Source organism: Psychromonas sp. (assembly GCF_047632995.1).
Classification (GTDB): Bacteria; Pseudomonadota; Gammaproteobacteria; order Enterobacterales; family Psychromonadaceae; genus Psychromonas.
Map to the genome: position 1 here is coordinate 57,672 of NZ_JBLIEK010000001.1, position 57,671 is coordinate 115,342.

A 57,671-nucleotide genomic window follows, 5' to 3' on the forward strand; every position below is an offset into this window, starting at 1 on the left:
CGCGGATAATATCAAAACCGATATCCGTGCTTTTTTCACCATTAAATAAAATTTCACCGCTACTGTGCTGATAAACACCAATCAGCAGCTGGATCAGGGTCGATTTTCCGCCGCCGCTCGCCCCCACCAGCGCGATTTTTTTACCGGCAGGAATGGTTAACGATAAATTATTTAACACCCGCCTTTCATTATCATAAGCAAAGTTAACATTACGGATAGAGACGTCAGCCGCCGAGCAGTTAATAAACGGATTCACTTTACTGATACCGCGCACCTCCTCCCCAACCTGAAGCAGACTATTAATACGTTTAATCGCGGCAGACGCGCTGTACCAGGAGAACTGGATACTTAACAGCTCCTGCACGGGAGAGAGCATAAACCAGAGATAACCAAATACAGCAAAAATTTCCCCGATACTTAAATCGCTGAATAACACCATTAACATCGCCGTCGCCCGAAACAGCTCAAAACCTAGCAGGAATATTAAAAATGAACTGCGGCTAGCGGCCTCACTCTGCCAGGCGTATCTGTCAGCACTACTGCGAATATCATCGGCTTGTCCTTTAAGCCCGTTTAAAAAATCTTTTTCGCGGTTGGAAGCTCGCAGCTGGTAGATGCCGTCCAATACTTCTATCAAGCGGCTCTGAAATCTTTCAAATGCCTGATTCTCTTTCTTTTTGAGGTGCTTTACACGCGCGCCTAATTTGCGTGATAAATACACCACAAAAGGGTTTACTAAAACAATAAACAGTCCTAGATAGAGGTCTATCCACAATAAGATCGCAGCAGTGCCGATAACGGTCAATAAACTGATAATAAAACGGCTTAACGTCGAGCCGATAAATTTATCAATGGTTTCTATATCGGTAATGATATGCGCGTTAATAGCGCCGCTGCCGAGCGTTTCATACTGGCGAATACTAATACGTCCCAATTTATCAATCATGCGATTACGGATAGCGCAGGTGATGGTTTTAGAAACCAGCGTAAACTGGCGACTCTGCAAAATATTTAATAACTGGCTGAGGGTACGCATAACAATCACGCAGAGAAAAATAACGACAATATAACTGGCCGGCTGATACAGCGACTCGGGTAAAAAATGGTTAATAAAATCAACGCCTCTGCCCGGTTTGTTAAGCAATATCTCATCAACCATTAATGGCATCAGCAGAGGAATAGGGACACTGATAGCCGTCGCAATAAGCGCAATAACATTAGCCCAGATCAGCCGTTTTTTATGCTGCTTTGCCTGATTAACCAACCAGTTCCAGTTGATACTGTCGTTTGTATTCGCTTTCAAAATGAGAGTGGTTCCTAATAGGATATTTACCGATATTGTACTGATAAGCAGAAAAATTGTAACTATTATAGCCAAGCTATTGAGTGAGCGTCATGCAAGCCATATATGCCAGCGCTATAATCATACAGGGCGAACAGAAGGTACGGCTGTAGAGAGTAATAATGATTTTTATTGCTCAGCTAAACTTATATCGATCATCTTTATTATGGGCACGGGGGGACGGGGAGTTCTTCTCCCGGAAGCCACTTGCTATAGATTTTTTTTAAACTTCCGTCTTTGGCAATATCCCTGTAGGTTTCCTTCCACTTTTTAATCACGTTATCAGATACTTGTTTAGAAAATGCAATATATACTGGATTATCATCTAAAATAATCGTTTCTTCAAAATCATCAATTTTAAATCCCGCTTTAACAACAAGTATTTTCCAAGCAAGATTTGAGGTTACAAATAAGTCTACTCTGCCAATCATTAATTTTTTTACATTCTGATCTGGAGTTACCACATAATCTAAATTCATAAATCCCATCTGTTGCAATAGCATCTCTTTACTATCCATATGTACCGTACCGATTCTCTCCACCTTCTTTGCATCTTCTACTGTTTTTATCTTTTCTGAACTTCCTTTTCTTCCAACCAAAACAACTCTTGATATACCTAAAGGTCCGACCCATTTGAAAAGATCTTCCCGTTCTGCATTTCTGGTCATTCCAACCACTACGATATTATTTTTTTGTTGTATTTCTGAATAGGCTCTTGCCCACGGTCTCATCTCTATTTTTGCCGTTTCACCTATGCGGTTTTTAATTTCTTCCATTATTTCCACTGCAAAACCGGTTAATTGTCCAGTATCATCAGTATATTGAGAGGGTGGATTCTCTTCTGTATAAATGATTAACTCCGATGCGATTACAGTCGCATTGATTAGTGATGCTAAAATCAAAACACCCCATAAATATTTCCTTTCCATAAAAGCCCTCCCAATGCGCCATCGCATCAATCTAACGCGGCGGTATAATTTCTTTTTTCAACCGATTTATTTAAAATTAATAACCACACGGATTTTTATTTACTTGGTATTCAATGGATCATTCTGTTTTTAAAAACGGGCTGATTGAATTAAGCGACAAATCTTTTTTATTAATACGTATAGACAAATCATTTGCTCTTAGGGCTTCGCCCTTGCCTAAATGTAGACTATTTTCATTAACCTCTCTAGATTGTAGGCTAAAGACTTAAGGGCTGGACATATATGGACGCTCCACATCTGTCCGCATGAAATAAACGGCATCGGGATTAAACCAGTGAGACAGCCAAAGCCTCCTAAGTTATATGGAGATAAAAAGATCAAACTATCGGCACAGATAATTAATTAATGTTTCTGGAAACAATTTTGTTGCGGCCCTGCTCTTTGGCCTCATAAAGAGCCTCATCTGCAATCTTTAGCAAAACTTGGTCGCTTTTTGATTCGTCTGGAATCACAGATGAAACTCCGCAGCTAATTGTCACAAACTTGCAGACCGGAGATGTATCATGATCTATTTCTGCCTCATAGACATTACGGCGTAGCTCTTCTGCTAAAGTTGTTGCGCCCTCAAGGTTAGTATTTGTCAATATCGCAATAAATTCCTCACCGCCGTAACGTGCAAAAAGATCGCCGGGTCGTTTAAATAACTGTGCTGCTGTATTCGCGATAGTCTGGAGACAAACGTCTCCCGCCTGATGTCCATAGTTGTCATTATAGAGCTTGAAATGGTCAACATCGAAGAAGATGAGGGATAAAGGCTCTTTTCTTCTCATCATCCTGCGCCATTCCTCTTGCAATTTTTTGTCAAAATTACGACGGTTTGCTATTTTTGTTAGGCCGTCCTGCAGCGCCATCTCATTGAGTTGCTTGCTCGCCTCCAGAATAACCTTCTCTGCATTTGCAACAAGCCTGACAGCAGTGAAGGCAATAATTAAAGAGATAAAAACACCGCCAATCGATAAAAAAAGAGTGATTTTTTCAAGCTCTGATTGCATTATTATTGCATGTGCGATAAAACCATCCGCTTTTTTTCTTGCATATAAGGTTAATGCCAACATTCCCAACTCATGCTTATCGATATAGGCAGCGCCATTTTCTTTTATTACAGCAATCGCTTCTTTTTTATTGCCTGATTTTAGAAGTCTAACCACGTTTTCTCGTCTTGGCTTCCAATCATCAAAAAGTTGCCGGGTTTGTTTCTCTAATGTCCTTCCCTCTTCACCGAGAATATTCTCCCTGATAATATCAAGCTGCTGGTAAACATTTTGTTCGCTCTGTGTTACAGCGTTTAACGAAAATTCCATTTCAGCAGACGAATTCGCTAAGGCAGCATCGTTCAGGCTTCGGTGCATTTTTGTTACCTCAAGAGAGGCATTTGAGACAACAAGTGGATGTTCATAAATCTCTCTTGTGATATTACCTAGGCCATACAATCCCTTTGTTGTAAAGATTCCAAAAAAGATAAATATCAAGGTGATGAGCAAATAGCTTATGGGTAATTTTTGCTTGTTAATTCTATTCAAAAAAGAGTTCATTGGTAACTCCATAAATATTTTACCGCCGAACACAGCAAAAATGGCGCGTAGAACAGATTAATCCCGTTTAAAAAAAACTGATCATGAAACGGCCCCTTTTAAGCCACGATTCTATTAAACAGCTTTAAGCATAGTAAGATCTAAGAATAAAGCATGAAAAAAAATGGCTGCGAGAAAATAAGGGGTGAGAAAAAACGGCGTAGGGTAAGCTGCCGTAACGCCTTGAGCGTTATTGTAGCAATCATCAAAGCGAGTGAAATCAAGGTGATTATCGACAATATGGGAAAGCGCGTATGCAAATCTACCCGGAATTATTTGTTGTGAAAAATCAATCGCCATGCATTTATTTTGACAAGACAAATCGAGTTTGCCTCTTCGCTTTAAAATAAGTGCCATTACATTTCACTTTGAGCGAATAATAATCATTAGATCCGCACAAGAAAGTACACTTAGATGAAAAAAAATAAACGCTGTTTTTGGAGAAATTCTACAGCCTCAACGCCGAGTTAACTGGCGCGCAGGTATTATTTTTGCGTTTTTTGCAAAAATGATGACAGCCGTTATGAGTCGAGTTTAACAACTTGTAGAACAGTCGCGGTTAATGTTTTACGATTTATTAAAGGAGCAATTCAACCCACTTTCAAAACACACTCCATTTTCTAGCGTACATTTTTCTAAAGTCTTACCTTTAGCTTCAGCTTCCGTCCGACCAGTACCATAAATTCCCCCTGCTCTAATATCCTTGATATAGCAACCCCATACATCATTTCCATCTTCCGATAAGGCGCTATCAGTTACTGTATGTGATAATTTCAAAATCAATATTTCTAACCTTTGTACGTCTTTTCTAAGCATCCGCACCTCATCTTTTAGATCATGAACTGCCGTTTCATTACATATTTCGTTTGCGTTAACTTTACCAACTGACAGTAAAATAAATATTATTAAAACTGCTTTCTTCATAACTTAAAATATCCATTGTTAAAAATGACAGAGAATGTTCATCGTGGTATGTAGAGCGATCTGTTACCAGATTCCCTCCCAGACGTGCGAAACTACCACATCTGGATTTTCAGTATATATTCACTCGTGTAAAACACGCCTATTACCAGTCAACAAGCACATTTCGCTTGCTGACTTTCAATACTTCAATTTCAAATAAGTTAGCATCTTATTGAAATAACTCCAATTATAACTTTGGCTACTCAACCATTTATGCGGTGCTTGCTTATCAAGATAAAAAACGTTCCGAAACGGCACTGCGAGTTATGCGCCAGCATAGTGTCGCGAACAAAACTCTCTTTTCGTTATTTGACGGGCAAATATAGAAAGGAGTTTCAAGTGAAGGGAGATTTAATCATGAGCAAGACATCTGAAAAAACGCGCTCCAATACCGAATTAGCGCCTTATTAAACTGTAGCCTATTTAATATAATCAACTGATTTCAGACTTGATAAAGTGCCTTCCGCAAGAAAAATATTTGTTTATATTCTCCATTTCGTTGTTTTATTCAGATAAAAAAGACCACAAAACACTGGACCAAAACACAGGACACGCAAATCTTTTACTGAAAATATCGTAACAAAAGATGCTTTTTATTCATCTCTTTAATAATTTATATGAACGATCGCTCAAAACACTCTTGAACGACTGTTCAGATGTGTTTATAGTATCCTCAAGTTAAACGCTGATTGAACCTGATATATCTACGTAATCTGTCATTAATTACCTTCTTGATTGCAATAAATTGTCAGTATTAGAAGCTGGTGATGGCATCAACTATGATCCATGATCCTTAACAACACCCTGCAAAACGAGCAGATTTTTAGCAATAAATAACCGTTATATTTTACCTACTAGGGTCTGTTAACGGCATAAGAGGAGCAATATGATGAATGATGATATTAAGATAAGCGACCGGATTAAGATAGATATTGTATCCGATGTTGTGTGCCCATGGTGCATCGTAGGCTACAAACACCTAGAAGCTGCCATTAATGAATTGGGTCTGCAAGATAGAGTAGAAATTGAGTGGCAGCCCTTTGAACTGAACCCCGACATGCCCGAGCAAGGCGAGGACCTGCGCGCCCATGTGCTACGCAAATACGGTGCTAAGCGCGAAGACAGTGACAAAGCCCGCGATAATATCAGTGCCCTTGGGGCTGAGTATGGGTTTAAATTTGATTACTTTGAAGGGATGAAGATGGTTAATACCCGCGATGCACATCTGTTACTGGATTTTGCTCATCTACATGGCTTGCAGCATCAGTTAAAGCAGCGTTTATTTGCCGCTTTTTTTAGCGAGCATAGGGATGTATCAGATCGCGCAGTTTTACTGGCTGAGGCTCGCAGTGTCGGCCTGGATACTGCCGCTGCTGCATTAGCCTTGGATGATAGTAAACGCCGAAGCGACCTTTTAAAACAAGAGTCTTACTGGCAGCAACAGGGGATTTCCGGAGTGCCAACAGTTATCTTTAACCGCAACAGCGCGATGACAGGCGCACACCCGCAGAGCGCTTACAAAGAGGTGCTAGAAGAGTTAGCCGGGCTGTAATCATCTTTAGGATATTAGCGACCGTCAATATTAAGCAAACGCCAATCAATCAATAATTCAAGGTCCGAAAAATGAAAAAAAACGACAATATCGAAGTGCTGCTCTTCGACGTAAACGAGACGCTGCTCGATATCACCACCCTTGAACCTTTTTTCTTGCGGGTTTTCAAAAATCCATTGGCGCTTCGTAACTGGTTCGCCGAACTTGTACTTTATTCGCAAACCATGACTGTTTCTGGTCTCTATGAACCCTTTGCTAATCTTGCAGTCGGCACACTTAAAATGGTTGGCGCTAACCATCATATTTCGATCAGCGACGATGATCTCGATGAATTCAAAGAACGGCTTGGAAATCTTCCTGCGCATCCCGATGTTATACCGGCATTGAAACGCTTAAAAGCAGCCGGATTTCGCTTGGCAACGCTGACCAACTCGGCACCAACACAATCTCCAACATTATTGGAAAAAGCGGGAATCTCGGAATTTTTCGAACGCCAATTCAGCATCGAGACGGTACGCTCATTCAAACCACATCCGGCAACCTACCGTTATGCAGCACAGGAAATGGCGGTTCCACTTGATCGGGTATGTCTGGTTGCCTGCCATCTGTGGGACACTATCGGCGCACAAGCGGCAGGCTGTTCCGGTGCTTTTATTACCCGCCCGAATAATAACCTTCTAATAGCTAAAAATGTCCCGCAGCCGAATTTTATCGCACACGATTTGACCGAGCTGGTTGAGCTGCTTGTTGGGGATTTGTAATCACTCAACAATACTTGCGAACGCCATCATTGTGCAGTTTTCATCTTTCCAACAGAGACAGATTAGCCAATTGCCCGATTTAAACTTCAGCTTGGATGTCAAATTTGTATTGCACCTGGTCTTTTTTTCCGCAATGACAGCTCCTTTGTATCTCGACCATAAAAAAGCCAAATAATATTAATGACCATGACATTTGCAATTGTTTGAACGATCGCTCAAACAGAGCTTGAACGATCGCTCAATTGAGTTTATAGTAATCTCAACGTCAAGGAACAAAGGTTCCGATTACATAAATTTAAATCAATAGAGAGAGCCATTATGTCAAACTTCAAAATCCATACAATCGAGTCAGCTCCAGCAGAAAGTAAAGAAATCCTAGAGGGTGCAAAAAAACAGATGGGAGTTGTTCCAGGTCTTTTCGGCGTACTGTCTGAATCTCCAAACACACTTAAAGCTTACACTCAGTTACACCAACTATTTGCAAGCTCATCTTTTGATGAAGAAGAGCTAACCGTTGTATGGCAAACCATTAACGTTGAGCATGAATGTCATTACTGTGTACCTGCACACACGGGTATTGCCCATTCAATGAAGGTCGATCCTGCTCTAACTGAAGCGCTGCGTAACGGTGAACCAATGCCAACTGAAAAACTGCAGGCATTGCAAGACTTTACCTTAAGCATGGTGCGTGACCGCGGTAATGTTTCGAAGCAACAGACGCAAGCATTCTTTGACGCGGGTTACGGACAACAGCAGATTCTTGAAGTCATTCTTGGTCTGTCTCAAAAAGTGATCAGCAACTACGTCAACCATGCGGCAGAAACACCAGTAGATCCAATATTTGAAAAATTCGCCTGGACTAAAAAATAAGAAATTAAGATTGCTTCTTCTGCTTTTGAAGGGGCACCCCAACTTTTTACCCTCACTCTTTCCCAGATGACGCCTTAAATACGACAGGATAATATTATGCTTAAGTTTTTTTTCCACCCGACACCGAACCCAATGAAAGTGGCTCTTTACCTTGAAGAAACGGGCTTAGCCTGTGAATTGATCCCGGTAGACACAATGAAGGGTGAGCAACATACACCAGAGTACCGCGCAATTAACCCAAACGGTAAAACACCGGCAATTGAAGACCAGGGTAAACGGGTCTTTGATTCTACTGCTATTTTAATGTATCTCTCTGAAAAAACAGGGAAATTAGCCGGAAAAACAGAAGATCGCAGTGAAATGCTGTCATGGTTAATGTTTTTAGCAACAGGCTTAGGCCCCTTTTCAGGTCAATCGGTTCACTTTAGACATAAAGCACCAGAACAAGTGCCCTATGCAATCAATCGCTACCTGAGTGAAGCCGAACGTCATTATGAAGTGCTGGAAACACATATGAAAGGCCGTGAATATATAGTGGGTGATGAGTATTCAATTGCGGATATTTCAGCATGGGGTTGGATTGATAAAGCAGCGGCGGTATTAGGCGGGCAAGGTTTAGAAAACTATCCTAACCTAACACGCTGGTTTGCAGACATAAACGCACGTCCGGCAGTAGAAAGAGCAAGAAACATCCATAAAAACATTGAATTTAAATCTGATTTTGATGAGCAGGCAGCACGCGCACTGTACCCGCACAACTTTGATAAAAAAGCCTGATAACAAAGCCGATAACATAAAAAAATATAGGAGTGATAAGAATGGAAAAGCAATACACACCTCCAAAAATCTGGACTAATGATGCCGAAAGTGGCGGTAAATGGGCCAGTGTTAATAGTCCAGTTTCAGGCGCAACGCATGAAAAAGCATTACCTGTTGGTGAGCACGCTTTGCAATTGTACTCAATGGGCACGCCTAATGGCCAAAAAATCACCATCATGCTGGAAGAGTTATTAGCACTGGGTAAGGATGCAGAATACGATGCCCATATGATCAGAATTCTTGAAAGCGAGCAATTCTCATCGGGTTTTGTAGATATTAATCCTAATTCCAAAATTCCGGTATTAGTTGATCGCGCGCTCGAGGATCCTGAACCTATATTTGAATCTGCATCAATTTTAGTTTATCTTGCTGAAAAATTTTCTGCATTGCTGCCTGAAAAAGGCGTTAAGCGGACACGAGTTTTAAACTGGCTGTTCTGGTTACACGGCTCTGCACCTTATTTAGGTGGGGGTTTCGGTCATTTCTATGCTTACGCACCAGAGAAATTTGAATATCCAATTAATCGCTTTACCCTGGAAACTAAACGCCAGTTAGATGTTTTAGATAAGCAATTGGCAAAAAATGAATTCATTGCGGGTGATCAATACAGTATTGCGGACATTGCAATCTGGCCCTGGTATGGGAACTTAATTCTGGGCAAGCTTTACGATGCCAAAGAATTCCTTCAAGCAGAAGATTACATCCATCTGCAACGTTGGGCAAAAGCAATGTTAGCGCGTCCGGCAGTACAACGCGGCTGTATCATCAACCGCGATTGGGGTGAGAAGTGGGAACAGCTTGAAAATCGTCACAGTGCTGAAGATATCGATAAAGTCTTAGCGTTAAAACCAGAATAACTTATTTCAGGTAAGAAAAACGATAGAATCAAAGCCTAGTGACATATTGTTACTAGACTTTCAGCATGAAGGCAAACCTGTTTAAGGCAGACATTATGAGTAAACAAGCAAAATTCAATCGCGATCAAGTTATCGAAAAAGCAACGAACCTGTATTGGGAAAAAGGCTATCACGCAACGTCAATGAGAAATCTACAGGATGTGGTTGATATGCGCCCGGGCAGTATTTATGCGGCTTTTGGCAGTAAAGATAATTTGTTTAAAGAAGCGTTAAATCGTTATGCTCAAGTCGGTGCTGAGCAACTTGCCAATAGTCTGGCGCAGGAAAAAACAGTACTTGCTGGTCTGAAACGATTCATTCGCAGCGTGACTATTTGCAACAAAGACAGCGCGCCAAACGGCATGTGCATGATAGTTAAAAGTATCGCTGAACTAACGCAGAGCGATAACCCGGATTTGCTTGCCAGCGCAACGCATATTTTAGAAAACATAGAGGGCTCTTTTACTCGCATTTTCCAACAAGCCATAGATAATGGTGAAATCAGTGTGGAAAAAGATCCGGTTGAATTAGCGCGTTATCTGCAAATTCAAATAATAGGCATAAGAACTTATGCTCAAATAACCAATAACATGAATACCATAGAAAAATTGATCGACGATATATTTAAAGGGCTGCGGGTGTAAAAAGCTTCTAATGTAATTTGTGTGATATTTCATTTCACATCTAGCCCAACATACTGAGTGTATTAGGCTTTATATCGACATTTTGCATCGAATACGGTGATTGGAGATACCACTGAAACAGTGCGTCGACTTTGCAACGATACCAGCACAATCAACATGCAGTATTGTGGCAAAAGGCAATGCCTGCCCCTTTTAGCGCCTATTTAAACCAAACTTTCCCGCCGATCATTTTATAGGCAGGAGTGCCCCGTATTAGCATATCTCTCGCGAACACTGTTGCACATTCAGGGCAAGTACATTCTTCTGTTGTAAAATCTTTAGTAATTCGCTCTTTAAAGCATTTTACAAGCGCGCCTTTTCCGCCTTTTTTATATTTAAAAAGTTGATGCTGACATTTACTGCAATAAATATTCACACTTCTCGAGGGAGCTTTAGTGTTTGGTTTTGCCATAAATTACCTTTTGGTTTTAATGTTAATTGACCAAGTTTGTATATAAGTAGGAGAGCATGATGAGCCGGTCTTTACACTTGGAGTTTGCAGAGGCACTTTAGCACGTCAATTCTCTTGAAAATGAAAGAAAGACTATTTAACGCCAAGAAGATGGCTTTGAACTTTTTTTTGAAGATATTAAGTGATCTGGGTAAACAATTTCATTGGGTTATTCATGTCTATTGCTTAATGACCACTTATTAGTTGAATTCCCGAGTGAGCTGTATTGTCGCAAAAGCAAGACCGGCCCTTCGGCTCCTCTTTAAAAAAAGTTTGGCTTCCCTGAATGGAATTTAAAGTCAGTATCAGGTGATTGAATGAGATCAGCTTCAACAACCGCAAAAAAAGCAACTCTCTCGGTTATGTCTTGTCCTGAAATATGTTCTGCTAATGCCAAATAGTCTTGATAATGTCGCGCTTCTGAACGAAGTAGAGACAGATAAAACTCCCCTATTTCAGGATCTAAATGTGGTGCGATTTTAGCAAACCTTTCACAAGATCTTGCTTCTATAAATGCACCTATTATCAATTTATCAACAAGAGCTTCTGGTTCATAAGTGCGAACCTTTTTTAACAACCCTTTTGCGTAACGTGATGAAGGAATTGGTTCATAATGAATATTATTGTCTTCAATCATTTCTAATACTTGATAAAAGTGATGTAATTCTTCTCTTATCAATAAAACCATTTTATCGACCATATCCTGACCATACGGACAGTCTGAACGAGCCTTAATCGGCTTTAATAATACATTCTTACCTTTAAGGGTTTGTAGATTGCCGATACGCTTATGAGCAAATTGTTCATAAGGCTTAACAAGCTGCCCGAGTTGCTCTATCCCCTCTTCTCTTAAGGCATAACGTTTAAGTAAAAACACGGCACTTTGAGAAGCTTTTAATTCACAGATCAAGTGATCCCGAAGAAGAATTGGTAAGTTTTCTGCTTTTTTAGCTTCATCAACCCAAGAATCCGGAGTAGTACATTTTAAAAAGGAGTTAATAGGTTCTAATAATTTTTCATACATTATTTTTAATTCAGTTTATTGAGCATTTATAATATGTTAACACGGCAATCCAATATGAATTATTGATTGATGCAGCAGATATTCATACCATTCTGATCAGTTTTCCGAGAAGGGAGGAAATGCAACTATTTGGGATAATTTACAGCATCAAATGTTTTTAGGTGATGATGATTTTGCCGACAAGTATCACCCTTTACAAAATGAACGATTTGGTAATTTGCAAAAGACAGCACCAAAGCTTTTAATAAATCAAACCAAAGCGGCCACAGAAGTTTCCGTACGTTTTTATTGTGGTGAGCAACCGCTTTAGCAAGAAAAATCATGGAGCGAATTAAACGACAGTTTAGGTTTATGAGAAGGCTAGGCCTAAATTCCCCCTCAGTCAGTACAGGGATGTAATGTCTGAGGTGGTGCGTTAAAAAGTGGTTAAGCAATACAAGATCAAAAAATGGCTAGGGGTGTCGCTTTTTGCCTACTTTTTTTCGGCATTAAGAAAAAGTAGGGTCGCCGTCAGGGCGAAATTCCAACGATGAATTCGGCACCATTTGCTACAAGCGAAAGCCTGCAAAAAAACTAACTCAGCTAGGAATAAACTAAACCACCTGCCCTGCTGCCCAGCCGCTAGCCCATGCCCACTGGAAGTTAAAGCCTCCCAACCAACCTGTTACATCTAATGCTTCACCGATAAAATAGAGTCCAACGACACTTTTGCATTGCATGGTTTTAGAGGAGATAGTATCGGTATCAATACCGCCTAATGTCACCTCTGCGGTGCGATAGCCTTCTGTACCGTTGATCTGAGGAGACCAGCAGTGGAATAGATCTGCAATTTGCTGCAGCTGTTTTTCGTTGTACTGTTTTAGCGGCAGACTTTCAATGTCAGCCGAGGTTAATAAACACTCAATCACCCGTTTAGGCAGCTTCTGTGATAATAATGTTTTTAATGCTTGATCCGAGTGATCCTGCTGCGCATTGCAAAGCTCTGTAAATAAATCTATCTGTGGTAAAAGATCTAAGGTTAATTTTTCGCCCGCTTGCCAATAGTTTGAAATCTGTAAAATAACCGGCCCGCTTAATCCGCGATGAGTAAAGAGTAACGCCTCACTAAAGCTTACCTTTTTTATTTTATTGCGCTTATCTTTAATTTCACAAGAAGCGGTGGCCGGGAAACTAATGCCGGATAACGGCGTAAACAGCTCTTTTTGTGCTGGCTGCAGGGTAAAAGGGACCAGCCCCGCACGCGTTGCTTTTACCGGCAATAAATATTGTTCTGCAATTTTATAGGCAAGCGGTGTAGCACCCATTTTTGGCAGCGACAAGCCGCCCGAGGCAACGACCAGAGAGTGGCATTGGTAATTCCCCTGCTTACTCTGCACGCTAAAATGGTTATCTGCAATTTGGCTGTGGCTCAACATTTCACACTGCAGCTGAATTTTTACTCCCGCCTGCTGCGCTTCATCTAATAACATCTGCACTATTTGCTTGGCGCTATCATCACAAAACAGCTGCCCGTGATCACGTTCATGCCAGCTTATTTTATGCTTGTCCACCAGCGCAATAAAATCCCATTGTGTGTAGCGGCTTAATGCAGATTTTACAAAATGTGGATTGTCACAAAGGAAATTACCGGGCTCGACATATAAATTGGTGAAATTACAGCGCCCGCCACCGCTCATTATAATCTTTTGCCCGGCGCGCTTGGCATGGTCAAGCAGCAATACTTTACGCCCGCGTTTTCCCGCTTCAATCGCACACATTAAACCCGATGCACCCGCACCAATGATTATGACATCCCACATAAATTTCACCTCTTAAATTTAGCCGCTAAGGATACACTATTTAACCTCAACTCGGGATAAGCAAATCGATACAGCGTAGCGACTTTCGCGTATTTCTGCGTTAAACCAGCTACCAATAGCCTGCTATTGCTACGCTGATTTGCCTTGAACTACACAAAATCATCTACACTGTATACAGTAGAAAATTAACTTCATGATATTAAAGGGGTTTACGCTTTCATTATCCCGAGCTGAGGTTACTTAATAAAAAACAAAGAGTAGAGAAATTATTAGGATATTTTTAGTTCAAGGGGAAATTGGAGAGTGTTGCACAAACGTCAGATCACAGGCAAAAAAAAGGCCGCACTTAAGCGACCTTTAAAAGAAAAAAAACAGAATTATTCAGCTGCTTCTTCTTCATCTTCGGCTTCGGCTTCGGCTGCTTTAATGTCGAGTAGTTCAACATCAAAAAGCAATGTTGCACCAGCAGGGATAGAGCCCGCACCTTGGTCGCCGTATGCAAGTTCAGCAGGAATAACAAACTTGTATTTCTCGCCCACACTCATCAGTTGCAGACCTTCAGTCCAACCAGGAATTACGCGGTTAAGTGGGAATGTAGCTGGCTGACCACGTTTAACAGAGCTGTCAAATTCAGTACCATCAACTAATGTACCGACGTAATGCACAGTTACTGTATCTGCCGCTTTTGGTTTTGCACCTTCAGCTGCTGTTATTACTGAATACTGTAAACCAGACTCAGTTACAGTGACACCTTCCATTTTTGCGTTAGCTTCTAAGAAAACTTTTGCCTCTTCAGCCGCTTTGCCTGCATTGTCTATCTTCTGCTTTTCAGCTGCAGCTTTAACTTTTTCGCCATAAGCTTTCAGCGTGACCATTATATCTTCATCAGTTAATTTAGAACTGCCGGTTAACGTATCAGAGATGCCTTGCAGCACAATTTCTTTATCTAATTCCATACCTAACTCAGCTTGCTTAGAAAGCATAGTATTAAACTGCTGAGAAAATGAAGTGCCAATTGCATAAGCCACTTTATCTTGGTTATTTTCAAAAGTTACAGCTGCTTCTTTTTCTGCTACAACAGTTTCTTTTTTTTCATTACAACCCACTGTTAATAGAACTGCAGCTGCTAATAAAGAAACTTTAAATACATTTTTCATTGTTACTCCAAAATTATTCATATTTATAAGGTAAAACATGCGACGATACTCTTTTGTTCTCTGAAATACAGAAAATAAAGTATCAAAATTTATCAGCCTATACTAACCTTAAAGCTAATTTTAACCAAAAGTTAATTCAGAATATGTCATTAAGCATCTATTTTAAATCACTTTTTATATTACTAATTGTCTCTTTTTTGATCTCTTGCACAAAATCAGATCAGCCTCTACAGCAATACGAACATGCGGTTGAAGGCGCTTTTACAGCCGAGATTTCTCAAAATGGTGATTACTCGGTTATCTCTTCTATTCATCACGGATTAAGCCTCTGGGATAACCGCAACAATAAATTATTGTTTCAGTGGCAACATCACAACGCACAAGATAATGATATTTACATAGTGCGTATTTCAGCCAACAATAGCCATGCATTAACAGCAAGCCGCAGCGAATTTGCTATCTGGGATATCAAAACAGGACAATCAGTGGGCTTTTATAAAGTCAGTGAGTCCCCTATTCGTGATATCCAACTTTCTGCAAACGGTCGCTACGTTCTGTATGGGCAAGTAAATGGTAAAGTAGTTCATATTGATTTACAAACGGGCCGCCGCTTAGAGATGCCAATTCATACCGAAAAGATAAATAGTGTTGATTTATCAGCAAACGGGCTTTATGCGCTGTCGGGCGGCAACGATCACAAAGCTTTTTTATGGAACACAAAAACAGCGCAAATAATACAAGAATTTGCCTTTAATCATCGCGTTTCTATGGTCAAGTTCGAAGATCAAGGACGTTATGCTTTTATTGCTGACACTCAAAAAGCATCGCAAATATGGGATTTAACAACAGGAAAATTACAAAGCACACTGATTTATACGGCGCGCCAATCGATATTCTCCTCAGTACGCTTTATCAATGAAGGCAAACAGTTGCTAACGGGCAATGGTACGAAAACGATAACCTTGTGGGATGTAAAAACAGGTTTAAGTCAACAAAGCTGGACGGTTACACCAAGAAAAGAAACACGTCCCAAAACAGCTGTAGTATACTCCGCCACATTATGGGATGGTGATAAAATTGCCAGCGAAAGTTCCGCCGGATTTTTAGAAATTTGGCCACTAGACGCGCTTAAAAACTAACAATAGAGAAAATAATGACACAAGAGAATCGTATCGAACAATTAGAAATGAAAGTCGCATTTCATGAAGATAATATAGAAACCTTAAATAACGAAATATTCGCTCAGCAACGTAAATTACAACTATTAACCGAGCAAGTGTCACTGTTGGTGACGAAGATGAAGGAGTCGGAGCCAAATCAACTCGCCTCTGAAGAAGAGGAAATGCCACCACCGCATTATTAAGCTGCACGCCATATACGGATCAATTGGTTTAACGCTACCCGTACTATCTCTTCAACTGAACAGGCCCAGTTGAACGTTTAATCTACAAATAAGGTCGCTAAATCGGGGTTATTTGCCAGTTCAGAATTATTAATGGGGCCATAATTTTTCCACCCTGTATCTTCATTCGGATCGGCAACATCTCGAGGGTGCCCATTACCAACGGAATGAACAGATGTTGCTTCATATAATTCACTGTTATAGATAACAAAAGATCCTTTTTTATAGCCCATTTTAGGCTCAAAATAGATCACATCATTTGTTTCGAGCAGTGAAATAATAATATCTAATGGAGGCGTTGGCTCCCATGCAGCTCCCCCTTTAAGTTCCAGATTTAAGTTTACCTGTTCAGAGTAAGTGAAGGTTTGTGCATCCCCTTTGGCGTCTTCCCAGCTGATTTGTAACGTCACCTCACGGATACTATCTCCCACTTCGCTGCCCAATCCTGCAATCAACCATTTATAATTAAACTTAGTTTCGCTTAAACCTAAGGTAACCGAGTCGGTTTTTCCGTTTAGCAAATCTACCGCGTCAATGCTCGCTGATTTTAACACCTCTTCCATTTTATCGGTTGCCAACGCAATAACAGCAGTATGTGTAACGTTATTGCGATTTTGCTCACCCACCATTTTTTGTAAACCAAATACATTCGCAGCAGCTAAACTGACGACGACTAATGACACTAAAATTTCCACCAATGAAAAGCCGCTGTATTTGCCTGATATTAGCATTAGAAATCCCTCCAGGTACCTGATTTGATACTGTAGTTACTGGATGCTGCCGCTCCTCCCGCGTCCTCATATAGATCATTAAGAACGGTTTTGTCGTAACGTGCGGAAAAATGTTGCTTAGTGCCATTTTTATCTGTTTTATCGTAACCATCATGAGAGCATTTATATTCAGTGAGTAGCGCCCCGTTTACGCGAATCCCCCCCATATCGACACTTAAATCTTCTTCCGTTCCAATAATATTGCCATCGGCATCAACCACATTGTGTTCACCTGGCAGGAAATACAGTAAACCAACAACAGATGCTCCAGTATTGGGTTGATTAATAAAGGTGCCGCCTTCAATAAAGACCATTTTTGGATTTTCAACAGAGCCTATGGTAAAGCGTTTATTTTCTGAGGAGGCGCTTTTCGATGCATCCGCTTGGCTGATATCACAATCCCCTTTAATGTAAATAACAACGTCGTCCTCAGTAACCCTCTGCAACTGCTCAGAACAACTTAATGCACCGTTAATGGTCATATCAACCAATAATGCATAATTTTCAAGTGTGCTCATATTGCTTTCATTTTTTTCAATACCAAATGTCGCTTCAAATAAAGAGCCTGGATCTAAATTAGAATCGGAGGCGATACCAAAAAACACCGAGCCTTCGGGTGCGAGCACATCTCCCCAGTCACCCTTATTATCAACAACACGCTCATTGGAATGATCGCCGTAATAAGCATCCGTACTGATATTGTTCGCATCGAGCGAGTCATTAGCAAAACAGAGAAGATCCACCTCGTTTACAGGATCAGGCACAACAGAATCATCCGGATTACTTATTATCATATAGGCTGAAATATTTCCGTCTGAAATACAGTCAGCTGCTGTTAACCCTTCACAGCCATCATTAAGATTGGCAGTAGAATCTATATTTAATTTGCCATTGCTCGATAGCGGGGCGACGGGCGGATTACGATTAACCAGATAGTTAGCCTCCAGCTGAATCGTCCGGTGAGCGCTACCATCCACAGAGGTGCCATAAGATATTATCTGCAGAGTATTGCCGTCAATTTGTTTAACTTCAACTCGGTAATGGTGAGCATCATCTGGATATTCGGTAGGCAGTGTGGAAAGTAATTGGGTTGCGAGCGCGCTGTCGGTAAGTTTACTGAGGACGAAATTCATACCCGACTCAGCATTAATAAAGGCTTCATTATTACGGTAGTAGTTAGCAACAATCTGATTATCAATCAATTGCGTCGAGGCCATATTGGCGGTAAATGCAATACCTGCGATGCTTAATAACAGCGCAGATGTCAGTACTGCAAATCCTTTTTCTCGTTTCATGGAATACATAATATCCCCTAGTCAGTCATTAAGAGGGACCCTGCGTCACTCAAAACCATCTATAAAAACCCATCTATTCACGCCTTATTTTAGTAAAAGAAATGTAAAAGTAAACTGATTAGACAAAGGCTACAGCAAAATTTCAGGTCGTTAGTTCTAGTTCTCTGTTGTTATTGCTATAACAGCTGAAAATAATTTTCAAGAAAAGCCCCTGCTGAAGCTTTCCTTCGCTATCTGTTTTAGATATCAAAATGATTGAAATTAATCCGCTTTTCGGCATTTAAAAAAGAGAATGCTAGCCAGTTTACAGAAGAGCAGATAAACTCCCAAATCAACGGTTTCTAGGAGTTTTTTATGTCACAGAAAATTAAAGTGTTAGTTTTAAACGGGCCAAATCTCAATTTACTCGGTCAACGTGAGCCTGAGGTTTACGGAAAAAATACACTGGAAGATATTATTCAAGACTTAACCAATGAAGCGTTACAATTAAATATTGAACTCACCCATTTACAATCAAACCGAGAATATGAGCTTATTGAAAAGATTCATAGCTCATTTAATGAGATTGATTTCATCATAATTAATCCTGCAGCATTCACTCATACCAGCGTCGCTATTCGAGATGCGCTATTAGGTGTAAATATCCCTTTTATTGAAGTGCATCTTTCCAATGTGCATGCCCGCGAGGACTTCCGCCAACACTCCTATTTATCTGATATCGCACAAGGGGTGATTTGCGGGTTGGGTGCCAAGGGTTACTCTTTCGCTCTGCAGCACGCCAACAACTATACTAAGTAATTGAACGATTTTATAAATTGATCACAAAAACAATCAGGTAGGAGGTTACGCAAGAGGGAAAAATAGGGCAGTCTATCCCGACCTTAAGAAATTAAGGTGTAGCACACCCACTTTGATGATCTTCTTATGTGCTTTTATTATTGATAATAAAAGCCATATTATAGGCAAGCCTAACTTTGTTAGGTTTTTTTTTATCTAAAATAGCAGTTGGCAATGCCCTCAAAATAGAACCGCAATTTCTTCACCACTATCATCGACTGTTCTTATCCCACTTAGATTAACCATTATGTAAAACTATATTATTATGCGCTTCCCCTGTATTCTTGCGTCATTATACTGACTACGAGTAAAAATTATGGCTTGGATACAATTAAAACTGAATGCAACTTCTGAAAATGCTGAAGATATCGGCGAACTGTTAATGGAAAGTGGCGCGCTATCTGCAACCTTTACTGACTCACATGATACCCCTATTTTTGAGCCTGCACCCGGCGAAACACGCCTCTGGGGTGACACTGATATCACCGGACTTTATGATGCAGCTAGCGATATGTCGCAGGTACTTGCGCAACTAAAACAAAGTCCGCTTTTAAGTGACAACTTCGCACTAAAAATTGAACCGCTTGAAGATAAAGATTGGGAGCGCGAGTGGATGGATAATTTTCATCCCATGAAATTTGGTGAACGCTTATGGATCTGTCCAAGTTGGAAACCAGTTCCTGATCCTGATGCGGTTAATGTGATGCTTGATCCCGGTCTGGCATTTGGCACCGGTACTCACCCAACAACGGCGCTTTGCTTAACTTGGCTAGATGGACAAGATTTACAGGATAAAGTGGTTATCGATTTTGGTTGCGGCTCAGGTATTTTAGCGATTGCCGCACTTAAATTAGGCGCAAAACGCGTTATCGGTATTGATATCGATCCCCAAGCAATCACAGCAAGCCGTGATAATGCACAACGTAATAATGTATCTGAGCAGCTTGAATTGTATCTGCCAGCGGATCTGCCTGATGGAATTCGCGCCGATCTGTTAGTTGCCAATATTCTTGCAGGCCCACTGCGTGAGTTATCAACCAATATAGAAGCATTAATCAAAGACCAGGGTTTATTAGCCTTATCAGGGATTTTGGAACAGCAAGCTGATGAATTAATTGAAGTTTATGGTCAGTGGTTCGAAATGGACAAAGCTCAGATCAAAGATGAGTGGGCACGGCTTTCGGGTATTAAAAAGTCTATAAATAATACAAAAACTTAAATTAGACTAATTTGCAAGCGAAATAATTTTCAAATGGTTACTTATTAACCTTTATTCTGTTTGCAAAGATGCGTAAACTACGCCACCTTGAGTTAGAGAGATTGTATATTTTATATGCGTATTGGGCAGTATCAATTAGATAACAATATTATTCTAGCGCCAATGGCAGGGGTAACTGATCGCCCTTTCCGAGAGCTTTGCCGCTCACTTGGTGCAGGACTTGCTGTTTCTGAAATGCTGTCATCTAATCCGCGTGTATGGAACAGTCAAAAATCTAAGTTAAGAATGGACTACCATGATGAATCTGGCATTCGATCAGTGCAAATTTCAGGCTCTGAGCCTTTTGCAATGGCCAAAGCTGCACAGTTAACAGTGCAGCAAGGTGCTCAGATTGTTGATATTAATATGGGTTGTCCAGCCAAAAAAGTGAATAAGAAAAAAGCAGGCTCCGCTTTATTGCCTCACCCTAAACTTGTGCAAGCAATTTTAGAAAGTGTGGTCGATGCCGTCGATGTTCCTGTTACTTTGAAGATTCGTACTGGCTGGGATCCTGAAAGTATAAACGGTCTTGAAATCGCACAAATTGCAGAACAATCTGGTATCCAAGCACTTGCGGTGCATGGTCGTACAAGGCAATGTCTTTATAATGGATTTGCTGAATATGACACCATAAAAAGAATCAAAGAAAATGTAACGATCCCTGTGATTGCCAATGGAGATATCACATCAGTGGAGAAAGCCAAGTTTGTGCTTGATTACACTGGTGCCGACGCCATTATGATTGGACGAGGAGCACAAGGTGCACCTTGGATATTCAATGAAATTAACCACTATCTCAAAACAGGTGAGCAACTAGCTCCTCTGGGACAAATGGAAATAAGCTCTATTCTCCTGAGCCATGTAAAAGCTTTACATGGTTTCTATGGGGAAGTGATGGGGCCGCGCATTGCTAGGAAGCATGTCGGATGGTATTTAAAAGAGCAAGATCAGTTAGGTTACTTTAAACGACAATTTAATGGTATTGATTGCCCTCTTGAGCAATTAAATGCATTAGAAAATTTTTTAAATCATTAGTAATTAAAGAGTTAATAGCCATGTTTGAACAAAATATTTCTTCAGAAGCACTTACAACAACAACCAGTATTCCTGCTACAGGGCAAATAACTCAACGACCACTTCGTGATTCAGTACGTCAAGCTGTTTCAGGTTACGTAGCACAACTTAATGGCCAAGATACGACAGAATTATATGAGCTTGTTTTATCTGAAGTTGAAGCACCATTATTAGATATTATTATGCAGTATACACGTGGCAACCAAACTCGTGCAGCAACAATGTTAGGCATTAACCGCGGCACGTTACGCAAAAAATTAAAAAAATATGGTATGGGTTAATTCCCCAGCCTTATGAATAAAAAAAGCGACTCATTAGTCGCTTTTTTTATGCCTGTTATAAAAACAACAGCACTTTTAGCGTGATTAATATAAGCTTCAAGAATATCTTTATTACGGCACTAGGAAATGTATGCTTTTATTACCAATTAACGAGCAGTTAAAAAACTTAACGTCATGGCAACAAAGTGTTTTTTGTATGGCGCTTGCACAACATAGCCTTTTACATTTTCATCTTTTTTGTGAAGCGATTGAAAGTGAAAGTGGGACAACGATTGATAATATCAATCAGTTATTTTGGGAAAAAATGACGGTGAAAGAGGCAAAGATAAATTTCACCATCCAGCAAGAACATTTCGAAGCGATTATTCCTGACGCGCGTGATTTTGATTTCTACGGCGTATATCCGGCTATCGATCACTGTGTGATTATGAGCTGCATTTTCAATTCTTTTTTAACTAAATCAACTGATGAAGCGTTCCATGCAAGCCAAACCACATTTGCTACCATAGCAAGTTTTATCGAGTTACAAAGTGGCAGTGAGGTTGATCAAAACGTATTAGAGGAGGCCCCACTTTTTCAAGAAGAGCTAAAATTCCAACAACAGTTATTAGCAAAACTGGACAATGAACGCAGTCCCGAGTTAATAAAGTCTATCCGCCAGTACGTTTTAGACTTTGGCACAACCAATCTCGGTATCGCTTTAACTGACTAAATTGACAACACTTTTGTGATTTTTAACACAGTAAAGACAATTAAAAGTGTTATATCAGACTTTTACAGGCATTAGTCTTTACTTAGACTGGTGACTTGCAATACATTATTTGCTGTCATGTAAAGACCAATTCTAACTAACTATAAAAATGGAAATACTCAGATGAACAAAACTCAACTTGTTGCTACAATTGCTGAAAATGCAGACTTAACCAAAGTTCAGGCTAAATCAGCTTTAGAACAGATTCTTGCTAGCGTAACAGATAGCCTAAGAGATGGTGAACCAGTACAATTAATCGGTTTTGGTACTTTTAAAGTAAGCCACCGTGCAGCACGCACAGGCCGTAACCCTCAAACTGGTGAAGATATTCAAATCAAAGCAGCTATCGTACCTACATTTGTAGCGGGTAAAGCACTTAAAGAATCTGTTAACAAATAATTAAGATCCAAGTAACTATTACTTGGATCTGTTTTAACAGAATATAATATAGGGTGAAACGCTTGTTTCTCCCTTTTTAGCGTACATATCACTATCTTGCTAGATCCCAATATCCTCAGATTTACACCTTTTTATTAAACGCTTTAACTTAAAAATAACCCTTAGCACCCATAGCGACAAATGAAACGCATCAAAATACAAGTAATTATCATACCTGCAGAATATGAGCCGTGTTTTTCTCTCGAGTTAAAAGCAATCTTATTGATGAAGCTACTGATCTCCTTGGTTTTGAATTAAAAAATAAGACGCCCCCTTTTTAGGCAGCGAGTAGATAAACGCGCTTCTTATCTGTCCCCCAATGCCCTATATGGACTCTGTATCGTTTTAGCTGAGTAGGATGCTAAATATTATAAAAGAAACTGTACAAGCAACGGAGCTGCCTGTGAGCGGAGTTTATCGTTCGGGATCTTGTAGAAGTTGAGATAAATAGCATGGCAACCTTAACAGTCGCGTAGATTGTACAGAGCTATCTGTTTAGCTGTCGCCCAAAAGCTTACGTATATCTGCTTGTGGAGCTTTAATTTTATGCAATCAAAGACAAGATTATCGACAAAAAACCTCGAGAATGACGAAATAAGAGCAGAAAAAAAGCCGATGCTGTAAAGCATCGGCTTTTTTATCGAAGTTCAGCTTTCCAGCCTCCGTCTTTCAACTTGTCAGCTTATTTTTTCTGCTCACGGGCAATCGCGCGGTGAGCAATATCGTTACGATAGAACATACCGTCCCAACTGATTGTCTTCGCCAGCGCGTAAGCTTTTTGCTGTGCTTCCGTTACCGTGTTACCCAGTGCTGTGGCACACAATACACGACCGCCATTGGTGACAATTTGGCCATCAACTTGAGCGGTACCGCCATGGAAAACTTTAAGGCCTTCGGCCTCCTGTTCAGGCAGACCTTCAATAACTAACCCTTTTTTATAATCATTAGGGTAACCACCCGCAGCTAATACCACACCAATCGCAGCGCGCTCATCAAATTCCGCAGTCATATCAGCAAGCTCGCCATTAACGCCCGCTAAACATAAGGTCACAAGATCAGACTTCATACGTAACAATAGCGGTTGTGTTTCCGGATCACCAAAACGGCAGTTATATTCGATTACTTTAGGGGTTCCATCAGCCATAATCATCAGACCTGCATAGAGGAAACCCGTGTAACTATTGCCTTCAGCAGCCATTCCTTTAACGGTTGGGTTGATCACCAGATCCATAACACGTTGATGCATTTCCGGCGTAACCACAGGGGCTGGAGAATAAGCGCCCATACCACCGGTATTTGGACCTGTATCACCATCGCCAACACGTTTATGATCTTGACTGGTTGCCATAGGTACAACATTTTTGCCATCAACCATCACGATAAACGAGGCTTCTTCACCATCTAAGAATTCTTCAATAACAACACGGTGTCCGGCGGAGCCAAATGCATTGCCTGCCAACATGTCATGAATGGCATCTTCCGCTTCCTGTAAGGTCATCGCAACGATCACCCCTTTACCCGCAGCAAGACCATCCGCTTTGATCACAATTGGCGCGCCTTTTTCACGGACATAAGCGAGCGCAGGCTCAATTTCAGTAAAGTTTTGGTACCAAGCCGTTGGGATATTATGACGCGCTAAAAAGTCTTTAGTGAACGCTTTTGAGCCTTCCAGTTGTGCTGCGCCTTTGGTCGGGCCGAAACAAGCAAGACCCGCGTCCTGAAACGCATCAACTACGCCAATAACCAGTGGCGCTTCCGGACCAACAATGGTCAATTCAACCTTATTGTCGATGGCAAAAGCAACCAGCGCGTCGATATCTTCAACACCGATATTAACGTTTGTTACTTTTGCTTCTAATGCGCTACCCGCATTACCCGGCGCCACAAAAATATTTTTGACCTGTTCATTTTGCGCTACTTTCCATGCCAGAGCATGTTCACGACCGCCACTACCAATAATTAAAACATTCATACAGTAACCTTATTCAATCAAATAGATTAATCAGTTAGCGTTAAGCGATTTTGCTTGAAATCAAGGAGCAAGCACGGAGCTTGCTCCTGCAAGTGAGTACTTGCAACGAAGAGTTCAGGCAAAAGCGCAACGCGCTAGATGATTAATGGCGGAAGTGACGCATTCCGGTAAATACCATTGCCATACCATGTTCGTCAGCAGCGGCGATTACTTCATTATCACGCATTGAACCACCCGGCTGGATAACACAGCTAATGCCCGCTTCTGCTGCTGCATCAATACCGTCACGGAATGGGAAGAACGCATCAGATGACATAACCGAACCTTCAACCACCAGGTTTTCATCAGCGGCTTTAATACCCGCTACCTTAGCACTGTAGACGCGGCTCATTTGACCGGCACCGACACCGACCGTTGCACAATCTTTAACATATACAATGGCATTTGATTTAACAAATTTGGCAACTTTCCAACTAAATAGCAGGTCTTTTAATTCTGCCGCTGTTGGTTGACGTTTCGATACAACTTTAAGATCGTCTAAGTCAACCATACCTTGGTCGCGATCTTGGACAAGTAAACCACCATTGACGCGTTTGAGATCAAACCCGCTGGTTTTAGTTGCCCACTCGCCACACTCTAATAAACGGAGATTTTTCTTAGCCTCAATAATTTGCGCCGCTTCTGGACTGACTTTAGGGGCGATAATTACTTCAACAAATTGACGCGAAACAATAGCTTCAGCCGTATCAGCATCAAGCTCACGGTTAAACGCAATAATGCCGCCAAATGCAGAGGTTGGATCAGTTTTGTAAGCACCTTCATAGGCGTCAAGAATGTTGCCGCCTAATGCCACACCACAAGGGTTAGAATGTTTAACAATAACACAAGCGGGTTCAGCAAACTCTTTGACACATTCAAGGGCTGCATCTGTATCGGCAATATTGTTATAAGAAAGGGCTTTACCTTGAAGCTGTGTTGCTGTTGCAACCGACGCTTCTTGGATGTTGCTTTCAACATAAAAAGCTGCGGCTTGATGGCTGTTTTCACCGTAACGCATATCTTGCTTTTTCTGGAACTGCATATTGAATGTGCGCGGGAATTTAGATGCAGCATCACCTTCGCTCTGTTCACCATAACTTGGCACCATAGTGCCGAAGTAGTTAGCAATCATGCCATCATATTTTGCGGTGTGCTCAAAAGCAGCAATAGCCAAATCAAAACGCGTTTTGTAAAGCAGGCTGCCATTGTTGTCTTTCATTTCATTAAGAATGCGCGTGTAATCACTTGCGTTAACAACAATTGCGACATCTTTATGATTTTTAGCAGCAGCACGCACCATTGGCGGACCACCACTATCGATGTTTTCAATTGCATCTTCTAAAGTGCAATCTTCGCGAGCGACGGTTTCAGCAAATGGATAAAGATTAACCACAACCATGTCGATAGCTTCAATTCCATTATCAGCCATAATTGCTTCGTCAATACCACGACGAGCAAGGATGCCACCATGAATTTTAGGATGTAAGGTCTTAACACGTCCGTCCATCATTTCAGGAAAACCAGTATAATCAGAAACTACTGTTAATTTAATGCCATTATCAGCTAATAATTTACAAGTGCCGCCGGTTGAAAGAATCTCAACTCCCTTTTGTGCTAACTCTCTTGCAAATTCAACAATTCCAGCTTTATCTGAAACACTTAGTAACGCTCGTTTAATAGGTCGGCTATTTTCCATTTTATTCCACATTCCTCGTTAATGAATCAATAAGCAAAAACCATCTATTGGTTTTTCAACTTATTAAAATACAATTTCTTTGAACTTGGGCGGGTATTCTACCCGAAAAAAGAGGCGATTTTAGCTGTTTTATTGAATAAAATAATATATTTGCCAGCCCGGCCGCGAAAGAGATTGGTGAAGTAAAAAAATCAGATTGGAAGTGTTTGATTATTCAGTGAAAAAAACATAAGAGATGAGCGGCTGATAGAGACAAGGATAAAGAGCGTTTATACCGTTACCAATCGCAATACAAAAATGCATTTGAATGGTAACGGGTATTTAATTACAGGTGGTACGGAACACTTAATTCATGAACCGCATCGACAAATACTTTTGCATTTTCAGGTGGCACATCTAAATGAATACCGTGTCCTAAATTAAAGACATGGCCAGTACCTTTGCCAAAACTGTGTAAAATAGTCGCCACTTCTTCACGGATCCTCTCGGGAGAGGCATACAACATAGAGGGATCCATATTACCTTGGAGCGTAACACGCGAGCCAACACGCGCTTTCGCGCTGGCCAGATCAATCGTCCAATCAAGACCAATAGCATCACAGCCAGTATCAGCAATCGACTCTATCCACTGCCCGCCATTTTTAGTAAAGAGTGTCACCGGGATTGTTTGACCGTCATAGGTTCTGTGCAGGCGATCAATAATTTTGGCCATATATTGCAGCGAGAAATCTTTGTAATCTCGCGGCGATAAAACGCCTCCCCATGTATCAAATATCATCACAGATTGCGCGCCAGCTGCAATCTGTGCATTTAAATAATCACTTACAGAATCGGCAAGTTTATCCAGTAAGGTATGCAGTATTTGCGGTTCACAAAATGCCATTTTTTTTATTTTAGTGAACGCTTTTGAGCTGCCACCTTCAACCATATAAGTTGCCAAGGTCCATGGGCTACCGGAAAAACCGATAAGCGGTACTTCACCTTTTAACTCTCGACGAATAGTACGCACCGCATTCATCACATACTGCAACTCACCTTCAGGATCGGGCATGATTAAATTATCGACATCTTTTTTAGAGCGGATAGGACGCTCAAACTTAGGCCCTTCACCCTCTTCAAAATAAAGCCCAAGCCCCATTGCATCCGGCACAGTTAAAATGTCAGAAAATATAATAGCAGCATCAAGATCAAACCGACGCAGTGGTTGCAAGGTCACTTCACAAGCAAGATCGGCATTACGGCATAACGACATAAAGTTTCCAGCCTGCGCTCGCGTCGCTTTATATTCAGGTAAATAACGCCCAGCCTGACGCATCATCCAGACAGGGGTTTTATCTACAGGTTGCTTTAATAATGCGCGCATATAACGATCATTTTTTAATTCTGTCATTGTTCTTTCATTCCAAAATAAAACTGCTGTTTTAATGTTGTTCAAATATGTTGCAACTATGCTAGCATTTTTAACATCTTTTTTTACATTAATTATTGTGCTTAGCGATCAACTAAACTCGGCGACTAATTTATCAATCAGTTTGCGTGCTAAAGTGCCGGCATTAGGTAAAACAGGCAGGTTATTCATATCGTACCAAGCGGCAGAGCAGAGTTCTCTTGGATCGATATTGATCTCACCCGATTCATACTCTGCAATATAACCCATCATTAAAGAGTGTGGAAAAGCCCAGGGTTGGCTGCTGACGTACTGAATATTTTTTATCTTAATGGCAGATTCTTCATAAACTTCCCGTTCGACGCAAGTTTCTAAGGTTTCCCCCGCTTCCACAAAGCCCGCAAGTGTTGTAAAAACGGGTCGCGTATATTTTTTTTGACGTTGATTTAAACCCACTAAAAAATGTTTATATTTAAGAATACCAACGATAGTACAAGGCGAAACACGGGGGTAACAGCGGTGCTGACAGTGATAACACTTCATCGCTATTTCCCAATCGATATTATGCATTTTTTCACCACACTTTCCGCAATATTGGTGTGTTTGGTAAAACAGTGAGATTTGAAAAGCCCGTCCGGCCATATAAAATAAAGCATCGTCAACGCATCCCAATAAAGAACGCAGGGTCGAATACTCACCCAGACCGACATCTAATTGCTCGGAAAATTGCACTAAATAACAAGGGCTAGCCTGGTATTCCCCAATTTTTATTTTTCCGCTCACTAGCGATGCGGAAAAAGGTAGATCGTCAAGGTTACCGTAAGGAACAAAATCACCTTGTGGCTGCAATACAAGTTGCCCTTGCGCAACAATAAACCACCAGGCATTTTCTTGATGGTTAATATTCTGACTGTCTGACTTCATCTTGCTCCCTTACCTGACCGAATTTGTTTTAAGTCATTTATATATCAATGATAATTAAAATTAAGATTATTTACATACCCGGCTTAAAGGCGTGCGGCTTTCATAGCTGGGATGGGTATTAGTTCACAGTTATACAGCAAGATTATCCTAATTTTCAAATTCAAGTTGACGAAAAGTATAATTTTCTTTAGTTTTGATGCTAATAAAAATTAAAATATACCTAAAAGGAAGTGATATGCTGACCAAATTAGAAAAAGCCAAAGAAGAATGGGGTGGCACGCTTTCAGTTATTGATAACTGGCTAGACGAGCGCCAAACATTAGTGGTTTTATATTGCGAGTTAGCGGGTTTACCCCCTTACCAGCAAGAAGTCAGAAGCTTACCTAGCCAAGAAAAAATCACTAACTTTTGCCAAGTTTTACTTGATTACGCGTCGACGGGCCATTTTGAAGTCTACGAACAGATTATTTCACAATGTAAATTAGATGGCGAAAATAACTTAAAAATTGCACAGGATCTCTATTCACGTATTACAACAACCACAGATACTGCGCTAAACTTTAATGATAAATATGCAGAATCAGCAAACGATAAAGCCTTGCTTGATTTTGACATAGATCTGTCAGAATTAGGTCAAGTCATGGAAGATCGTTTTGAGCGTGAAGATCAGCTACTTGAAGTTGTGCACCTTCACCACACCTTGGCATAACCAAGGGCGTAACCAAACAAAAAACCAATACAGTCTGTATTGGTTTTTTAATGCGCGGAGAAAAATTTAAAGGAGTACTGGTACTTGAGAATCTAAGCTGTTTTTAAGCAGCAAAAAGTACTCTTTTATGAAATCAGTTTGCGAAGTCGTTGCCGGCTTATCCCATAATCGCCCTAATATCTGTTCTATATCATCAACCAATTTATCACCTTCTGCAATCACCGTGAGTCGAGTCTCATTGCTCAACTGCGGCTGTTGTTGACAGAAACAGAGCAGCATATCAGCAACCTGATCGGAAACAATATCTGAAATCAGATCTCCCTGTTCAGGGCCATCTTGTCCCTCAAAAAGATCTAAGTTATCAGAAAAATAACCAATACAAGCTTGATACGCATCACTTTTTAACAACATCTACGATCCTAATTAAATAAATAAATAACAAAAACTCTAAACTCTAATATAGCTCTATTTACACAATTCACAATATGTAACTTAATGTAATTATGTGAAAACTTTATCTATAAATTGCTATTTAAATTACTTGTCCCATCTCTTTTAAGAAAAGATCACGTCGTTGCATAAATGCTTTCATCTGCTTTTTAGGCACTTCTTTTGACAGCGGCAAATTCACTTTCATCGCATTGACAGGCCGACCATACACATGGAACTCATAATGCAGATGTGCCCCGGTAGAGCGCCCGGTATTACCTGTTTTTCCAACTAGAGCGCCCATTTTAACCCGCTGTCCTTTACGCACATAAATTTTGCTTAGATGTAAAAAACGAGTGGTATATTTGCGCCCATATTTAATAACAATATAATTACCCGCAGCAGGGTGATAACCCGCGCGAACAACTATACCATCACCAATCGAGTAGATTTTTGTGCCGATTGGTGTGGCAAAATCGGTGCCATTATGAGGACTGATTCTTTTAGTGATCGGATGTAACCGCCTTAGGTTAAAAGAAGAACTAATACGATACCTTCCATTAAAAGGAAAGCGCCGATAAGCTTTGTTCAAACCTAGACCAGATTGATCATAATAACGTCCATCTTCATTTGAGAACGCCGTATAATTTTGCCGGCGTGTTTTAATCATCATAGCCAATACTTCACTATCATCACTGTATTGCCCGTCAATATACTGTTTAGAAACTAAAACATGAAAAGTATCACCTAAGCGAAGCTGACGATTAAAATCAAACTTATCTTGCAGAACACTGGAAACTTGCTGAATCTGCCCAGCAGACAGGCCAGCTCTTTTGGCATCAATATAAAAACTGCCAGTAACAGTGCCTTGAAATAGGCTATTACGCCATTCACCCTCTTTGGTTTCTAGTAAAGCGATATATTCATCATCTTTTAGGGTAAAGGTTAATGTATCGGCAAGATCAATCATCAACTTTAACGAAAGCAATTTATTGTCAGCGCTAATTAATAGTTTCACTTGTTGCCCTGGCTGCAAATTATCTAAGCGAAGATATTGCTTATCAAGCTCTAACAGCTCTTGCAATTGGCCTGCAGATAAGCCCTCTTTTTGAAAAATATCGCTTAATGTATCGCCCGCTTTAATTTCAATCTGTACCTCCCGGTTGCCCGAAAAGTCGGGAAAGACCTCCCCGTATACATCCTTAACTGCCGCAATAGGCTTGGCAACAGGATAATCATTGGACGAAGCTGTAATAGAAGGCAACTCTAACTGTCGTATAATTGTTTTTTTGCTTGATTCTTTGCTGGGGATAAATAAAAGAATCAATAAAAATACAAATAACAGGATCAATGCAAAAAAGTGTTTTCGGGGAAGATTGTTAATAAATAAAGTAGCCGTTTTTAATAACGCTTTGAAACGAATCAGTAATAACATAATAAAACTCAATACAATTATCAGGAAAAGGAGATGATGAAGTCAGATATTTAAAGCAGACTAAGTATATCTTAAATTTTTATCTTATTTTATCAAAAGTAATACACTTATTTATTAATAATATAGAGCCTGCTATTGATTCCTATTTACACTGCAATCGTATTGTCATCGGACACAGCACTAATAGTAGGCAACACTAACTGCCGTTCAATTGTTTTTTTGTTTGCTGCTTGGCTGGGAATAAATGAAACAATCAATAAAAATACACATAACAGGATCAAGGCAAAAAAATGTGTGCGGGGAAGGTTATTAATAAATGAAGTAAACGTTTTTAACAAGGTTTTTAAGCGAATCAGTAATGACATAATAAAACTCAATACAATTATCAGGAAAGGAAGATGATGAAGTCAGATCTTTAAAGCAGCTAAGTATATCTTAAATTCTTATCTTATTTTATCAAAAGTAATACATTTATATAGAGCCTGCTATTGCTCTTTGTTTATCACAAATCATTTCTAAACGCTGCTACGGGAAAATAATTGCGTGTTTTCCATCACAAAAAAATGTAAGCTAGACGTCTAGATGTAAAAACATCTAAAAAATTTAAGCTAATATTATTTAGGAGTTCACATGTCACGTGACTTATTTACTTCAGAATCAGTATCTGAAGGTCATCCAGATAAAATCGCCGATCAAATTTCTGATGCGGTACTTGATGCAATTTTAAAACAAGATAAAAAAGCACGTGTTGCTTGTGAGACTTACGTAAAAACCGGTATGGTTATGGTAGGTGGTGAAATCACTACGGATGCGTGGGTTGATATTGAAGAGATCACCCGTACTACCGTACGTAATATCGGTTACACCAGTTCAGAAATGGGTTTTGATGCCGATTCTTGTGCTGTATTAAACGTCGTCGGTAAACAATCTCCTGATATCAACCAAGGTGTTGATCGCAGCGATCCACGTGAACAAGGTGCTGGTGATCAAGGGCTGATGTTTGGTTACGCGACCAATGAAACTGAAGTCTATATGCCCGCTCCTATTACTTATGCACACCGCCTAGTAAAACGCCAAGCGGATGTGCGTAAGAAGAAAATTTTACCTTGGCTGCGCCCTGATGCAAAAAGCCAGGTAACCTTTGCTTATGATCACGGTAAAATTGTTGGTATCGATGCAGTGGTACTTTCAACACAGCATTCTGAAGAGATTAAGCAGGAAGATTTAATTGAAGCGGTAATGGAAGAAATTATCAAACCTGTCTTACCTGCAGAGTGGCTTAGCGCACGCACTAAATACTTTATTAACCCAACCGGCCGTTTTGTTATCGGCGGACCTGTAGGGGACTGCGGTTTAACGGGTCGTAAAATTATTGTTGATACCTACGGCGGTACAGCCCGTCACGGCGGTGGCGCTTTCTCAGGTAAAGATCCATCAAAAGTTGACCGCAGCGCAGCATATGCAGCACGTTATGTTGCGAAAAACATCGTCGCAGCAGGTTTTGCAGATCGTTGTGAGATCCAAGTTTCTTATGCAATCGGCGTGGCTGAGCCAACATCGATCAGCGTTGAAACATTTGGCACTGAAAAAGTACGCAAAGATCTGATCATCCAACTAGTACGGGAACATTTTGATCTTCGCCCTTACGGTTTAATTGAAATGCTCGATCTCATTCAACCTATTTATCAATCGACAGCAGCTTACGGCCATTTCGGTCGTGAAGAGTTCCCTTGGGAAGCGTTAGATAAAGTGGAAGAGTTAAAAGCAGCTGCGTTTTAACTTTTATTAAAACAGACAATGCTGAATAGCCAAGATAAAAAAGCACTCCAAGTTAAAGGTGAAGATTGTTTCATTCTCGCCGAGTGCTTTTTTGATCGCCCTTTCAAACGACCCGACTACCTGTTTAATCAACGCGGCAAAAGCGCTGGCTCGGCGCATCTGCAACGCAATATCATCAAGTTTAATGCCACCCTCTTTAAGCACAACCAAGATGAGTTTATCAATCAGGTGGTTGCACATGAAGTTGCGCATTTAATCGTTTATCAGCTATATGGAAAGGTTCGCCCGCACGGCAGAGAATGGCAAGATGTGATGTGCAATGTATTCAACTGCCCCGCAACCACAACCCACTCATTAGATATTAGCAAGGTTATCGGCAAACAGTTTAGCTATTTATGTTTATGCCGCACGCATCAGCTGACTATACGTCGCCACAACAAGGTATTAAAAGGGGCTAAATATTTGTGCACCCGCTGCAAAGGCGTCTTAAAGCCAAATTCCCATCTAGATAATGGGCCTTAGGAGCTTTTCGCGAACACATTTCCAAATCTACTCAACGAGCTCGTAGCTACTTGTAAAAGAGATAAAGATCAACTTCAAAGCTATATCATATATTGACCAATATTTATAAAAAAACAGCATTCAGAACATTTTAATGACAAATTTATAGCTTTTATTTTGTGCTGAATAAGCTGGCATTAATATATAATAGCAAGTAAGCGCTTCCTCACGTAATAGATGAACGCCTGATTAATCTTAAATAACAGGATTTTATAATGCTCAGCAGTAAAACTAAAGTTTTTCCCATGTACGATACAGCCAATGAAACTTGGAATATTATGGACATGGATAAGCGGTGTCTCTTTTTTGGAACAATTGATGGATTGGAAGAATGGCTAGATAACAATAAAGAGAGCCATCAAGAACAAGCGCATTAATATCTATTCGTGGCCCACGATTAAATATTAGTGACATTATCGGCAAACAGTTTAGATATTTATGTTTCTACCGCACTTATCAGCTGCCCATACGCCGCCACAACAAAACAGGAAAAGCGTATATTCTCCTCTGATAATGGGCACCAGACGATTCCACCTACCTGTTAAAGTTATCCAAAATAATACCCGTTGCCATGGCAACATTTAATGATTCAGCTTGCCCAAAGTTAGGTATAGTAATTTTATCTGTTATAAATTCAGCCACCTCACTGGAAATACCGTGCGACTCACTACCCATCACAATAAATGCGCTCTGGCTTAATATTGCTTTATGAATATTTTCTCCCTCTAAAAATGCACCGTAAATTGCAGCGGTTTGCTGACGCAAATATTCAGGCAACTCTGTATGGCTAATCTGCACGCGCGCAAATGAGCCCATAGTCGCAGCAATCACTTTCGGGTTATAAAAATCGGCGCAATCGGGGCTGCAGATAATCTGTTTAATACCATACCAGTCCGCCACACGAATAATGGTGCCTAAGTTTCCGGGATCGCCGACCTGATCTAATACTAATATTAATTGCTTAGCGCCAATAACAGGAAGCGTAGCCGCTTTACACTGGACAATGGCAAGGACGCTGTTATTAGACACCAAGGTACCGGCTTTTTTAAGCTCTTCTTCAGATGCCTCAACAGTAATGCTAAGCAGCCCTTTTGCAGACAATAGCGCGCTATTTTTATCGATATAGGCAGACGTGGCAAAGATCTCTTTAATGGTAAAATTGGAATTAAACAACTCCGCCACATTCTTCTCCCCCTGCACTAAAAAAAGACCGTGTTTTTTACGCTGTTTTTTCTGCTCAAGGGCGTGGATAAGTTTTAGCTGGTTTTTCGAGATCATCGTTGCATTCCAATATTAATATATATTTAAACTACTTGCGGCTAGGGCTCTAGATAACAGCACATAATAATCGCATCTTCACGCCCCTTTTCACTCGGGTAGTAATCTTTGCGCCTATCAAGCTCGGCAAAACCGAGTTTATTGTAAAGTGCTAATGCTGCAACATTTGACGAGCGCACCTCTAACCAAATCTCTTGTTGATCTTTTTGCTTGGCATAATCGATTAGAAATTGTAATAAGATTCGCCCATATCCAGCGCCTTGCTGTGCAGGTGCAATCGCAATATTCATCAAGGTGACTTCCCCGGCAACAGAGCTTGCTACAAAATAGCCAACGACATCCCCCTCTTCTAATAACAGATGATTGAAATAACGCGTGCCAAAGTTACTTAAAAAAAGTTTTTTGGACCACGGATGGCTATGACACTGCGTTTCAATTTGATAGACGCGGTCAATATCTGCAAACCCCATAGGTAAAATTTGCAATGCTTGGTTAGTTAGTACTTGAGGGTTAGTTAAAGGCACAAAACTGCTTCCATAATGCTTTTTTCTCTTTAGGGTTATTTTCAAGCTGAGATATCGGGGGAGAGGTTAATAACTTATGGCCAAACGGTTGATTAATCGGCCCAAAAGTCGACCAAATATATTCAGGTAACGACCCCTGCTGATCTTCAAACTGGGCCATTGAACAGTGATAAACAGCATCAGCTGAAAAATTAAATGCGTTCAATATCTTCGCCATTAACGGATGCGAAAAGTCATCTTCCGAGCATAATACTAATAATGAATAGCGGCTTAAATCAGCTTGCTCTGTATCATCTGACGGGCTAAATAAATTGGGCTTGCGGACCTGCCAACGGGTGATCCCCATCTCTTGTAGATAAACAGCCTGTTGATGTTTCATAGCAAGTCCAGTAAAAAGTTAATAACGTATACCCAAACCACTTCAAAATGCAGGAATCAGCATTTTGAAGTAGCTTGGTATAAATATACCATTGAATGGCAATGAATCGAAGCTTCTCTGCGTACGCATTGCCACTCTTGTAATAAATACCAGCGTATAATAAATCGCAACTCAGTGAATTAACTCGCTTCACTAAAAACCAGTTGTGTGGGAGATCTGGGAATAAGTTGAGAAATAATTAATGAGCACACTGCAAAGACAACACCGATATAAAAGACCAGATCTGGTGATTTTAACCAGAGCATCCCAAGAACGACGGGAATAATCACTGCCGCGATATGATTAATGGTAAAACTAACGCCTGCCGTTGCGGAAAGATCCTTCGGATCGGCTATTTTTTGCAGATAAGATTTACTGGCAATGGCCATGGCAAAAAACAGGTGATCAATCACATATAGAGCGGCTGCCGCGTGGCCATTTTCAACCATAGCATAGCCCGAAAAAACAATAATCAAACCGATATATTCCACGCTTAATGCTTTACGCTCCCCTACTTTACCAATCCAAGCGCCAATTTTCGCAGCAAACATAATATTGAAGAGATAATTAAGTATAAACAGCAGACTAATTTCACTGACCGTATAGGAGAATTTTTCTACCATCATAAAACCCGCGAAGACAATAAATATCTGTCTTCTTGCGCCACTTAAAAATGTCAGCGCATAGTAGATCCAATACTCCTTTCGCAATATTAATTTTTTATGTTGAATATGGGGTTGGGCAAATAGAGGAAAAGAGAGCCACATAAAAACAACCGCAATAACACCAATCAAGCCGAACAGCATATAGACAAAGTTATAGCTAACCCCAAACCACTCCATTAATAACCACACTAAGCTATAAGCGAGCAAACTGCCGCCAGCTTTAACCGACAAAGCCCTGCCCATAAAATGGGCCGCCTTATCTTTCGCTACCCATTGCAAGGTTAAGGACTGATTCACAGTTTCAAAATAATGAAATCCAATCGACATAATAACCGTGGTCAGGTAAAGCCCGTACTCAGTGGGGAAATTGCCTGTTGCTATAATACCTAGCGACATCACACCTAAAAACAGATAAGCGAATTTCTGCTCCCTGATAAAGAGCAGTAGATAGATAGCAGTAAAGGCTAAAAATCCCGGTACTTCCCGAAGGCTTTGTAAAATACCAATTTCTCGCCCGCTAAACTGCGCGGATTCAATCACAAAATTATTCAGTAAAACATTCCACACCGCAAAGGTAAGCGACATTATAAATGCCATTAATAGCAGCAGAACTTCGGGGGTATGGTAACGCTTCACTGTGTATCCTTTCTTTAATATATTAAACGGCTGTCAGCAGCCATTATTTTCTCTGCGGGTTGTTTCTATGATTGCTGACCATCCATTTGCCGGTTAATAAAATAGGCTAATTTACGGATCCCATCTTCACGCGCTTCAGCGTCCTGCTCACTAAAATTAATACGCATACAATTACGGAATTTTCCGGTGGCAGAGAACAAGGTCCCGGGGGCAATATTGACACCGCCTTCTCTGCATTCAACCGCTAATTTAACAACATCCACCGTTTTCGGCAGTTCAACCCACATAATGTATCCACCTTTAGGGAAACTGCAACAGGTTTGTGCCGGCAAATATTTATTCAATGCGATGAGCAATAGATCTCGGCCCTGTTTATAGAGCAAACGTAAACGGCGCAGATGACGCGCATAGGCGCCTGATCTTATAAAATCAGCCACCGCTATTTGTGGCAGGGTTGGGCACATAGAGCTGCTGATATATTTAATGTGGGTGACCTTATCGCGGTAACGCCCCGGCGCAATCCAACCCACACGCATACCCGGTGCGATACTTTTAGAAAAAGAGGAGCAGAGCAGCACACGCCCATCTTCATCAAACGATTTGATAGTCCGTGGTCTGGGATATTGAAATGACAAATCACCATAAATATCGTCTTCAATAATGGTGATATTATAACTTTGCGCAAGCTGGTAAAGGCGTTTTTTATTAGCTTCAGACATAATATAACCCATCGGGTTATTACAGGTTGGCGTCAGCAAAATAGCTTTAATAGGCCACTGATCTAAGGCCAACTCTAACGCTTCTAAACTAAGCCCCGTTTCAGGATGAGTCGGTATTTCCAGCGCTTTTAAATTAGAAGCCTTAATCGCCTGCATCGAACCGTAAAAACTGGGGGATTCTATCGCCACAATATCACCGGGCTCCGTTACCGCACGCAAACAGACAGAGAGCGCTTCCTGGCAGCCGGAGGTGATAACAATATCATCAGGATGCAGCAAGCAGCCCGAGGCGGCAGCCAACTGCACCAGCTGTTCGCGCAACTCCAATGAACCGCGGAGATCCCCATAGGGCAAGCTCATCTGTCCGCTATAACGCGTTAAATCAGATAATTTTTTAAGTAAAGGTTTAAGAGAAGGGGCGGTCATATTTGGCATTGCATGCTGCAACTCTACTGTGCCTTCACTGTTTTTGCTGAGCAGCAGCTGCAGTACCTCCTCCCATTGTGAAATCTCTAATGGACGCTGTGGCGGCCGCGACGTTTCCGGAAGATTATAAGCGGGCGTTTTACCCGCGACAAAATATCCCGATTTAGGCCGCGCTTCAACAAGACTTTCCATCTCCAACTGCCGATACGCCTCCTGTACCGTAGAGATGCTCACCCCATGCTCTGTGGACAACTGCCGCACAGAGGGTAATCGTTCGCCAACTTGAAAGAGCCCTTGTTCAATATGTTCGCGTAAATTATCAGCGAGTTGTTCATAGAGTTTCATATTTATACCCGTCCTATATTTTCCATCTGTAACCAATATAAACCATTACAAACGACAATCCCCCATACAGATGCAGGTAAAAACTACAATACAGCCAATTACCACGCACATCTGTACTGTATATTTTTATTTTTATTGAATCTGTATCTATTTTTTAAACTGCTTAAGATAGCTATTCAATACAACATACAACGGAGGTGGCGCGATGAAATCCATACGTTTATATAAAAGTATTTCACAGCTAATGATCAAGCATGATACTCGTCGGCAATTAATAAACCTGCCGGACTATCTCCTGGACGATGTAGCGATATCACGCGAACAGATACAAGGTGAGATAAAGAAAAGTGCAATGCCCTATTTTTGCCAAGAAATACTGACCATTATTTTTAATTTACAAAACGGTAGGAGATAAATATGGAAAACAGCCTGTTATTTGCATTAACTCTATTTGCCTTCGTGATGTCAGTGACCCCTGGCCCAAACAATATTATGCTATTAAGTTCCGGCGCACAGTTTGGCTATAAACGCACCTTGCCACATATTGCAGGTATTATTATTGGCGTCGCTCTGTTATTAACCACTGTGCTGCTTGGATTCGCTGCTGTTTTTCAGCTTTATCCGGCCTTCTACCAGATTCTGCAGGTGGTAGGCTGTATCTACCTATTGTGGCTAGCATGGAAAATTGCCACAGCGCCGACAGATACCAATATGATTAATACAACGGCTAATCGTGCACAACCTATGAATATAATATCTGCCGTGACGTTTCAGTTTATCAATCCCAAAGCATGGGCAATGGGCATCGGCAGTGTCACTACCTTTACTATCGCAGGAGAGCAATATCTGACATCGGGATTGTGGATCATCAGTTGCTTTGCCGTAATGGGCTTTATTGGCATTAGTATCTGGGCCGTATTAGGTGTGGCAATAGGCCGATATTTAACCAGTCAAAGTAGAAAAAAATGGTTTAATTACCTAATGGGAGTGTTAACAGCAGCAACTGTTTTTCTGATTATTGCCACTTAAGCGCAAGCAAACGAATCCCTTGTTCTGGAGAGTTCTCCAAAACAAGGGATTTATTAGCTATCCTCCTCATTATGGTAGGGGAACCTGGCATGACCATAGCGAATTGCAAGGATAGAGATAGCAAGAATAAGCGCCATCAAGTGCTAACTGCATCATTTTACTCGCGTGGGTGGGTTTGATTTCACCTTCGCAACCATTGCCCACTTCATTATTTCTTTTGGTATAACCTACAAAAAAGCACTGAACATTTTCATGTTCAGTGCTTTTTTTGCATCAAGATAAAAGCTTTTATGATTAAAATTAAGGATATCTTAAAGCGTGGTGACCACATCGTTCGCTGCTAATCGCGCTTTTGGCAAACCATAGTTATAATCTTCAGTCTCTGAATGGTAACCCATAGCCAAAGCAAATTGACAGACGTAACCGTTGAGCTCCTCTTTGAAGAGCTTACCAATCATTTCACCATCAACGCCTTCCATAGGCGTCGAGCCTATTCCTAAACGAGCAAGTACATGCAGCGTATTGCCCAGTGCAATATAGGTTTGTGCTTTTGTCCAGTGACCGTTGAAGCCAGTTTCATCTGTATTCGCTTCAGCAAAAGTATAACCACCATCTAACATCTTATCGTACATCTCCGCCGGCAGGTGACCCGATGATACTTCAACATCCACCACTTTTTTATACTGCTCTTTGGTGAAGCGAGGGTTGCTGGCAAACAGCACTATATGTGATGCTTCTTTAGCATGATGCTGGTTGAACTGAAAGTTGTTCTCAAAAGTATCATGGAAACGTTGTTTTGCCTGATCGCTCTCAATGACAATGAATTTCCAAGGTTGTGAGTTGATCGAAGAAGCCGACAGACGAATTGCTTCTTTAATCACTTGCATCTCTTCTGCTGAGATGCGTTTAGCTGAATCGTACTGCTTTACTGTGTAACGATTATTAAGGTCTTTAATGATTGGATGAGACATCTGATTTTCCATCTGTTTATTAATTCAAACAACTTGAATTAATGTTATTGACTGTTTGTTTAACCACACAATTTTAGTTCTTTTGGTATTCTCTATAAAATATGTCTGGCTAATAGGATGAGCTGATTATTCCACAGCCATTAGAAAAACTCGATGGCCAAAACCCCCAAACATTATGGACAAAAAGAACGTTAATGCCCCTCACTTTGATAGATTACTGAAAGAAAAATGCATATATTTCCGATAAAACAGCGCGGCTCATCCATTTTCAGTGCGCAACAGCAGTACAGCTGCTTAATTAGTTTAATAGGATAGATCAACCATTGTGGAGTTTTAACACCATTATAATTGGAAAGATCCGCTATTTCTCCGCGCTGACAAAACCTTCATTATATCGACATCAATGTGATCGGATCAAAAGCCGCATCCAATGAGTCTAGAATTCAAAATTCATGTAGATATTTTATATGATGATATAAAGGAAATAACCATGATCAATAAAATCGTAAAATTTAATGTAAAACCGGAACACCTTAATACCTTTAAAAAGACACTGGTTGAACATAAAAAAAACAGCCAAAAAGAGATTAATTTTGTTGAAATGCGGATCTATGTTGATAATCAGAACAGTCATCTGTTTTTTATTTATGAGCGTTTTAAAGACCAGGAAGCAGTTGATTTTCATATCACACAACCCTATACGGTTAAGTTTGGTGAATTACTCGACGCGGCACTGGCAAAACCAGTCGAGGTATTTAATCTCGGTGAGACTAATCCCGCACCTATTGCTTTAAAAACGGCAAACCCCGGGGACGAATTATTTAACATATTTTTTATTTTCAAAATAAAAGAGGGTAAGCGCGCGCGCTTATTAAAACAGTTTGAAGATCATGTTAGTTGTACCCGTCAAGAAGAAGAGGGCAACCTGCTGTTTGATCTGTACACGGTAGAAGGAGATGACAATACGCTGGCGGTTTATGAACACTGGAGAAAAGAATCTGATCTATGGGATATCCACTTTAATCAGCCCTATGCAAAAGTAACGGGTGCGCTGATAGAAGAATCCGTAGCTGGTGATATGCAGCAGTACATGAACTTTGTAACTGAAATTTAGATAGCTTAAAAGTGCATCTTCAAGCAGTTTTCTGGACATAATAAGGAAGTAAAAAATGACAGTTTATTTTATTGTTAGCTATGATATTGCTGATCCTGAGCAATACGCAAAATACAATCCCGGCTCTAATCATATAACCGCGGGTACGGTTCTTAAACACGGCGGCGAAATTATCGTTGCAACTCAAAACACCCTTCTTTTGAGCGGTGATGACGCAGCGATGAGAGTGATTATTCAATTCCCAAGTCGCGATGCGGCGCTGGCATGGCATGATGATCCTGAATATGCTGCGGCGAAAGCAATTCGCTTAAGTGCAACAACGAATGTCACTGCTTATATTGTCGATAAATTTGTATGACCATAGGCATAAAACCGGAGCAGCTCTCAGCCGGTCCGGTTTTATTTATATAAATTTTTATAATCTGGAATATATTTTTCCCAAAAGGGAGGTGTGCCAATATATTCCTGTACCGTCTTAATAAATTCACTGACTAATAAGGTTTTTTTTCGATGAGGATATACCGCATAGATACCGGTATCCATTGTCGATAAAACATAATCGGTCAGCAGTGGCTCAAGTTGCAGTTGATCAATCGGGCGTTCGAGATTAAAGAGATCAATCAGGGTATAACCTAGTCCATCTTTGACTGCATCGATAAGAGATCTGACATCACTTACCTTATAGTTCCCCTTCATTTTATAATTTTTAAGCTGCTGCCCATGGGGTACCTCACTTAACCTGAATTGATCCAGGCTAACATCTCCATTGCTGTAAATAACCGCCGGTAAAGTGATCAGCTCCTGTGGTGTGGCAGGTCTTCCATGCTGCTTAATAAATTCCTTTGAGGCAACAAGCGCAAAGCGGGTATTGGCTATTTTTTTGGCTATCAGATTGGATTCCGATAATTTGCCAATTCGAAATGCCAGATCAAAGTGATCAGATATTATATCTGTCTTTTTATCGTCTAAAGAGTGGGTGATTTTGACATTTGGATACTTTTTCATAAAACGCGAAATGACCGGCTGCAGATACTGCTGGCCAAAGAAAATCGATGAGGTAATGCGTAACATCCCCTTTGCTTCGGACTGATAAGAATCTGCAATACTCTTAATTTGCTCAAGTGTATCAATCAGTACATGGGTTTGCTCGAGGATATTCTCGCCGGCTGAGGTCAGGGAGAAAGAACGCGTTGACCGGTTAAGCAGCTGTACGCCCAGACTAGACTCTAACTTTTTGATCTGTTTCGAAAGAGAAGAGTTATCCATATCATGCAGTGCTGCAGCCTTAGTAAATGAACCCTGCTGAACAACATCCAGAAATAACGATAATTGATTGGTAAGAGACATTTTTGTTCCTGATAACGTTTAGATTATTGATACTCATAAGTTGGGTTTGAGCCGGAAAATCTGATGCTCAACAGAGGTAAACTGCAAAGATAAGTAAAGACTAAGATCTGATTTTTTATTTTACAGCAAGCTACAAAATAGCGACAACTTTTTCTTTTTTCAGAATATCCTGCAGGCAATTATCGGAATCGACGACGGCCGTCCACAAGAAAAGGACTGTCATATGTATTCAATGGCCTCATTGTTTACTATTAAATTTTTGTATATCTATTTCTGATGATTTAACTTTGTTAACTCGAGGGAAATCATGACCTTTGTGCCTATACTACCTATCAAATATTATTTATACTCAGTCTATAATCGAGTATTAAAGGACTGTATTATAATATGACGGCATCTCCAATAATTTTCAGCACAACTACCCCAGTACGCACCCCTATTAATATGCAAAGTGAAAGCTTATCTGAAGATTTAAGAGAGTCTAACCTGTCGTTGCCTTTAGAAGGGCCTCTTTTTGACTCGCTATTATCGCTGCAGTTACAACCTGATTCAATCAATTGGGAATACGGTTATGGAAACCTGAATCGTGATGCGATTCCAGAAACTTTTCAGCCTATTTTAAAACGAGTCATTAATATTGATGATGATCATGTTGTGCTAGAAGAAATTCAGATATTTACTCAGGCACGAGGCCTTAAACTTCAATGTGTGGAGCTCTATTGCTTCGATAATACATTAGGGCTGCTAAAGGTCGATTTTGTTCTATCGGAAAATTCGATGGATTCAACAGTGTTACAAAGATTAGAGTTAGAAACAATAGATCAGGCTTTTTCTGGCATAGCCGAACGCATCTATCAGCACGTTATCTATCCGAATTTTTCAGATTTTTCACATCCTATATCCGAGCCCTTGATAAATTGTAATGGTGTTGTTCACGGCAAAGATCCGATTTACAGTGATTTAAATTTCACAAAAAAATACAATCCGAAACATTTACTTTGGACAGGAAGATGTCTGCAAATAGATAAATCCAGCTTCGATGACAATGATAAGGCTGAATTTATAAAATGGGCCAATTGTAGCGGAAAAGCTTTTTTTAATGTCGGTGAATCTCAGATGTTTATCGGGTCAGGTAATTACTTGATATTTTCAGATGATCTGGATGCGATGGCGAAAGATATATTCCGAGCAACCGCCATCTCTCAAATCTATTCCGCTTTTATGACCATTTATGACGGAGTCTTTAAAAGTACCTTGAGAGATCTAATTAAACTTGAGCAAAAAAAGGGCTTTAAAGCGAAGCAAACAGATCGATTGTTAACGCAAACCGGCCGACGTCTGGAGTTGCTTAATTTTTTAAAACTGGATTTTGCTGAAGCAATTCATAGCACTCAAGGGTATCGAAAAACATTGGTAGATCACTTTATCAGCGGCTGGCAGATAAACGCATTGGAAGCAACGACTAGTCAACGAGCTGATTTTATTCGTTCTCGTTTGCAGCGAATTACCGAAGAGCGAAAAATTGCCCAAAATAGAACCATTGAGATGATTTTGGTATCTATTGGGGGAGTGGCGGTCATCGATTTTTCGTTAAACATGAGTGGCAATGCAAATAAATTGAAAGATGACAATATTTGGGGCTTAGTCGATCTGTTCCGATGGTTAACCCCAGATGTCAGTCTGTGGTCAGCTTGTGCATTAGTGACCATGGCAACCCTTTATGTCTATTATGGTAAGAAATAACTAATCAATAAGGGGAATGACATGGAACGTATTACTTTTACCGCCTACTTGGCCTGTACCGATAATACTTATGTTCAAACGGCTGATCTTATAGGTCATATTCTATCGCAACATTTCGGTGGTGCGACAATATCAAAGCAAAGAGGTTACTGGTCAGATGATGGGCAGGAATATCTGCACTTATATGTGGGTGATATAAATATTGAAACGGTGGCCGCTATCCACCTTCAGGTATTGCCAGAGTTCGAAGAGAGTGCCGTTACTTTATTGCGTCAAGCTTCTAAAATGGCCGTGAACGAGTTGGGATTAACCACCAAAAATTTGCATATTGAACGCCACCGGAGCCAAGCGATGCATACGGATATATCCATTTTTTAAATCTGTATTGAACTGCTGATTATGTTTTCTCTTACTTCCTATGCGGATTTTAAAAAAGAATTAGTTGTTCAGTTTTTTATTGATCCAGTCTTTTTTCTCGGAATAAGCAGCGCAGCGTAGATGAAGTATAAACTGATCGACGTTAGCAATCAGACTGGTTGAATTCCAGTTCATATAACTCGATTCCGCAAAAACTATGTAACAATTTGAATTTCTAGAAAGTAAAATTTCATGCCAAAGCCACAAGCCTACTGAAACATAGGTACGGCCCTTCGGATTCATCTAAAAGCATCCTGCACTGCGTTATGCGTCGTTTACATAGAATAACTACGCTTCACTCCTCATCCTTACTCAGAACACTTTCAGATTGAACAAAATCTATACTCCAAAGGTCAGCAACCGTTATTTTGAGCGGTTATTCAAAGCCAAACTTACCGTTGCTGTTTTTCCAGTCTGCAACCGCGGGAATGTTTTGAACAGTATCCCAGTGCTCTACAATCTTGCCGTTTTGCAGACGGAATAGATCGTAAAATGCCACCTGTTTATTCATAAATAAACCTTCGCCGATTGAAAGTACAAAGTTACCCTCACCTAAAATTTTATGATTTCTGCTGTAAACCATTAGCATGTCAGCTTTAGCAAGTGCATCCGGGGAATCAAGATTAAAGCCCGGATCCTCTGTACTGCTTGGATTCGCAACTGTTTTTCTGATTATTGCCACTTAAGCGCAAGCAAACGAATCCCTTATTCTGGAGAGTTCTCCAAAACAAGGTGTTTATTAGGTATCGTCCTCATTATTGTAGGGAAACCTGGCATGACCATAGCGAATGACCAAAATAGAGATAGCAAGAATAAGCACGGCACCGGCAAGTCCCAGCATTCTTAATGTATCTAAGTTCTTCATATCAAGAATGATATAACGCGCGATTGCCACTATCGCAATATACAGTGGCATACGAACGGGCAGTTTCCCTGATTTCAGGTAGATGCCAACCATTGCTAATACTTCAAGGTAGATAAAAAGCAGTAAAAGATCTGCCAGCGTCACTTTCATAGCCGTAAACATTGAGACTATTTCAAAGCCCATTGCGATAGCAGTTGCCATAGCAATAACCAATAAGCCCATATCTTCAGCAACCACCAAAAATTTATATCCTGATTTTTTTAAATAGCTCATTTACCTCTCCCTGAATTCATGCAACGCCCTATTAAGCATCCGATAATAACTTATAAAGCTGAAACTTCTACAATTTATGACCATCTTCTTTAATAAATTGGCTAGATTTTTAGTTTAATAACACGCCAATATTTTTTACCTTCAGAGGTTCCTTTCCAGCCAAGTTTATTTAGCTCTTTCGCTATATATTTGTTTAGCGCCTTGTCATGCTCGGCAAACAATGCAAACTCATCAAGCGAGCCCACTGCGCCATGATAATTTTGCCACTAACTTGTAGTTTTGTAAGGCTCGAAGGGGCGAAAGCGACTTAGATCTAACGCTCCTCATCCTCCTGATTTTTTCGCTATTGTAACCAAGATTAGTTACCATCTTAAATTGACCATATGGTAGTGCACTTTTTTACTTTTTGAAGTGGCCCTCTTTGTCGGTCGGATTATTCTCTACCTCTATCAGCTATACCGCAATCTCATTGCGTATGTGATTTAGCTGCTTTGCCTTACTCGGATTATCCAATATATACGGGATGTTTTTTATGCATAATAGCTTTTTTGAGTATTTGACACTCAACAGTGTTTTTATCGTCACCGAAATTATCATCGTGTTTACCATGCTGCACATGCTCTACCAAAGACGTTCTCCGACAAGTATGATCTCCTGGCTTCTCTTGATGATCATACTCCCCTATTTTTCTCTTTTACTTTACTTTCTTATCGGTGTCCGCAAACGTCCGGTTAAAAAGAAAAAATCATCCCTACATGTCAAAAGCAACAACGAGAGTGCCGGAAAAATCAACAGCATCGACGGCATATTGCGCTCTAACGGTATTGCCGGAGCAAGTGGGCATAACAGTTTTGAGTTTATCAGTGACAGCGTAACCGCCTACAGTACATTAATAAATGAGATCAAAAATGCGAAAAAAAGCATCAGTTTCAACACCTATATCCTACAAAATGACAAGGTAACTAAAACAATCATAGATGCTCTGATAGAGAGAGAGTCAAACGGTGTTCATGTACGGTTGCTCCTCGATTCACTCGGTTCCTATAAACTCTATTTTTTTCAAGATCCACTGCAAAAACTCAGAAAAGCAGGATGCGAAGTTCACTTTTTTATGCCGCTGCTTCGCCTGCCCTATCAAAACCACATTAATCTGCGCAACCATCGTAAGATCTATCTCTTTGACGAAACCACCTTGCTCACCGGAGGAATGAATCTCTCAAATAAGTATATGGGGCCCGAAAAAACAGATGATCAATACGAAGATATTCTTTTCAAGACTCAAGGGGATGCCACCTACCAGTATGTCCAGATCTTTGAGGCTGACTGGGCCTATGCTTCCGGTTCTTCCGTGCGCCAAGCAGCCCAGCCCTTACAAAAAGTCTGCGGTGATGCCTATATCCAAGTTGTGCCCTCCGGGCCCGACATCGAAGGTGATGCACTTTTTGAAGCACTGATCAGTGCGATTCACTCCGCCAAAGAGCGCATCTGGATAGTCACCCCCTACTTTTTGCCCGATGAGACCTTAATGCATGCGCTGAAGATTGCCAAACACAATGGAGTCGATATCAAGCTGATCACACCCAAGCAGTCCGATCATTTAATCGCCGACCTTGGCCGCAGCTCTTACATGCGAGAACTGCAGGAAGAGGGAATCGATCTGGTCTTATATAATGGTAATATGCTGCATGCCAAAGCTATTCTTTTTGACCAGGATGCCGTTATGATAGGCTCAGTCAATATCGACAACCGCTCCCTGCTGCTTAATTACGAAGTCGTCAGTTTTGCCTATTCTAAAGCCATCATCTGCGAGATAGAAAAATGGATGCAGGGTTTTATCACCAAAGCTGACTCGCAAATGGAAGAGGCCTCTAGGTCCCGTCGTATTGCAGAAAATTTTATGCGTATCTTAGCCCCGCAACTCTAAAGGATCACTTGTTTTTACACCACTTGTTTTCCCGCAAAGACTTGCCACCCGCTTCTCAATCAGCACAGTTTCCTTCCATAAAGACAGTAACTCGACCAGAACTAAACAGGTTTAGAAGCATGGCGATGCTGAACTGAAATTTACTCAGTACCGGACGCTGTTGGAGTAACTAGGATCTACTTCGGCACGGATTCTACGCGTAAAGATCAAGATCTGGACAGGAAGCAGATATTTGTAATAGATAAAACAAGGGAATATCGGGTTTATGGGTTAAGGCGTATTGATGCCAACCTTATGCCTATCTTAAAACCTTGGGCTAGAAACAACAAAGCCGATAATTGTCGAGGCTTCATCTAAATGTGGCAGGGGTGGAGAGATTCGAACTCCGAACATTCGGATTTGGAATCCGACGAAACCTAATTTCAAGTGATTTCGACTTAGGTATAAGCTATTTCCTTTAATTCATAGATTAATTACGAATAATGCCTAACGGTAACATTCCCATTCTTCCAGTGAGCGTTACTTGCACATAGATCCCATTACCAAACTCAGACCGACCAACAATATCGTCATCTTTCAAAGTCCTTCCTACGGGCATCAATGTATGCATTAATTTAGGCCGCCCTCTGGCAGAGACCATCTCTGTGCGCAACTATTCCATACACATTATCTTCTTGCTGGTCTGGGGTTAAACTTTTAACTTCTTTGAGTATCGGCAATTTGTTAACTCAAGTCTGAACTTTCTGCCCTGCTTTTCGCCAATGGCAAATAGTGCCCCGCCTTGGTTGTGTGCTTTTCAATACCATTCTTGCAGTTGTTATTATGGCTGCATATATTATATAAAATATATACAGCCATTTTTAGACACAAATAAAGTGCGGATTATTCTAATTCAGAATAATTGTCTGTAACGCATTGGCTGCAATGGTAACCGCTGTTTTCTGATTTCCGATAAGAACATCAAAATTAACCGGCACTTTGGATGTGTTTAATACAACCATTGTAATATCGCCGTTGGCATTTTGTACCGCAGCCGCATGTAGTACATCAGTGTCTAGTCCCGGTGTAAGTGTTGCAGTGTTTAACACTTTATCACCTGGTTTTATGTGCTTACTGAAATGACTCATTACATCAAAAAGAGGTGTGTAGTATACCTCTCCGTTGATCGGATCAATCATTACCGGTGCGCCACAGAAGTTACTGACATGATTCGGACCACCACGTTTATCCAGTACAATATTCCAATCTACCCAGGCCGTTAACCAGTGATTCATTCCCTCTATGATATTTCTAGAATAGCGATGAACCGGCGTATAGATAGGGTGATCATCTTTATTCTCAGCCCAGAAAAAGCCCCATTCCGTTGCATTCTCATTCCACCACCAAGCATCATCCTTCCACCAGCTGTAAAGCGCTTCATCATCACCCAAAGAATCGATAGTTGCTTCACTATTAAGAATGACTTTATCTGGGTAGGCATTGTGAAGTGCATCCAGTTCCGCATCAAAAGTCAGGTAGGAGCTTCCGTACCAGTGGATCGCAGTACCATAAACATATTCAGCGGTATCTGGATCAGCCAGCAGTGCATCGGCAAATTCCTTAGCTCCATCACGGTTTTGGTCATAACCGATAATTTTGACATCTGCAAAACCATCTGCAGCCAGAGTCGGTCCGAGATTTTCCCTAATAAAGTTCGCTTCAGCATCGGGTGAAAACACCATACTTTCCCATTGACCGCCATTTCCATGTGGCTCGTTTTCCGGCGTTACAGCCCAGATATTTACCCCTTCAGCTTTGTATGCGGCTAAATATTTAGAGAAGTAATTGGCGAACGTGCTGTAATGCTCATCTTTTAACCAACCGCCATACCAGTCATTGTTGGTTTTCATCCAATCAGGCGCAGTCCAAGGTGAGGCGATTATGCGCAGATCGGGGGCAATAGCGATAGCTTCCTTAATCAAAGGTAGCAGGTCATAGGTCGGATCGGTTGGGCTAAGTCCATCATAGAGTCCGTAATAACCAGTTTCATCAGGAACGGGCGTATCTGCAAACCCTTTTGTATCCTCGATAATACTGAAATCTGCCAATGTCGCATCGCCAGCAGGTGCATAACTGTAATTACCATCGACTGCAAAATCGGTGGAAGCGATATGCGTTCTACTCATGGTATATCCAGCACCCTCTTCGCTGAAATATGCGTTCATAACAGTTGCTCTATTTTCCGGCGTTAAATAGGATAAAATATAGGCCGAAGATTCTGTAAGAGAACCGCCGAAACCATCAATCGTTTGTTTGATGACATCAGGCTGAATTACAATAACATTTCCAGATGGTAAGGTGGTGTTTTCTGCAAAGGTGATCGGAGTAGCAATCGTTGTTTGCGAGTCACCCGCTTCAGAGGTTTGAATAATTTCCCCTTGTGAAAGCTCGTAAGAGCCAGCAAACATACCGGAAACAGTATAGTCTTGAGAAACGACATCACTGCTTTCAAGATTGTCTTTAATCGCAATCGATTTTATCGTTACTGTATCAGTAATAAGCATTGGCTGCGTATATAACAGTGAATCGGCTGTAGGAGTCGTTCCATCTGTTGTGTAATAGATTTGCGCGCCCTCTGTTTCACTACTCAATTCCAGAGTCTGGACCGAAGTGAGATCTGAAGTGGATCGAGTAAGAGTAGGTGCAAATGTTTGAACGTATTCAAATTCTGTAATAGAGATATTATCCAGTGTGATTGGCGTCACCTCACCTGCGCCTAATTCAAATAGGATTTCTGCCGCGAGCCCATCAGGATTATTTGCTGTAACCACTATTTCGTATGTTTCCATACTGGTCGTTAACTCAATAGCTTCGGCATCTATAAATGCGGTGAACCAAGGTGAAGCATCAAGCAGTTTTCCTAATTGAAGCTGGACATTTCTTGCCACACCGGCTTTGGCATCAAAGCTGATTTTATAAGTTACACCGTCGACGATATCCAGACCAGACTGTAGTAATCTAGGCTCCCATGCGTTATCGCTTGCAGCGTATGCATCCACAACCAGTTGAGAGTTGACGATAGAGACTGAAGCTGTACCGCCTGATAAATCTTGATCTAATTGCCATTCAGAGTCCAATGCCGTTTCAAAATCGCCGTTCTCAATGATAGTAATGACCTGCGTTTCTGTAATAACGACATTATCCAGTGTGATAGGCGTTGCCGCACCCGCTCCAAGAGCAAATATAAGATCAGCTGTTAGCCCATCAAGGTTATCTGCTGTGAACGTTACTTCATATGATTCCATACTGGTTGTTAAAGCAACAGCGCTGTCTTCCATAAATGGTGCAAACCAAGGATCAGCGTCAAACAGATGACCTAATTGAATATTGATACTTCTTGCTTCACCGGCTTTTGCATCAAAGCTGATTTTATAGGTTGTACCGTGCGTAAGAGCCGTATCAGTATTTTGTACTAATCTGCCCTCCCATGGATTGCCACCTGGTTCTAAATCAACAACAACCATTTGCCCATCTATGATGGTGGGTGTTCCACCTGCTAACTCGAAGAACCACTCATTACCTAATGCAGTTTCAAAATCACCGTTCTCAATGATAGCTACCGGCTCTATTGGAGTATCTACAACCTCGACTGTAATAGTAAAGCTATGCGAAATGGTATCGGTACCATCATTGGCCATGATCGTGATTGTATGCTGCCCAACATCATCAGCACTTGGCGTGCCGGTAAGTAAGCCACTGTTTGTATTTATCGTTAACCAAGCAGGTAGGTTCTCAGAAGAATAAGTGACTGTATCTCCATCTGCATCACTTGCAGTAACCGTATAACTGTAGTTAGCATCTGCACGTGCAGCTAACATTGCAGAACTAGTTATTACCGGAGCCTGATTGCTCGAATCAGTAGACGCTGAATCAATAGAAGCGTACTCATCTCCACAAGCTGTTAACGCGAGGGTAAGAGCAAGCGCGACAGCACAGCGCAGCGGCTTATTGCGAATTTTTCTATCCATCTTTTTTTTCCTTATTTAATAATTATATTTGACGTTACGGTCACCACTCAGTAATCCCAAGTAGCGATCATTATAAAAAACGTTTCAAAAGAGCTTGGTTATTAGCCAGCACTATCATTAATGATATTTTTATACACCCCCACAAAAAGAAACCGCTTACATTTTCGGATAATACAAACCTACTGAAATCAACCTATAACTGCACGCAAAAGAAAACGATCAGTTAGCAAATCAGAGGGCCTTGATAGGCTGCAATAATTACCATTTTATTGAACAGTAAAAAACCGCTTTAGCAATCAGGCTCATAAACAAAGCTCAGAGTTACTTTGCTAAAGCAATGTAACTCCCGAGCCTTATATTATAAAAAATAAGCAATGCTATTTTGCGATATTGAAATCTGTCACATATAGTTTATCGCCCGCATTACCACCTTCTCCAAATATCGCTATTTGGGTCAACTTGTTTAAGTCCAAAGGAATGTCTGCAACATTGATGCTAATCTCATTCCACGAAGATGAGACTTGGATAGGCATTTTATATTCAGAGCCATCAACGACAAAATCGACAGTGTAAGCACTAAACCCACCAGTAGCAGCAACACTAAAATTAATGGTTTGGTATTTTGATACATCAATTTCCCAGCTCTGCACGCCACCGTAGATATCACCCATTAAGGCCAAGACAGCCCCCCAACCACTACCTTTGGTCACTTCAAAAGCACTTAAACCATTGTAGGTTGCCGCTCCATTTAGAATCGAGCCAGTCGACCAATCACTAAAGGTTATATTGCCTTCATTGATCAAGCCATTATCATCAACACGTAAATCTACTTCTTCTCCGCTTGAAGATAACAATACAAATTTATCACTCAAACTAGGTTTAACAGCAGCTTGAACACCTGAGTCGTAGGCGATAAAATCTGTAATATAAAGTGTTTGGCCCGCAGCGACTCCTTCGGGATATACCCCAAAAACAGCAAGTTGGTTTACATTTGATAGATCAACCCCGTATTTTTCTAAGTTAATATCAATGTCATTCCACTGCGATGCGTCAGCAAGAGAGAAGCTGATCTCCTGAGCCGCTTCATTACCATTGACACTTGAAATAATGGATAACGCATAGCGATCAAATGCACCATTAGATGCGACTTTAAACTTGATATTCGTGTATTCTTCAAAGTCGACGTCGTAGTTATCAATATTAGTTCCATCTGAAATATCACCTTGTAAGGCTAACACTGCTCCCCAACCAGCAACGGCCCCTAAGCTAACACCGGATAGTCCGTCATAAGTTGCATCAGCAATTTGGGTTTGAGTGCTCCACTCACCAAAAATAACATTGCCTACAGCACTATTGTTATCATCATCCACAACTAAATTACTAAGGATGCTGTCATCTGAAGAGATAAATACAAAATCGCTTTCTAGTTCAGAGTCCTTGCTAACATTTTGGTCTGCATAAATAGCTAAATCTGCAATATAAATACTCGATGTACCATTAGTGCCACCGACTCCAAATACAGCAACACTGCTAATATCTGAAAGGTTAAGTGAAAAATCTTCTAAATCAACACTAACGTCTTGCCATGAATTAATACTACCGTCGACTGGAAGCGTTACCTCGCTAGAAACACCATTGGCAATTAAAGTAATGGCAAAACTTTCATAACCACCACTTGTAGCAATTTTTAGTTTTAACGTAGTAAACTCGCTAAAATCACCAGCCATACCACCCGACAAAGCTAATACGGTGCCCCAATTTCCTGCTTCAGGAGAATTAGGCCCAGCATCAAGACGCCAAGCATTCAAACCATCATAGGTTGTTTCACTAATAATCGTTGAGGTACTCCACTCCCCCACCACAGCCACACCAAAATCAAGATCGCCAGCATCAGTACTGGAGATAAACGCAAACTTTTCACCACTTGCCACGGGCAAGGGCACGGGGTCTCCTTGATCAGGGAACACCCTAATAGTAAAGCTATGCGCAGTACTATTGATGGCATCGCTAGCCATAATAGTGATAGCCTGTTCACCTTGATCATTTGCGCCCGGTGTACCAGTGAGTACCCCACTATTTTTGTCCAGCGTTAACCAAGCAGGGAGGTTTTCAGAAGAAAAAGTTACATTGTCTCCATCCGCATCACTAGCAGTAATTGTATAACTGTAGTTAGTACCTCTAGTGGCAGTTAACACTTCCGAGCTAGTAATTACGGGCGGTTGATTCACTGTTTCCTCTACTGTAGCTACCGGATTCTGAACCACTACATCAGTAGAGTCTGGATTGGTCGAATCAATAGAGGCGTACTCATCTCCACAAGCTGTTAACGCGAGGGTAAGAGCAAGCGCGACAGCAGAGCGCAGCGGCTTATTACGAATTCTATTCTTCATCTATTTACACCTTATTTAATAATTACATTTGACGTTACGGTCACCACTCGATTAACCCAAGTGGTGACAATTAACAGGAAAAAATTGTTTTGATAAAGTTTGGTTATTAACCAACACACCTTAATTTCAATAATACTTTCAAAAGGACACACCAAAAGAAAGCGCTTACTTTCAATGGTAAAATTAACCCTTTTAAAACAGCAATTTAGCTATCCACAAAAGCAAGTAGTTAAATGATGATTAAGCGTTCCCCTTATAAAGTAGGAGTAACCGCACAAATAAAGAGCGCACTCATTGTGTGTAACGCTTCTGCTGCAATATCAAACACTGTTGGTGCTAACTATCAAACGACAACAACGGCCTGTTCTGTACCAATCACGGTCTCGGATCATTATTATTGCTACAACCAGTTATAGAGAAAGCTATAACTAATGTGAAAATCAAGCTTTTAGATAATATGGAGCAGTATATAGAGACAAGAAAGACGATAAAGTGATCAATACCGACAAAGTAACCGGTTACACGTGACACCTATCACACTACCAGCTAAAAGTTAAAAGGATATTAAATTAAACAGAAAATAGTATTTACATGTACAACTTGTGAAGATTTACACTACAATTCGGCATTTAAAATGGCGGGATATTGATTTATACATACCAAATTTAAAATAGTTATCATGCATCTAGGGAGTTAGCTCAAAAAAAAAGAATGCAATAACGCATCATGTAACCGGTGCCACGCAACGGCTACAGAAAGAAAAGGTATTTACACCTTACCCCCTGAACGATTCCAGCTAGCAATGGACGGTATTATTCGCCCTAGCATTGAATGTTCAATTAAAACTTGTCGATTGTGTGGATTTTTGCAGTGTTATTGAACTGTTTATTATATTTATGTAACCTAGCTAAGTATATGAAAAATTGGGTAATACCCTTTACTTCATAGCGAGAACCAACAGTTGCGATAGATCAAGCAACTATATATTTAATGTTGTTTGCCATTATTGAAAATAACTGTCATCGGCTAACAATTAACACCTTATAATCAGTTAATTTAGCTTCTTGACGGAATTTCTTATTACTAACTCAGGTAGAAACATCCGTTTCATTGAATAGTTGGTTTTATTTATTAATGACAACACCTTGTTCGTCGCCTCTACTCCCATATCGCTGATAGGAAAGTTGACACTCGTTAATTTAGGCTCAACATGGCAACTAAGAACACTATTATCAAACCCTATAACTGATATTTGCTCACCAACGCTTATCTTTCTTTTTTTCAATTCCTCATACACACCTAATGCAATATGATCATTCAAACAAAAAATAGCCGTTAATGCTGTATTTCTATCCAATAATTTTTGTGGAGCAATAACGTTGCCTTCTTCCAAATCAAATCGACCTTCTACAATAAGGTTTGGATCGTACTGAATTCCGTATTCAGATAGCGCATTACGATACCCTTGAAGCCTATCTCGACTGACCTTAAAACCTAAAGGACCGGTGATACAGCCTATATGAGTATGACCATTATCGAGCAAGTGCTTTGTGGCAAGGTAACCACCAAGTTCATCATCTAAACAAGTGCATTTATCTGCAATTTCAGGAATATAGTGATTTATCAGAACAGTTGCAGGTACCTCTTTGCTTATAGCGATGATTTCATTATCAGATAAACTTCCTGCATGAATAATCAAACCATCCACCAGTTTTGATTGCAAAAACGTAATTGCTTCAGTTTCGTAACTATTTGAATCCCGCCCACTAGTGACGATTAAATGGTATTTATTATCTCTAGCGACCTCTTCTACCGCACACATTAAAGAAGAGTAATAGGAGCCAGATAGAACCCCAACAAGCATACCAATACCGTTAGAGCGTTTAGTTGCCAATGTTTGTGCCGCTAAGTTTGGTTTGTAGTTAAGCTCCTTAATCGCCTGTAACACACGCTTTTTGGTCTCTTCTGATACTTTTTTATTGCCGTTTAGAATGCGGGAAACAGTTGCTTTGGAAACTTGAGCGAGGTTGCATACATCAGTAATAGTAGCCATTTTAAGCCTTTGTAATAATTTAATATGTGCAAATTATTTATTCACATTTCACGCATTATACACCTATAACAGCTAGCAACCACTATCATAGATAAAGTCGTTTGGGAGAACCGTAAGCTTTCAATATCTACTTGAGATGTTGTCAACTTATCGAGTTAAGCCGAGTAAATTCGACCAAACACATATTGATCTATATTTTGGGCTCAACTACCCTAATTAATTCTGCGAAGAAACACTCGCGAAAAACGGTGATAAAGCCAACCTGCATGGCGAATGATTTGTGCAAGAGATAACCTGCGTAAATATTAGAATTATTCATCAGAAAATTATCTGCACAATTGATGGATGGGTTGTTAAGCTGACAATACCTCCATAAAAAGGAAATATTTAAAGAAGGTTTATTGTGCTGTAGATACAACAAAGCCCCGACAATTGTCGAGGCTTTATATAATGTTTGGCAGGGGTGGAGAGATTCGAGCTCCCAACATGCAGATTTGGAATTCTGAGAAACTTAATTTCAAATAATTTCGGTTGTTATAAATCACTTACTTTTAACACGCAACTTCATTGCAAATAATCCTCAAGTAAATGGGGTCAGATCTTTAATTTTTAA

General features: G+C 40.6%; 58 protein-coding genes (1 of these 58 only partly in view). 26 read left to right on the top strand and 32 right to left on the bottom strand.

What is annotated here, in order from left to right:
* The 5 genes from ACJAT7_RS00285 to ACJAT7_RS00305 form a co-directional block, all read right to left on the bottom strand.
* Positions 1-1,303: the 5' portion of an ABC transporter ATP-binding protein gene (locus tag ACJAT7_RS00285; protein WP_415224795.1), read on the bottom strand. Its footprint begins 497 nt before the window's first position; 1,303 of the gene's 1,800 nt are visible here — the first part of the coding sequence; its start codon is at positions 1,301-1,303; its stop codon lies beyond the left edge, outside the window.
* Between the two features lie 203 nt (positions 1,304-1,506).
* The gene (locus tag ACJAT7_RS00290) at positions 1,507-2,271 is read right to left on the bottom strand and encodes a substrate-binding periplasmic protein (protein WP_415224796.1); all 765 of its coding nucleotides are present in this window, start codon (positions 2,269-2,271) and stop codon (positions 1,507-1,509) included.
* Positions 2,272-2,669: 398 nt separating this feature from the next.
* The gene (locus ACJAT7_RS00295; protein WP_415224797.1) at positions 2,670-3,863 is read right to left on the bottom strand and encodes a diguanylate cyclase domain-containing protein; all 1,194 of its coding nucleotides are present in this window, start codon (positions 3,861-3,863) and stop codon (positions 2,670-2,672) included.
* Between the two features lie 114 nt (positions 3,864-3,977).
* Positions 3,978-4,259 (bottom strand): transposase, encoded by a 282-nt coding sequence (locus tag ACJAT7_RS00300; RefSeq protein WP_415224798.1) that lies wholly within the window; start codon positions 4,257-4,259, stop codon positions 3,978-3,980.
* 210 nt (positions 4,260-4,469) lie between these two features.
* Positions 4,470-4,826 carry a hypothetical protein gene (locus tag ACJAT7_RS00305; protein WP_415224799.1) on the bottom strand — a complete coding sequence of 119 codons (357 nt, stop codon included), beginning with the start codon at positions 4,824-4,826 and terminating at the stop codon, positions 4,470-4,472.
* A gap of 925 nt (positions 4,827-5,751) precedes the next feature.
* Between ACJAT7_RS00305 and ACJAT7_RS00310 the strand changes: the two genes are divergently transcribed.
* The 6 genes from ACJAT7_RS00310 to ACJAT7_RS00335 all read left to right on the top strand — a co-directional run bounded on the left by ACJAT7_RS00310 (position 5,752) and on the right by ACJAT7_RS00335 (position 10,407).
* Entirely contained in the window at positions 5,752-6,417 is a 666-nt protein-coding gene (locus tag ACJAT7_RS00310; RefSeq protein WP_415224800.1) for a DsbA family oxidoreductase, read from the top strand.
* Positions 6,418-6,488: 71 nt separating this feature from the next.
* Positions 6,489-7,178, top strand: a complete 690-nt coding sequence (locus ACJAT7_RS00315; RefSeq protein WP_415224801.1) for a haloacid dehalogenase type II — start codon at positions 6,489-6,491, stop codon at positions 7,176-7,178.
* 318 nt (positions 7,179-7,496) lie between these two features.
* Positions 7,497-8,048 carry a carboxymuconolactone decarboxylase family protein gene (locus ACJAT7_RS00320; protein ID WP_415224802.1) on the top strand — a complete coding sequence of 184 codons (552 nt, stop codon included), beginning with the start codon at positions 7,497-7,499 and terminating at the stop codon, positions 8,046-8,048.
* A 96-nt stretch (positions 8,049-8,144) separates the two neighbouring features.
* A complete protein-coding gene (locus ACJAT7_RS00325; protein WP_415224803.1) occupies positions 8,145-8,825 on the top strand; it encodes a glutathione S-transferase family protein in 681 nt (226 codons plus the stop codon).
* A 41-nt stretch (positions 8,826-8,866) separates the two neighbouring features.
* Positions 8,867-9,724, top strand: coding sequence for a glutathione-dependent disulfide-bond oxidoreductase (gene yghU / locus ACJAT7_RS00330; protein ID WP_415224804.1), 858 nt, complete (start codon positions 8,867-8,869; stop codon positions 9,722-9,724).
* Between the two features lie 95 nt (positions 9,725-9,819).
* The gene (locus ACJAT7_RS00335; RefSeq protein ID WP_415224805.1) at positions 9,820-10,407 is read left to right on the top strand and encodes a TetR/AcrR family transcriptional regulator; all 588 of its coding nucleotides are present in this window, start codon (positions 9,820-9,822) and stop codon (positions 10,405-10,407) included.
* Positions 10,408-10,606: 199 nt separating this feature from the next.
* On the opposite strand, the gene ACJAT7_RS00340 is transcribed toward ACJAT7_RS00335, so the two are convergent.
* Positions 10,607-10,858, bottom strand: a complete 252-nt coding sequence (locus ACJAT7_RS00340) for a hypothetical protein (protein WP_415224806.1) — start codon at positions 10,856-10,858, stop codon at positions 10,607-10,609.
* Between the two features lie 301 nt (positions 10,859-11,159).
* Positions 11,160-11,921 carry a tRNA isopentenyl-2-thiomethyl-A-37 hydroxylase MiaE gene (miaE, locus tag ACJAT7_RS00345; protein ID WP_415224807.1) on the bottom strand — a complete coding sequence of 254 codons (762 nt, stop codon included), beginning with the start codon at positions 11,919-11,921 and terminating at the stop codon, positions 11,160-11,162.
* A 151-nt stretch (positions 11,922-12,072) separates the two neighbouring features.
* Here miaE and ACJAT7_RS00350 point away from each other — a divergent pair, with 151 nt between their 5' ends.
* Positions 12,073-12,231 (top strand): hypothetical protein, encoded by a 159-nt coding sequence (locus ACJAT7_RS00350; RefSeq protein ID WP_415224808.1) that lies wholly within the window; start codon positions 12,073-12,075, stop codon positions 12,229-12,231.
* A 283-nt stretch (positions 12,232-12,514) separates the two neighbouring features.
* Here ACJAT7_RS00350 and ACJAT7_RS00355 read toward each other — a convergent pair whose 3' ends face one another.
* On the bottom strand, positions 12,515-13,720 hold the full coding sequence (locus ACJAT7_RS00355; protein WP_415224809.1) for an NAD(P)/FAD-dependent oxidoreductase: 1,206 nt from the start codon (positions 13,718-13,720) through the stop codon (positions 12,515-12,517).
* Between the two features lie 377 nt (positions 13,721-14,097).
* Positions 14,098-14,877 carry an FKBP-type peptidyl-prolyl cis-trans isomerase gene (fkpA, locus tag ACJAT7_RS00360; RefSeq protein ID WP_415224810.1) on the bottom strand — a complete coding sequence of 260 codons (780 nt, stop codon included), beginning with the start codon at positions 14,875-14,877 and terminating at the stop codon, positions 14,098-14,100.
* Positions 14,878-15,020: 143 nt separating this feature from the next.
* Here fkpA and ACJAT7_RS00365 point away from each other — a divergent pair, with 143 nt between their 5' ends.
* Together ACJAT7_RS00365 and ACJAT7_RS00370 are read left to right on the top strand one after the other, a co-directional pair.
* The gene (locus tag ACJAT7_RS00365) at positions 15,021-16,016 is read left to right on the top strand and encodes a WD40 repeat domain-containing protein (RefSeq protein ID WP_415224811.1); all 996 of its coding nucleotides are present in this window, start codon (positions 15,021-15,023) and stop codon (positions 16,014-16,016) included.
* A 14-nt stretch (positions 16,017-16,030) separates the two neighbouring features.
* Positions 16,031-16,240 carry a SlyX family protein gene (locus tag ACJAT7_RS00370; protein ID WP_415224812.1) on the top strand — a complete coding sequence of 70 codons (210 nt, stop codon included), beginning with the start codon at positions 16,031-16,033 and terminating at the stop codon, positions 16,238-16,240.
* 77 nt (positions 16,241-16,317) lie between these two features.
* Here the strand turns inward: ACJAT7_RS00370 and ACJAT7_RS00375 are convergent, their stop codons facing one another.
* Positions 16,318-17,010: a type IV pilus modification PilV family protein gene (locus ACJAT7_RS00375; RefSeq protein WP_415224813.1), complete on the bottom strand. Its 693-nt coding sequence runs from the start codon at positions 17,008-17,010 to the stop codon at positions 16,318-16,320.
* Positions 17,010-18,353 (bottom strand): hypothetical protein, encoded by a 1,344-nt coding sequence (locus tag ACJAT7_RS00380; protein ID WP_415224814.1) that lies wholly within the window; start codon positions 18,351-18,353, stop codon positions 17,010-17,012. The genes ACJAT7_RS00375 and ACJAT7_RS00380 overlap by 1 nt, the downstream gene beginning before the upstream one ends.
* A 345-nt stretch (positions 18,354-18,698) precedes the next feature.
* Here ACJAT7_RS00380 and aroQ point away from each other — a divergent pair, with 345 nt between their 5' ends.
* From aroQ to ACJAT7_RS00410, 6 genes are all read left to right on the top strand, one after another.
* A complete protein-coding gene (aroQ, locus tag ACJAT7_RS00385) occupies positions 18,699-19,142 on the top strand; it encodes a type II 3-dehydroquinate dehydratase (protein ID WP_415224815.1) in 444 nt (147 codons plus the stop codon).
* Between the two features lie 355 nt (positions 19,143-19,497).
* Positions 19,498-20,400 carry a 50S ribosomal protein L11 methyltransferase gene (prmA, locus tag ACJAT7_RS00390; RefSeq protein ID WP_415224816.1) on the top strand — a complete coding sequence of 301 codons (903 nt, stop codon included), beginning with the start codon at positions 19,498-19,500 and terminating at the stop codon, positions 20,398-20,400.
* Positions 20,401-20,514: 114 nt separating this feature from the next.
* On the top strand, positions 20,515-21,474 hold the full coding sequence (gene dusB, locus ACJAT7_RS00395; RefSeq protein WP_415224817.1) for a tRNA dihydrouridine synthase DusB: 960 nt from the start codon (positions 20,515-20,517) through the stop codon (positions 21,472-21,474).
* Between the two features lie 20 nt (positions 21,475-21,494).
* The gene (fis, locus tag ACJAT7_RS00400) at positions 21,495-21,794 is read left to right on the top strand and encodes a DNA-binding transcriptional regulator Fis (RefSeq protein WP_019616283.1); all 300 of its coding nucleotides are present in this window, start codon (positions 21,495-21,497) and stop codon (positions 21,792-21,794) included.
* Positions 21,795-21,924: 130 nt separating this feature from the next.
* Positions 21,925-22,506: a YjaG family protein gene (locus ACJAT7_RS00405; protein WP_415224818.1), complete on the top strand. Its 582-nt coding sequence runs from the start codon at positions 21,925-21,927 to the stop codon at positions 22,504-22,506.
* A gap of 162 nt (positions 22,507-22,668) precedes the next feature.
* On the top strand, positions 22,669-22,944 hold the full coding sequence (locus tag ACJAT7_RS00410) for an HU family DNA-binding protein (protein WP_415224819.1): 276 nt from the start codon (positions 22,669-22,671) through the stop codon (positions 22,942-22,944).
* 721 nt (positions 22,945-23,665) lie between these two features.
* Here the strand turns inward: ACJAT7_RS00410 and purD are convergent.
* The 4 genes from purD to nudC form a co-directional block, all read right to left on the bottom strand.
* Positions 23,666-24,955, bottom strand: a complete 1,290-nt coding sequence (purD, locus tag ACJAT7_RS00415; RefSeq protein ID WP_415224820.1) for a phosphoribosylamine--glycine ligase — start codon at positions 24,953-24,955, stop codon at positions 23,666-23,668.
* A gap of 142 nt (positions 24,956-25,097) precedes the next feature.
* Positions 25,098-26,690: a bifunctional phosphoribosylaminoimidazolecarboxamide formyltransferase/IMP cyclohydrolase gene (gene purH / locus ACJAT7_RS00420; protein WP_415224821.1), complete on the bottom strand. Its 1,593-nt coding sequence runs from the start codon at positions 26,688-26,690 to the stop codon at positions 25,098-25,100.
* Between the two features lie 325 nt (positions 26,691-27,015).
* Entirely contained in the window at positions 27,016-28,080 is a 1,065-nt protein-coding gene (gene hemE, locus ACJAT7_RS00425; RefSeq protein ID WP_415224822.1) for a uroporphyrinogen decarboxylase, read from the bottom strand.
* Positions 28,081-28,188: 108 nt separating this feature from the next.
* Positions 28,189-29,001, bottom strand: a complete 813-nt coding sequence (gene nudC, locus ACJAT7_RS00430) for an NAD(+) diphosphatase (protein WP_415224823.1) — start codon at positions 28,999-29,001, stop codon at positions 28,189-28,191.
* A 235-nt stretch (positions 29,002-29,236) separates the two neighbouring features.
* Between nudC and rsd the strand changes: the two genes are divergently transcribed.
* Entirely contained in the window at positions 29,237-29,710 is a 474-nt protein-coding gene (gene rsd, locus ACJAT7_RS00435; RefSeq protein ID WP_415224824.1) for a sigma D regulator, read from the top strand.
* A 66-nt stretch (positions 29,711-29,776) separates the two neighbouring features.
* Here the strand turns inward: rsd and ACJAT7_RS00440 are convergent, their stop codons facing one another.
* The 3 genes from ACJAT7_RS00440 to ACJAT7_RS00450 all read right to left on the bottom strand — a co-directional run bounded on the left by ACJAT7_RS00440 (position 29,777) and on the right by ACJAT7_RS00450 (position 31,939).
* On the bottom strand, positions 29,777-30,121 hold the full coding sequence (locus ACJAT7_RS00440) for a DUF3802 family protein (protein WP_415224825.1): 345 nt from the start codon (positions 30,119-30,121) through the stop codon (positions 29,777-29,779).
* 121 nt (positions 30,122-30,242) lie between these two features.
* Positions 30,243-31,574, bottom strand: a complete 1,332-nt coding sequence (locus ACJAT7_RS00445) for a peptidoglycan DD-metalloendopeptidase family protein (RefSeq protein ID WP_415224826.1) — start codon at positions 31,572-31,574, stop codon at positions 30,243-30,245.
* 146 nt (positions 31,575-31,720) lie between these two features.
* A complete protein-coding gene (locus ACJAT7_RS00450) occupies positions 31,721-31,939 on the bottom strand; it encodes a hypothetical protein (protein ID WP_415224827.1) in 219 nt (72 codons plus the stop codon).
* Positions 31,940-32,204: 265 nt separating this feature from the next.
* On the opposite strand from ACJAT7_RS00450, the gene metK reads away from it, so the two are divergent.
* The 3 genes from metK to ACJAT7_RS00465 all read left to right on the top strand — a co-directional run bounded on the left by metK (position 32,205) and on the right by ACJAT7_RS00465 (position 34,291).
* On the top strand, positions 32,205-33,353 hold the full coding sequence (gene metK / locus ACJAT7_RS00455; RefSeq protein WP_415224828.1) for a methionine adenosyltransferase: 1,149 nt from the start codon (positions 32,205-32,207) through the stop codon (positions 33,351-33,353).
* 18 nt (positions 33,354-33,371) lie between these two features.
* Positions 33,372-33,875, top strand: a complete 504-nt coding sequence (locus tag ACJAT7_RS00460; protein ID WP_415224829.1) for a SprT family zinc-dependent metalloprotease — start codon at positions 33,372-33,374, stop codon at positions 33,873-33,875.
* Between the two features lie 254 nt (positions 33,876-34,129).
* Positions 34,130-34,291: a hypothetical protein gene (locus ACJAT7_RS00465; RefSeq protein ID WP_415224830.1), complete on the top strand. Its 162-nt coding sequence runs from the start codon at positions 34,130-34,132 to the stop codon at positions 34,289-34,291.
* 157 nt (positions 34,292-34,448) lie between these two features.
* On the opposite strand, the gene ACJAT7_RS00470 is transcribed toward ACJAT7_RS00465, so the two are convergent.
* From ACJAT7_RS00470 to ACJAT7_RS00490, 5 genes are all read right to left on the bottom strand, one after another.
* The gene (locus tag ACJAT7_RS00470; RefSeq protein ID WP_415224831.1) at positions 34,449-35,192 is read right to left on the bottom strand and encodes a TrmH family RNA methyltransferase; all 744 of its coding nucleotides are present in this window, start codon (positions 35,190-35,192) and stop codon (positions 34,449-34,451) included.
* Between the two features lie 41 nt (positions 35,193-35,233).
* On the bottom strand, positions 35,234-35,716 hold the full coding sequence (gene rimI, locus ACJAT7_RS00475; RefSeq protein WP_415224832.1) for a ribosomal protein S18-alanine N-acetyltransferase: 483 nt from the start codon (positions 35,714-35,716) through the stop codon (positions 35,234-35,236).
* Positions 35,703-36,095 (bottom strand): DNA polymerase III subunit psi, encoded by a 393-nt coding sequence (locus ACJAT7_RS00480; RefSeq protein WP_415224833.1) that lies wholly within the window; start codon positions 36,093-36,095, stop codon positions 35,703-35,705. The genes rimI and ACJAT7_RS00480 overlap by 14 nt, the downstream gene beginning before the upstream one ends.
* Positions 36,096-36,274: 179 nt before the next feature.
* Positions 36,275-37,396, bottom strand: coding sequence for an MFS transporter (locus ACJAT7_RS00485; RefSeq protein ID WP_415224864.1), 1,122 nt, complete (start codon positions 37,394-37,396; stop codon positions 36,275-36,277).
* A 104-nt stretch (positions 37,397-37,500) separates the two neighbouring features.
* On the bottom strand, positions 37,501-38,925 hold the full coding sequence (locus ACJAT7_RS00490) for a PLP-dependent aminotransferase family protein (RefSeq protein ID WP_415224834.1): 1,425 nt from the start codon (positions 38,923-38,925) through the stop codon (positions 37,501-37,503).
* A 205-nt stretch (positions 38,926-39,130) separates the two neighbouring features.
* Between ACJAT7_RS00490 and ACJAT7_RS00495 the strand changes: the two genes are divergently transcribed.
* Entirely contained in the window at positions 39,131-39,340 is a 210-nt protein-coding gene (locus ACJAT7_RS00495) for a DUF1127 domain-containing protein (RefSeq protein WP_415224835.1), read from the top strand.
* A gap of 2 nt (positions 39,341-39,342) precedes the next feature.
* Entirely contained in the window at positions 39,343-39,954 is a 612-nt protein-coding gene (locus tag ACJAT7_RS00500) for a LysE family translocator (protein WP_415224836.1), read from the top strand.
* Positions 39,955-40,265: 311 nt separating this feature from the next.
* On the opposite strand, the gene ACJAT7_RS00505 is transcribed toward ACJAT7_RS00500, so the two are convergent.
* Positions 40,266-40,925: a nitroreductase family protein gene (locus ACJAT7_RS00505; RefSeq protein ID WP_415224837.1), complete on the bottom strand. Its 660-nt coding sequence runs from the start codon at positions 40,923-40,925 to the stop codon at positions 40,266-40,268.
* Between the two features lie 490 nt (positions 40,926-41,415).
* On the opposite strand from ACJAT7_RS00505, the gene ACJAT7_RS00510 reads away from it, so the two are divergent.
* Both ACJAT7_RS00510 and ACJAT7_RS00515 read left to right on the top strand, forming a co-directional pair.
* Positions 41,416-42,039, top strand: a complete 624-nt coding sequence (locus tag ACJAT7_RS00510) for a putative quinol monooxygenase (protein WP_415224838.1) — start codon at positions 41,416-41,418, stop codon at positions 42,037-42,039.
* Positions 42,040-42,094: 55 nt separating this feature from the next.
* Complete coding sequence (locus ACJAT7_RS00515; RefSeq protein ID WP_415224839.1) at positions 42,095-42,397, top strand: DUF1330 domain-containing protein; 303 nt, start codon at positions 42,095-42,097, stop codon at positions 42,395-42,397.
* A gap of 41 nt (positions 42,398-42,438) precedes the next feature.
* Here ACJAT7_RS00515 and ACJAT7_RS00520 read toward each other — a convergent pair whose 3' ends face one another.
* Positions 42,439-43,386 (bottom strand): LysR family transcriptional regulator, encoded by a 948-nt coding sequence (locus ACJAT7_RS00520; protein WP_415224840.1) that lies wholly within the window; start codon positions 43,384-43,386, stop codon positions 42,439-42,441.
* A 387-nt stretch (positions 43,387-43,773) separates the two neighbouring features.
* Here ACJAT7_RS00520 and ACJAT7_RS00525 point away from each other — a divergent pair, with 387 nt between their 5' ends.
* Both ACJAT7_RS00525 and ACJAT7_RS00530 read left to right on the top strand, forming a co-directional pair.
* The gene (locus ACJAT7_RS00525) at positions 43,774-45,129 is read left to right on the top strand and encodes a hypothetical protein (RefSeq protein ID WP_415224841.1); all 1,356 of its coding nucleotides are present in this window, start codon (positions 43,774-43,776) and stop codon (positions 45,127-45,129) included.
* Positions 45,130-45,150: 21 nt separating this feature from the next.
* Positions 45,151-45,507 (top strand): hypothetical protein, encoded by a 357-nt coding sequence (locus tag ACJAT7_RS00530; protein WP_415224842.1) that lies wholly within the window; start codon positions 45,151-45,153, stop codon positions 45,505-45,507.
* Positions 45,508-45,567: 60 nt separating this feature from the next.
* Here the strand turns inward: ACJAT7_RS00530 and ACJAT7_RS00535 are convergent, their stop codons facing one another.
* The 3 genes from ACJAT7_RS00535 to ACJAT7_RS00545 all read right to left on the bottom strand — a co-directional run bounded on the left by ACJAT7_RS00535 (position 45,568) and on the right by ACJAT7_RS00545 (position 46,684).
* A complete protein-coding gene (locus tag ACJAT7_RS00535; protein ID WP_415224843.1) occupies positions 45,568-45,789 on the bottom strand; it encodes a hypothetical protein in 222 nt (73 codons plus the stop codon).
* A gap of 133 nt (positions 45,790-45,922) precedes the next feature.
* Positions 45,923-46,228, bottom strand: a complete 306-nt coding sequence (locus ACJAT7_RS00540; protein ID WP_415224844.1) for a hypothetical protein — start codon at positions 46,226-46,228, stop codon at positions 45,923-45,925.
* Positions 46,229-46,285: 57 nt separating this feature from the next.
* A complete protein-coding gene (locus ACJAT7_RS00545; protein ID WP_415224845.1) occupies positions 46,286-46,684 on the bottom strand; it encodes a phosphate-starvation-inducible protein PsiE in 399 nt (132 codons plus the stop codon).
* A gap of 532 nt (positions 46,685-47,216) precedes the next feature.
* Here ACJAT7_RS00545 and ACJAT7_RS00550 point away from each other — a divergent pair.
* Positions 47,217-48,608, top strand: a complete 1,392-nt coding sequence (locus tag ACJAT7_RS00550; RefSeq protein WP_415224846.1) for a phospholipase D-like domain-containing protein — start codon at positions 47,217-47,219, stop codon at positions 48,606-48,608.
* 469 nt (positions 48,609-49,077) lie between these two features.
* Here ACJAT7_RS00550 and ACJAT7_RS00555 read toward each other — a convergent pair whose 3' ends face one another.
* The 4 genes from ACJAT7_RS00555 to ACJAT7_RS00570 form a co-directional block, all read right to left on the bottom strand.
* Complete coding sequence (locus ACJAT7_RS00555) at positions 49,078-49,260, bottom strand: hypothetical protein (RefSeq protein WP_415224847.1); 183 nt, start codon at positions 49,258-49,260, stop codon at positions 49,078-49,080.
* Between the two features lie 235 nt (positions 49,261-49,495).
* Complete coding sequence (locus ACJAT7_RS00560) at positions 49,496-52,615, bottom strand: carbohydrate binding domain-containing protein (protein ID WP_415224848.1); 3,120 nt, start codon at positions 52,613-52,615, stop codon at positions 49,496-49,498.
* A 377-nt stretch (positions 52,616-52,992) separates the two neighbouring features.
* Positions 52,993-55,005 (bottom strand): putative Ig domain-containing protein, encoded by a 2,013-nt coding sequence (locus ACJAT7_RS00565; protein WP_415224849.1) that lies wholly within the window; start codon positions 55,003-55,005, stop codon positions 52,993-52,995.
* A gap of 1,051 nt (positions 55,006-56,056) precedes the next feature.
* Positions 56,057-57,058, bottom strand: a complete 1,002-nt coding sequence (locus ACJAT7_RS00570) for a LacI family DNA-binding transcriptional regulator (protein ID WP_415224850.1) — start codon at positions 57,056-57,058, stop codon at positions 56,057-56,059.
* Positions 57,059-57,671: the final 613 nt, after the last annotated feature.

Bases quoted from the DNA above. Each gene is read 5' to 3' on its own strand.
- ACJAT7_RS00290 (WP_415224796.1), bottom strand. From the start codon at position 2,271: ATGGAAAGGAAATATTTATGGGGTGTTTTGATTTTAGCATCACTAATC.
- ACJAT7_RS00295 (WP_415224797.1), bottom strand. From the start codon at position 3,863: ATGAACTCTTTTTTGAATAGAATTAACAAGCAAAAATTACCCATAAGC.
- ACJAT7_RS00300 (WP_415224798.1), bottom strand. From the start codon at position 4,259: ATGGCACTTATTTTAAAGCGAAGAGGCAAACTCGATTTGTCTTGTCAA.
- ACJAT7_RS00305 (WP_415224799.1), bottom strand. From the start codon at position 4,826: ATGAAGAAAGCAGTTTTAATAATATTTATTTTACTGTCAGTTGGTAAA.
- ACJAT7_RS00310 (WP_415224800.1), top strand. From the start codon at position 5,752: ATGATGAATGATGATATTAAGATAAGCGACCGGATTAAGATAGATATT.
- ACJAT7_RS00315 (WP_415224801.1), top strand. From the start codon at position 6,489: ATGAAAAAAAACGACAATATCGAAGTGCTGCTCTTCGACGTAAACGAG.
- ACJAT7_RS00320 (WP_415224802.1), top strand. From the start codon at position 7,497: ATGTCAAACTTCAAAATCCATACAATCGAGTCAGCTCCAGCAGAAAGT.
- ACJAT7_RS00325 (WP_415224803.1), top strand. From the start codon at position 8,145: ATGCTTAAGTTTTTTTTCCACCCGACACCGAACCCAATGAAAGTGGCT.
- yghU (WP_415224804.1), top strand. From the start codon at position 8,867: ATGGAAAAGCAATACACACCTCCAAAAATCTGGACTAATGATGCCGAA.
- ACJAT7_RS00335 (WP_415224805.1), top strand. From the start codon at position 9,820: ATGAGTAAACAAGCAAAATTCAATCGCGATCAAGTTATCGAAAAAGCA.
- ACJAT7_RS00340 (WP_415224806.1), bottom strand. From the start codon at position 10,858: ATGGCAAAACCAAACACTAAAGCTCCCTCGAGAAGTGTGAATATTTAT.
- miaE (WP_415224807.1), bottom strand. From the start codon at position 11,921: ATGTATGAAAAATTATTAGAACCTATTAACTCCTTTTTAAAATGTACT.
- ACJAT7_RS00350 (WP_415224808.1), top strand. From the start codon at position 12,073: ATGTTTTTAGGTGATGATGATTTTGCCGACAAGTATCACCCTTTACAA.
- ACJAT7_RS00355 (WP_415224809.1), bottom strand. From the start codon at position 13,720: ATGTGGGATGTCATAATCATTGGTGCGGGTGCATCGGGTTTAATGTGT.
- fkpA (WP_415224810.1), bottom strand. From the start codon at position 14,877: ATGAAAAATGTATTTAAAGTTTCTTTATTAGCAGCTGCAGTTCTATTA.
- ACJAT7_RS00365 (WP_415224811.1), top strand. From the start codon at position 15,021: ATGTCATTAAGCATCTATTTTAAATCACTTTTTATATTACTAATTGTC.
- ACJAT7_RS00370 (WP_415224812.1), top strand. From the start codon at position 16,031: ATGACACAAGAGAATCGTATCGAACAATTAGAAATGAAAGTCGCATTT.
- ACJAT7_RS00375 (WP_415224813.1), bottom strand. From the start codon at position 17,010: ATGCTAATATCAGGCAAATACAGCGGCTTTTCATTGGTGGAAATTTTA.
- ACJAT7_RS00380 (WP_415224814.1), bottom strand. From the start codon at position 18,353: ATGTATTCCATGAAACGAGAAAAAGGATTTGCAGTACTGACATCTGCG.
- aroQ (WP_415224815.1), top strand. From the start codon at position 18,699: ATGTCACAGAAAATTAAAGTGTTAGTTTTAAACGGGCCAAATCTCAAT.
- prmA (WP_415224816.1), top strand. From the start codon at position 19,498: ATGGCTTGGATACAATTAAAACTGAATGCAACTTCTGAAAATGCTGAA.
- dusB (WP_415224817.1), top strand. From the start codon at position 20,515: ATGCGTATTGGGCAGTATCAATTAGATAACAATATTATTCTAGCGCCA.
- fis (WP_019616283.1), top strand. From the start codon at position 21,495: ATGTTTGAACAAAATATTTCTTCAGAAGCACTTACAACAACAACCAGT.
- ACJAT7_RS00405 (WP_415224818.1), top strand. From the start codon at position 21,925: ATGCTTTTATTACCAATTAACGAGCAGTTAAAAAACTTAACGTCATGG.
- ACJAT7_RS00410 (WP_415224819.1), top strand. From the start codon at position 22,669: ATGAACAAAACTCAACTTGTTGCTACAATTGCTGAAAATGCAGACTTA.
- purD (WP_415224820.1), bottom strand. From the start codon at position 24,955: ATGAATGTTTTAATTATTGGTAGTGGCGGTCGTGAACATGCTCTGGCA.
- purH (WP_415224821.1), bottom strand. From the start codon at position 26,690: ATGGAAAATAGCCGACCTATTAAACGAGCGTTACTAAGTGTTTCAGAT.
- hemE (WP_415224822.1), bottom strand. From the start codon at position 28,080: ATGACAGAATTAAAAAATGATCGTTATATGCGCGCATTATTAAAGCAA.
- nudC (WP_415224823.1), bottom strand. From the start codon at position 29,001: ATGAAGTCAGACAGTCAGAATATTAACCATCAAGAAAATGCCTGGTGG.
- rsd (WP_415224824.1), top strand. From the start codon at position 29,237: ATGCTGACCAAATTAGAAAAAGCCAAAGAAGAATGGGGTGGCACGCTT.
- ACJAT7_RS00440 (WP_415224825.1), bottom strand. From the start codon at position 30,121: ATGTTGTTAAAAAGTGATGCGTATCAAGCTTGTATTGGTTATTTTTCT.
- ACJAT7_RS00445 (WP_415224826.1), bottom strand. From the start codon at position 31,574: ATGTTATTACTGATTCGTTTCAAAGCGTTATTAAAAACGGCTACTTTA.
- ACJAT7_RS00450 (WP_415224827.1), bottom strand. From the start codon at position 31,939: ATGTCATTACTGATTCGCTTAAAAACCTTGTTAAAAACGTTTACTTCA.
- metK (WP_415224828.1), top strand. From the start codon at position 32,205: ATGTCACGTGACTTATTTACTTCAGAATCAGTATCTGAAGGTCATCCA.
- ACJAT7_RS00460 (WP_415224829.1), top strand. From the start codon at position 33,372: ATGCTGAATAGCCAAGATAAAAAAGCACTCCAAGTTAAAGGTGAAGAT.
- ACJAT7_RS00465 (WP_415224830.1), top strand. From the start codon at position 34,130: ATGCTCAGCAGTAAAACTAAAGTTTTTCCCATGTACGATACAGCCAAT.
- ACJAT7_RS00470 (WP_415224831.1), bottom strand. From the start codon at position 35,192: ATGATCTCGAAAAACCAGCTAAAACTTATCCACGCCCTTGAGCAGAAA.
- ACJAT7_RS00480 (WP_415224833.1), bottom strand. From the start codon at position 36,095: ATGAAACATCAACAGGCTGTTTATCTACAAGAGATGGGGATCACCCGT.
- ACJAT7_RS00485 (WP_415224864.1), bottom strand. From the start codon at position 37,396: ATGGCATTTATAATGTCGCTTACCTTTGCGGTGTGGAATGTTTTACTG.
- ACJAT7_RS00490 (WP_415224834.1), bottom strand. From the start codon at position 38,925: ATGAAACTCTATGAACAACTCGCTGATAATTTACGCGAACATATTGAA.
- ACJAT7_RS00495 (WP_415224835.1), top strand. From the start codon at position 39,131: ATGAAATCCATACGTTTATATAAAAGTATTTCACAGCTAATGATCAAG.
- ACJAT7_RS00500 (WP_415224836.1), top strand. From the start codon at position 39,343: ATGGAAAACAGCCTGTTATTTGCATTAACTCTATTTGCCTTCGTGATG.
- ACJAT7_RS00505 (WP_415224837.1), bottom strand. From the start codon at position 40,925: ATGTCTCATCCAATCATTAAAGACCTTAATAATCGTTACACAGTAAAG.
- ACJAT7_RS00510 (WP_415224838.1), top strand. From the start codon at position 41,416: ATGATCAATAAAATCGTAAAATTTAATGTAAAACCGGAACACCTTAAT.
- ACJAT7_RS00515 (WP_415224839.1), top strand. From the start codon at position 42,095: ATGACAGTTTATTTTATTGTTAGCTATGATATTGCTGATCCTGAGCAA.
- ACJAT7_RS00520 (WP_415224840.1), bottom strand. From the start codon at position 43,386: ATGTCTCTTACCAATCAATTATCGTTATTTCTGGATGTTGTTCAGCAG.
- ACJAT7_RS00525 (WP_415224841.1), top strand. From the start codon at position 43,774: ATGACGGCATCTCCAATAATTTTCAGCACAACTACCCCAGTACGCACC.
- ACJAT7_RS00530 (WP_415224842.1), top strand. From the start codon at position 45,151: ATGGAACGTATTACTTTTACCGCCTACTTGGCCTGTACCGATAATACT.
- ACJAT7_RS00535 (WP_415224843.1), bottom strand. From the start codon at position 45,789: ATGAATCCGAAGGGCCGTACCTATGTTTCAGTAGGCTTGTGGCTTTGG.
- ACJAT7_RS00545 (WP_415224845.1), bottom strand. From the start codon at position 46,684: ATGAGCTATTTAAAAAAATCAGGATATAAATTTTTGGTGGTTGCTGAA.
- ACJAT7_RS00550 (WP_415224846.1), top strand. From the start codon at position 47,217: ATGCATAATAGCTTTTTTGAGTATTTGACACTCAACAGTGTTTTTATC.
- ACJAT7_RS00560 (WP_415224848.1), bottom strand. From the start codon at position 52,615: ATGGATAGAAAAATTCGCAATAAGCCGCTGCGCTGTGCTGTCGCGCTT.
- ACJAT7_RS00565 (WP_415224849.1), bottom strand. From the start codon at position 55,005: ATGAAGAATAGAATTCGTAATAAGCCGCTGCGCTCTGCTGTCGCGCTT.
- ACJAT7_RS00570 (WP_415224850.1), bottom strand. From the start codon at position 57,058: ATGGCTACTATTACTGATGTATGCAACCTCGCTCAAGTTTCCAAAGCA.